At 69.0% G+C, this 56154-nt stretch carries 53 protein-coding genes (1 of these 53 only partly in view); 26 read left to right on the forward strand and 27 right to left on the reverse strand.

Annotated features, from left to right (window positions below):
* Positions 1-51: 51 nt before the first annotated feature.
* Together ACTJLF_RS29695 and ACTJLF_RS29700 are read right to left on the reverse strand one after the other, a co-directional pair.
* Entirely contained in the window at positions 52-1512 is a 1461-nt protein-coding gene (locus ACTJLF_RS29695) for an MFS transporter (RefSeq protein ID WP_132753724.1), read from the reverse strand.
* Between the two features lie 64 nt (positions 1513-1576).
* Positions 1577-1972: a nuclear transport factor 2 family protein gene (locus ACTJLF_RS29700; RefSeq protein WP_126183219.1), complete on the reverse strand. Its 396-nt coding sequence runs from the start codon at positions 1970-1972 to the stop codon at positions 1577-1579.
* Positions 1973-2098: 126 nt separating this feature from the next.
* On the opposite strand from ACTJLF_RS29700, the gene ACTJLF_RS29705 reads away from it, so the two are divergent.
* Positions 2099-3028, forward strand: a complete 930-nt coding sequence (locus ACTJLF_RS29705; protein ID WP_440884476.1) for an AraC family transcriptional regulator — start codon at positions 2099-2101, stop codon at positions 3026-3028.
* A 21-nt stretch (positions 3029-3049) separates the two neighbouring features.
* On the opposite strand, the gene ACTJLF_RS29710 is transcribed toward ACTJLF_RS29705, so the two are convergent.
* Both ACTJLF_RS29710 and ppk2 read right to left on the reverse strand, forming a co-directional pair.
* Entirely contained in the window at positions 3050-4102 is a 1053-nt protein-coding gene (locus ACTJLF_RS29710) for an extracellular catalytic domain type 1 short-chain-length polyhydroxyalkanoate depolymerase (protein ID WP_440884477.1), read from the reverse strand.
* 67 nt (positions 4103-4169) lie between these two features.
* A complete protein-coding gene (ppk2, locus tag ACTJLF_RS29715; RefSeq protein WP_184606292.1) occupies positions 4170-5099 on the reverse strand; it encodes a polyphosphate kinase 2 in 930 nt (309 codons plus the stop codon).
* Between the two features lie 157 nt (positions 5100-5256).
* On the opposite strand from ppk2, the gene ACTJLF_RS29720 reads away from it, so the two are divergent.
* The 8 genes from ACTJLF_RS29720 to ACTJLF_RS29755 all read left to right on the forward strand — a co-directional run bounded on the left by ACTJLF_RS29720 (position 5257) and on the right by ACTJLF_RS29755 (position 13323).
* Entirely contained in the window at positions 5257-6888 is a 1632-nt protein-coding gene (locus ACTJLF_RS29720; protein WP_440884478.1) for an inorganic phosphate transporter, read from the forward strand.
* Positions 6889-6906: 18 nt separating this feature from the next.
* A complete protein-coding gene (locus tag ACTJLF_RS29725) occupies positions 6907-7983 on the forward strand; it encodes a transporter (protein ID WP_145760776.1) in 1077 nt (358 codons plus the stop codon).
* Between the two features lie 97 nt (positions 7984-8080).
* The gene (locus tag ACTJLF_RS29730; protein ID WP_019657848.1) at positions 8081-8938 is read left to right on the forward strand and encodes a 3',5'-nucleoside bisphosphate phosphatase; all 858 of its coding nucleotides are present in this window, start codon (positions 8081-8083) and stop codon (positions 8936-8938) included.
* Entirely contained in the window at positions 8935-9912 is a 978-nt protein-coding gene (locus ACTJLF_RS29735; protein WP_019657849.1) for a DMT family transporter, read from the forward strand. The genes ACTJLF_RS29730 and ACTJLF_RS29735 overlap by 4 nt, the downstream gene beginning before the upstream one ends.
* A gap of 17 nt (positions 9913-9929) precedes the next feature.
* Positions 9930-10565, forward strand: a complete 636-nt coding sequence (locus ACTJLF_RS29740) for an L-threonylcarbamoyladenylate synthase (protein WP_440884479.1) — start codon at positions 9930-9932, stop codon at positions 10563-10565.
* 41 nt (positions 10566-10606) lie between these two features.
* Positions 10607-11278 carry a site-2 protease family protein gene (locus ACTJLF_RS29745; RefSeq protein ID WP_126183214.1) on the forward strand — a complete coding sequence of 224 codons (672 nt, stop codon included), beginning with the start codon at positions 10607-10609 and terminating at the stop codon, positions 11276-11278.
* A gap of 33 nt (positions 11279-11311) precedes the next feature.
* Entirely contained in the window at positions 11312-12646 is a 1335-nt protein-coding gene (locus ACTJLF_RS29750) for a tryptophan--tRNA ligase (protein WP_354412630.1), read from the forward strand.
* A 74-nt stretch (positions 12647-12720) separates the two neighbouring features.
* On the forward strand, positions 12721-13323 hold the full coding sequence (locus ACTJLF_RS29755; RefSeq protein WP_019657853.1) for a LuxR C-terminal-related transcriptional regulator: 603 nt from the start codon (positions 12721-12723) through the stop codon (positions 13321-13323).
* A gap of 160 nt (positions 13324-13483) precedes the next feature.
* Here ACTJLF_RS29755 and shkS read toward each other — a convergent pair whose 3' ends face one another.
* Positions 13484-14899, reverse strand: coding sequence for a surface-behavior sensor histidine kinase ShkS (shkS, locus tag ACTJLF_RS29760; RefSeq protein ID WP_019657854.1), 1416 nt, complete (start codon positions 14897-14899; stop codon positions 13484-13486).
* 98 nt (positions 14900-14997) lie between these two features.
* On the opposite strand from shkS, the gene ACTJLF_RS29765 reads away from it, so the two are divergent.
* The gene (locus ACTJLF_RS29765; RefSeq protein ID WP_132753767.1) at positions 14998-15399 is read left to right on the forward strand and encodes a VOC family protein; all 402 of its coding nucleotides are present in this window, start codon (positions 14998-15000) and stop codon (positions 15397-15399) included.
* The gene (locus ACTJLF_RS29770; protein ID WP_440884480.1) at positions 15393-15794 is read left to right on the forward strand and encodes a phage holin family protein; all 402 of its coding nucleotides are present in this window, start codon (positions 15393-15395) and stop codon (positions 15792-15794) included. The genes ACTJLF_RS29765 and ACTJLF_RS29770 overlap by 7 nt, the downstream gene beginning before the upstream one ends.
* A 24-nt stretch (positions 15795-15818) precedes the next feature.
* Here the strand turns inward: ACTJLF_RS29770 and ACTJLF_RS29775 are convergent, their stop codons facing one another.
* Entirely contained in the window at positions 15819-17135 is a 1317-nt protein-coding gene (locus tag ACTJLF_RS29775; protein WP_440884481.1) for an FAD-dependent oxidoreductase, read from the reverse strand.
* A 1-nt stretch (position 17136) separates the two neighbouring features.
* On the reverse strand, positions 17137-18147 hold the full coding sequence (locus ACTJLF_RS29780) for a Bug family tripartite tricarboxylate transporter substrate binding protein (protein WP_440884482.1): 1011 nt from the start codon (positions 18145-18147) through the stop codon (positions 17137-17139).
* A gap of 139 nt (positions 18148-18286) precedes the next feature.
* Between ACTJLF_RS29780 and ACTJLF_RS29785 the strand changes: the two genes are divergently transcribed.
* Together ACTJLF_RS29785 and ACTJLF_RS29790 are read left to right on the forward strand one after the other, a co-directional pair.
* Positions 18287-19186 carry a LysR family transcriptional regulator gene (locus ACTJLF_RS29785; RefSeq protein WP_165940878.1) on the forward strand — a complete coding sequence of 300 codons (900 nt, stop codon included), beginning with the start codon at positions 18287-18289 and terminating at the stop codon, positions 19184-19186.
* Between the two features lie 99 nt (positions 19187-19285).
* The gene (locus ACTJLF_RS29790; protein ID WP_440884483.1) at positions 19286-20230 is read left to right on the forward strand and encodes an alkaline phosphatase D family protein; all 945 of its coding nucleotides are present in this window, start codon (positions 19286-19288) and stop codon (positions 20228-20230) included.
* A 31-nt stretch (positions 20231-20261) separates the two neighbouring features.
* Here ACTJLF_RS29790 and ACTJLF_RS29795 read toward each other — a convergent pair whose 3' ends face one another.
* From ACTJLF_RS29795 to ACTJLF_RS29810, 4 genes are read right to left on the reverse strand one after another with little or no spacing between them, the layout of a single operon-like run.
* Positions 20262-21377, reverse strand: a complete 1116-nt coding sequence (locus tag ACTJLF_RS29795) for an ABC transporter substrate-binding protein (protein WP_019657861.1) — start codon at positions 21375-21377, stop codon at positions 20262-20264.
* Between the two features lie 28 nt (positions 21378-21405).
* Positions 21406-22494, reverse strand: a complete 1089-nt coding sequence (locus tag ACTJLF_RS29800; protein WP_440884484.1) for an ABC transporter permease — start codon at positions 22492-22494, stop codon at positions 21406-21408.
* Positions 22491-24005, reverse strand: a complete 1515-nt coding sequence (locus ACTJLF_RS29805; RefSeq protein ID WP_440884485.1) for a sugar ABC transporter ATP-binding protein — start codon at positions 24003-24005, stop codon at positions 22491-22493. The genes ACTJLF_RS29800 and ACTJLF_RS29805 overlap by 4 nt, the downstream gene beginning before the upstream one ends.
* Positions 24002-24934: an SMP-30/gluconolactonase/LRE family protein gene (locus ACTJLF_RS29810; protein ID WP_126183205.1), complete on the reverse strand. Its 933-nt coding sequence runs from the start codon at positions 24932-24934 to the stop codon at positions 24002-24004. The genes ACTJLF_RS29805 and ACTJLF_RS29810 overlap by 4 nt, the downstream gene beginning before the upstream one ends.
* A gap of 292 nt (positions 24935-25226) precedes the next feature.
* Here ACTJLF_RS29810 and ACTJLF_RS29815 point away from each other — a divergent pair, with 292 nt between their 5' ends.
* Positions 25227-26237 (forward strand): LacI family DNA-binding transcriptional regulator, encoded by a 1011-nt coding sequence (locus ACTJLF_RS29815; RefSeq protein ID WP_126183441.1) that lies wholly within the window; start codon positions 25227-25229, stop codon positions 26235-26237.
* Positions 26238-26246: 9 nt separating this feature from the next.
* Here ACTJLF_RS29815 and ACTJLF_RS29820 read toward each other — a convergent pair whose 3' ends face one another.
* Entirely contained in the window at positions 26247-26993 is a 747-nt protein-coding gene (locus tag ACTJLF_RS29820) for an IclR family transcriptional regulator (RefSeq protein ID WP_440884508.1), read from the reverse strand.
* 169 nt (positions 26994-27162) lie between these two features.
* Between ACTJLF_RS29820 and ACTJLF_RS29825 the strand changes: the two genes are divergently transcribed.
* The 9 genes from ACTJLF_RS29825 to ACTJLF_RS29865 are packed head-to-tail and all read left to right on the forward strand — an operon-like array spanning position 27163 to position 35593.
* Positions 27163-28149 (forward strand): Bug family tripartite tricarboxylate transporter substrate binding protein, encoded by a 987-nt coding sequence (locus ACTJLF_RS29825; RefSeq protein WP_354412616.1) that lies wholly within the window; start codon positions 27163-27165, stop codon positions 28147-28149.
* 5 nt (positions 28150-28154) lie between these two features.
* Positions 28155-29087, forward strand: coding sequence for an amidohydrolase family protein (locus ACTJLF_RS29830; RefSeq protein WP_440884486.1), 933 nt, complete (start codon positions 28155-28157; stop codon positions 29085-29087).
* Positions 29084-30070, forward strand: coding sequence for a Bug family tripartite tricarboxylate transporter substrate binding protein (locus tag ACTJLF_RS29835; RefSeq protein ID WP_019657869.1), 987 nt, complete (start codon positions 29084-29086; stop codon positions 30068-30070). The genes ACTJLF_RS29830 and ACTJLF_RS29835 overlap by 4 nt, the downstream gene beginning before the upstream one ends.
* Positions 30071-30120: 50 nt before the next feature.
* Positions 30121-30810, forward strand: a complete 690-nt coding sequence (locus tag ACTJLF_RS29840) for an RraA family protein (RefSeq protein ID WP_019657870.1) — start codon at positions 30121-30123, stop codon at positions 30808-30810.
* On the forward strand, positions 30807-31736 hold the full coding sequence (locus ACTJLF_RS29845) for an NAD(P)-dependent oxidoreductase (protein WP_440884487.1): 930 nt from the start codon (positions 30807-30809) through the stop codon (positions 31734-31736). Before ACTJLF_RS29840 ends, ACTJLF_RS29845 begins: the two co-directional genes overlap by 4 nt.
* Positions 31737-31778: 42 nt before the next feature.
* Entirely contained in the window at positions 31779-32771 is a 993-nt protein-coding gene (locus ACTJLF_RS29850) for a Bug family tripartite tricarboxylate transporter substrate binding protein (RefSeq protein ID WP_440884488.1), read from the forward strand.
* Positions 32772-32791: 20 nt separating this feature from the next.
* The gene (locus ACTJLF_RS29855; RefSeq protein ID WP_440884489.1) at positions 32792-33754 is read left to right on the forward strand and encodes a Bug family tripartite tricarboxylate transporter substrate binding protein; all 963 of its coding nucleotides are present in this window, start codon (positions 32792-32794) and stop codon (positions 33752-33754) included.
* A 13-nt stretch (positions 33755-33767) separates the two neighbouring features.
* Positions 33768-34655 (forward strand): amidohydrolase family protein, encoded by an 888-nt coding sequence (locus tag ACTJLF_RS29860; RefSeq protein WP_440884490.1) that lies wholly within the window; start codon positions 33768-33770, stop codon positions 34653-34655.
* 23 nt (positions 34656-34678) lie between these two features.
* Positions 34679-35593 carry an SMP-30/gluconolactonase/LRE family protein gene (locus ACTJLF_RS29865; RefSeq protein WP_440884491.1) on the forward strand — a complete coding sequence of 305 codons (915 nt, stop codon included), beginning with the start codon at positions 34679-34681 and terminating at the stop codon, positions 35591-35593.
* Positions 35594-35602: 9 nt separating this feature from the next.
* Here the strand turns inward: ACTJLF_RS29865 and ACTJLF_RS29870 are convergent, their stop codons facing one another.
* Both ACTJLF_RS29870 and ACTJLF_RS29875 read right to left on the reverse strand, forming a co-directional pair.
* Entirely contained in the window at positions 35603-36682 is a 1080-nt protein-coding gene (locus ACTJLF_RS29870) for an L-idonate 5-dehydrogenase (RefSeq protein WP_354412603.1), read from the reverse strand.
* A 36-nt stretch (positions 36683-36718) separates the two neighbouring features.
* A complete protein-coding gene (locus ACTJLF_RS29875) occupies positions 36719-37672 on the reverse strand; it encodes a 2-hydroxyacid dehydrogenase (protein ID WP_440884492.1) in 954 nt (317 codons plus the stop codon).
* 141 nt (positions 37673-37813) lie between these two features.
* Here ACTJLF_RS29875 and ACTJLF_RS29880 point away from each other — a divergent pair, with 141 nt between their 5' ends.
* Genes ACTJLF_RS29880 through ACTJLF_RS29890 form a run of 3 tightly spaced genes read left to right on the forward strand, consistent with a single transcriptional unit; the run spans position 37814 to position 39919 of the window.
* Entirely contained in the window at positions 37814-38575 is a 762-nt protein-coding gene (locus ACTJLF_RS29880) for an SDR family oxidoreductase (RefSeq protein ID WP_019657882.1), read from the forward strand.
* Positions 38576-38622: 47 nt separating this feature from the next.
* A complete protein-coding gene (locus tag ACTJLF_RS29885; RefSeq protein WP_440884493.1) occupies positions 38623-39525 on the forward strand; it encodes an NAD(P)-dependent oxidoreductase in 903 nt (300 codons plus the stop codon).
* Between the two features lie 52 nt (positions 39526-39577).
* Positions 39578-39919: a hypothetical protein gene (locus ACTJLF_RS29890; RefSeq protein ID WP_126183193.1), complete on the forward strand. Its 342-nt coding sequence runs from the start codon at positions 39578-39580 to the stop codon at positions 39917-39919.
* Here ACTJLF_RS29890 and ACTJLF_RS29895 read toward each other — a convergent pair.
* From ACTJLF_RS29895 to cheA, 13 genes are all read right to left on the reverse strand, one after another.
* Positions 39882-41864, reverse strand: a complete 1983-nt coding sequence (locus ACTJLF_RS29895) for a glycoside hydrolase family 15 protein (RefSeq protein WP_145760795.1) — start codon at positions 41862-41864, stop codon at positions 39882-39884. The two genes, ACTJLF_RS29890 and ACTJLF_RS29895, sit on opposite strands and share 38 nt — an antisense overlap.
* Positions 41865-41983: 119 nt before the next feature.
* The gene (locus ACTJLF_RS29900) at positions 41984-42718 is read right to left on the reverse strand and encodes an RNA polymerase sigma factor FliA (protein ID WP_026346769.1); all 735 of its coding nucleotides are present in this window, start codon (positions 42716-42718) and stop codon (positions 41984-41986) included.
* A gap of 43 nt (positions 42719-42761) precedes the next feature.
* On the reverse strand, positions 42762-43583 hold the full coding sequence (locus ACTJLF_RS29905) for a MinD/ParA family ATP-binding protein (RefSeq protein WP_416491444.1): 822 nt from the start codon (positions 43581-43583) through the stop codon (positions 42762-42764).
* A 10-nt stretch (positions 43584-43593) separates the two neighbouring features.
* On the reverse strand, positions 43594-46137 hold the full coding sequence (gene flhF, locus ACTJLF_RS29910; RefSeq protein WP_440884494.1) for a flagellar biosynthesis protein FlhF: 2544 nt from the start codon (positions 46135-46137) through the stop codon (positions 43594-43596).
* 20 nt (positions 46138-46157) lie between these two features.
* Entirely contained in the window at positions 46158-48260 is a 2103-nt protein-coding gene (gene flhA / locus ACTJLF_RS29915) for a flagellar biosynthesis protein FlhA (protein WP_354412592.1), read from the reverse strand.
* Positions 48257-49414, reverse strand: coding sequence for a flagellar biosynthesis protein FlhB (flhB, locus tag ACTJLF_RS29920; RefSeq protein ID WP_019657890.1), 1158 nt, complete (start codon positions 49412-49414; stop codon positions 48257-48259). The genes flhA and flhB overlap by 4 nt, the downstream gene beginning before the upstream one ends.
* 198 nt (positions 49415-49612) lie before the next feature.
* The gene (cheZ, locus tag ACTJLF_RS29925) at positions 49613-50257 is read right to left on the reverse strand and encodes a protein phosphatase CheZ (RefSeq protein WP_019657891.1); all 645 of its coding nucleotides are present in this window, start codon (positions 50255-50257) and stop codon (positions 49613-49615) included.
* A gap of 1 nt (position 50258) precedes the next feature.
* Positions 50259-50657 carry a chemotaxis response regulator CheY gene (gene cheY / locus ACTJLF_RS29930; RefSeq protein ID WP_019657892.1) on the reverse strand — a complete coding sequence of 133 codons (399 nt, stop codon included), beginning with the start codon at positions 50655-50657 and terminating at the stop codon, positions 50259-50261.
* A gap of 34 nt (positions 50658-50691) precedes the next feature.
* Positions 50692-51777 (reverse strand): protein-glutamate methylesterase/protein-glutamine glutaminase, encoded by a 1086-nt coding sequence (locus tag ACTJLF_RS29935; protein WP_126183189.1) that lies wholly within the window; start codon positions 51775-51777, stop codon positions 50692-50694.
* Entirely contained in the window at positions 51774-52424 is a 651-nt protein-coding gene (gene cheD, locus ACTJLF_RS29940) for a chemoreceptor glutamine deamidase CheD (protein ID WP_440884495.1), read from the reverse strand. Before cheD ends, ACTJLF_RS29935 begins: the two co-directional genes overlap by 4 nt.
* Positions 52421-53257: a CheR family methyltransferase gene (locus tag ACTJLF_RS29945; protein ID WP_184606267.1), complete on the reverse strand. Its 837-nt coding sequence runs from the start codon at positions 53255-53257 to the stop codon at positions 52421-52423. Before ACTJLF_RS29945 ends, cheD begins: the two co-directional genes overlap by 4 nt.
* Positions 53258-53356: 99 nt before the next feature.
* Positions 53357-54679, reverse strand: coding sequence for an EAL and HDOD domain-containing protein (locus ACTJLF_RS29950; protein ID WP_440884496.1), 1323 nt, complete (start codon positions 54677-54679; stop codon positions 53357-53359).
* A gap of 20 nt (positions 54680-54699) precedes the next feature.
* Positions 54700-56154 carry the 3' portion of a chemotaxis protein CheA gene (gene cheA / locus ACTJLF_RS29955; protein ID WP_440884497.1) on the reverse strand. It continues 654 nt past the right edge of the window, so only the last 1455 of its 2109 coding nucleotides appear in the window; its start codon lies beyond the right edge, outside the window; it ends in the stop codon at positions 54700-54702.

The raw sequence follows: 56154 nt of genomic DNA on the forward strand, positions 1-56154 counted from the left end.
AATCCTCGAAAAACTATCTCGCCTCTGCCGTCGAATAAACGGGACAGGACACTAGGTGGTTCGCGTCCCCCTGCGGTGCAATACAGCCACCAGCAACGCCGACCCCGTCAGGTAAAGCAGCGCCACCCCGAAGGCACTGGCGTACGCCCCCGCATCCGGCGCATGCCCGAGCCGCCCGTAGAAGAGGATGCCGATCAGCGCCACGCCCAGCGCGTTGCTCGCCTGCTGCACCATCGATATCACGCCCGAGGCCACGCCCGCATGCTGCGGCGGCAGGCCGGCCAGCACGGTGGAGACCAGGGGCGCCATGACCATGCCGAGCCCCGCGCCCTGCACCAGCAGCAACGGCACCATCCACGCCACGACGTGCGAGTGTCCGGGCCATCCGGCCACGTTGGCGAACTGCAGTGCGTGTCCTGCGGCGAGCACAAGGGCACCGAGCGCGATGGGCGGCTTGCCGCCGAAGCGGCGTGCGAGGCGCGCTCCCGCCATCGACGTCGCGAAGAAACCGGCCGCCAGCGACGTGAAGACGACGCCCGAGCTGAGCGGATCGAGTGCGAGACCCTGCTGTAGATACAGCGCCAGCACGAAGTAGAGCGAGGCGTTGCCCACGTAGAAGGCCAGCGTCGTGAGCAGGCCCATGCCGAAGCGGGCATCGGCGAGCAGCACCGGAGCCACGAGCGGCGTACCGCCGCGCGCGGCGAGCCGGCGCTGCTGGTACGCAAAGGCTGCGAGCAGCGGCAGCGCCGCCGCGAGGCACAGCCAGCTCCACAGCGGCCAGCCCTGCTCGCGGCCTTCCACCAGCGGCAGCACCACTGCCGCCGAGCCCGCGGCCACGAGCAGCATGCCGACGAGGTCGAGGCGGCTGTTGCCGTTGTTCGCCAGCGGCGGAATGACGCGCGGTGCGAGCATCAGCGCCAGCAGGCCGATCGGCACGTTGATGAGAAAGCAGCTGCGCCAGCCCAGGCCCGCCAGATCGGCATGGATCAGCAGGCCGCCGACCAGTTGCCCGAGCGTGGCTCCCAGCCCCAGGGTGAGTCCATAGGCCGCGAAGGCACGCGCCCGGTCTTCGCCGGTGTAGGCCAGGCCGATCATCGCCAGCACCTGCGGCTGCAGCAGCGCGCCGGCCAGCCCCTGCAGCACGCGTGCCGCCACCAGAAGTTCGGCGTTCGGCGCCAGGCCGCAGGCGGCCGAAGCGAGCGTGAACAGCAGCAGGCCCAGCATGAACATGCGGCGTCGCCCGAACAGGTCGCCGAGCCGGCCGCCGGTGATCAGCCCTGCGGCAGTGGCGAGGCCGTAGCCGGCCACCACCAGCTGCAGGGTTCCCGCGCTCGCCTGCAGTTCGCGCTGCATCGAGGGCAGCGCGACGTTGACGATGAAGAAGTCCAGCACCACCAGGAAGGTGCCGCTGAGCATGACCCACAGGCCGAGCCGGCCGGGCCTTGTCGCGTGCGGACTCTGGCTGCCGGTGGAAGAGAGCGATGCTGCCGAAGCGATGTTTGACTGCGTCATGATGGATTCGAGTGTTGGAAGGAACAGGCACGGCGGCAATGACCTCGGAGGTCATCGGCCGGGCTCAGGCGGCCGGCGTCGGCAGGATGAACTGGTAGTCCGTGGCGATGCGGCCGTCTTCGGCGAGCACCAGGAACTCCAGCCCGAGCGCGGCCACCGGGCCGCCCGCTGCCGGGACCATGTGCCAATGGAACATCACAGCGTCGTGCAGGAACTGGGCGTCGCCCGCGCGGACGAAGCGAAAGCCGGCGTCACGCACGTTCTTCTCGTGCGAGCCGGTGACGCGCTGCTGCAGCGCCTCGTGGCCCCTGGCCTGCAGCGTGCGCACGTAGTGCTCGCCGTCGGGCACCCAGAGGCTGGCGATGGCGGCGCGTCGCGCCTCGGCGTCGGGTTCGTTCCAGACGGCGACATAGCGGTCGGCGAGTTCGGTGAAATCGTTGAAAGCGGTTCTGGTGTTCATGGCCTGCTCCTGCTGCCGGTTGCATTGGGAAAGAGTGAGACCGCAGTTTCTGGCGCCGTCGCTGGACAGTGAATGCTCAAGAGGCCGAAAATCTTGTCCATTCGTCCACCGCACCAGGAGCCTTCGATGGACCCGCTCGATGACATCTTTGCCGCCATGAGGGTGCAGAGCGCCCTGTATGCCCGCCTCGAGGCCGGCGCGCCCTGGGGCGTGAGCCTGGCGGGCGGCGAGAGCGCGCGCTTCGGGCTCGTGGTGCGCGGCGGCTGCCTGCTGGAGGTCGATGGCATGACGCAGCCGGTGGCGCTGGCGGCGGGCGACTGCTATGTGCTGGCGCATGGCACGCCTTACGTCCTGCGCGACCATCCGAACACGCCGACCGTGAGCTGCGCCTCCGTCGTGCGCGACCGCATCGGCGGGCTGGTGGAGCTCGGCGGCACGGGCACGGCGGCCTCGGTGATCTGCGGCTGGTTCCACTTCGACCAGCGCGCCGCGCGGCCTCTGCTCGACCTGCTGCCGGTGCTTCTCCACGTGAAGATGGAGCAGGCCCGCGCCCTCGCGCTGCAAGGCACGCTGCAGTTGCTGGCCATGGAGACCGGCGAGCCGGGCCTGGGGTCCAGCCTGCTCGTGAGCCGGCTGGCCGACATCGTGTTCGTTCAGGCGGTGCGCGCGCACGTCGCGGCCAGCGCCGAATCGCAGACGGGCTGGCTTGCTGCGCGGGCCGATGCGCGCATCGGCCCCGCACTGCGCGCGATGCACAAGGAGATCGCGCGCGACTGGACGGTGGAGGCGCTCGCCGCCGTCGCGAACCTCTCGCGCTCGGCCTTCGCGCAGCGTTTTCGCGAGCGGGTGGGACAGGCGCCGCTGGAGTACCTCACGCAATGGCGCATGTTCAAGGCCGGCAACATGCTGGGGCAAGGCAACGCTGGCCTGGGAGCGATCGCCGCTGCGGTGGGCTACGAGTCGGAGGCGGCCTTCAGCAAGGCCTTCAAGCGCAGCAAGGGAATGGCGCCCAGTGCGTGGCGGGCCGCGGCGCGCGAAGGAGCGGTGGCCGCATAGCCGCCCTGCCCCTCGCTTTCTTCAACCCTTCTTCGCGCCTCCAGCTGCCTTGAACTGCGCAGCGGCAAAAGCCCAGGTCATGCGCGTCGCATCGGGCCCCTCGGGGTCGCTGAACAGCAGCTTCGGCGCGCCGCCGCTCCACGAATGGCCGAGCCCCGCGATCTCGCACAGCGTGACCAGCGTGCGCCCCTTGCGCCTGAAGTCGGTCACCCGCATCGGGCGGCGCTTGCCGCGCTGCACCTCGCGCGTCAACCCGGGCCGCGCACCCACGGCGGTCGCCCACACCGCGGCGCTGCTGACGGCGTTGCTCGGCGCGACCACCGCATCGGCGTCGCCATGCAGCACCAGCATCGGCGGCAGGGTGGTGAAGACGGCCGCCGCGCCCATCGCCTTGCCGACGGCCGTTGTCGGCATGGGCGGCACGTGCTCGCCGCGCATCGCGCCCAGCGCCGTGGCGGACGACTTCGCCGCGCCGGGTGCCACGCCCGAATGCATCACGACGGCGCGGAAGCGGTTCGGATAGCGCGTCGCGAGCAGCGCCGCCATGCTCGCACCGGCGGAGAGGCCGGCCAGCGCCACCCGATCGCGGTCGACGGGGTAGAGCATGCAGGCCTGATCGATGGCGGCCATCAGCGTGGCGGCCTCGGCGTCGGCCTTGCCGGAGCGGCGCTCGTACCAGTTCCAGCAGCCCTGGGGATGGGCGATCCGGTCCTGTTCAGGGTAGAGCACCAGGAAGCGCTGGCGCACGGCCAGCGCGTTCATGCGAGTGCTCGCGGCGAAGTCGCGCCCGGTCTGGCCGCAGCCGTGCAGCATGACCATGAGGGGCAGGCGCTCGCCCGGCTGCAGCTCCAGGCCTGCCGGGCGGAACAGGTGATAGCCGCGCGCACCGCCCGGGCCCATCGCGACGCCGGCGAGCCAGTCGCCCTTGCCCGGCGGCGGCTTGAGCCGCTTGGCGGTGGCGCGCTGGACCTGCCCCGCGATGCGCTTGCTGTTGCTCAGGGTGGCCTTGGTGAGCGCACGCAGGTTGCGCTTATAGGCGCGGGCAAAGACTGAAGCTGTGGAACGGCGGGCCATGGCGCGCAGTGTGACCGCAAAGCGCCGGCCGGCCTACCCTGGGCCGGCTTCGGAAACCGGGCTTTCCTCAGTAGATCTCGGGAACGATCATGTTCGCCGGCACGGGCTGACGCAGATAGTCGGCATGGCGCACGCGCTCGGGCAGCTCGACCGGCGGATGCGGCACTTCCTGGTAGGGCAGTTGCCCCAGCAGGTGGCTGATGCAGTTCAGGCGCGCCTTCTTCTTGTCGACCGCCTGCACCACCCACCACGGCGCCTCGGGGATGTGGGTGCGCTCCAGCATGATTTCCTTCGCCTTGGTGTATTCCTCCCAGCGGCGACGGCTTTCGAGATCCATGGGGCTCAGCTTCCACTGCTTGAGCGGATCGTGGATGCGGCCGAGGAAGCGCATGTGCTGCTCGTCGTCCGTGATGGAGAACCAGTACTTGATGAGCTTGATGCCCGAGCGCACGAGCATCTTCTCGAACTCGGGCACGGTGCGGAAGAACTCCTCGTACTCGTCGTCGGTGCAGAAGCCCATCACGCGCTCGACGCCGGCGCGGTTGTACCAGCTGCGGTCGAACAGCACCATCTCGCCGGCGGCCGGCAGGTGCGCCACGTAGCGCTGGAAGTACCACTGGGTGCGTTCGCGGTCGTTGGGTGCCGGCAGCGCGGCCACGCGGGCCACGCGCGGGTTCAGCCGCTGGGTGATGCGCTTGATGACGCCGCCCTTGCCCGCCGCGTCGCGGCCTTCGAACAGGATGACGACCTTCTGCTTGCTGTGCTGCACCCAGTCCTGCAGCTTGACCAGCTCGCCCTGCAGGCGGAACAGCTCCTTGAAGTAGGCCTGGCGCGCGGCCTTGTCGGTGGAGGATGCCGCGCTCACCGAGGCGGGGTCGAGGCCGTCGATGTTGCGGTCCTCGATCTCCAGCTCGAGCTCCTCGTCGTAGCTGTCGATCAGGTCGCGGGCGATGCGTTGCATCAGGTCTTCGTGGTCGGGAAGTGCGCTCGTCAGCATGATGGGGCGGCAGGAGAGAAAAGTTTGAAAAGGGAAGCGGAAAAAGCATGCTGCTCGCCCTCCATGACGGCCACGTGACGGATTTGACGCCGTTGACATGTAGTTGTCACACGCGGCGAACACCATCTGGAGCCATTCCAACACCCCAGAATCCCCCATGAACACGCTCGCTGCCCCGCATGCAGAGGTGCCATCCGCGTCCGCCTCGCAGCGGCCTAAGCTCGACGCCAGGCCCGGTCCGCTCACGCTGATTACCTTCGTGGGACTGCTGGCCGCCGGCCTGCTCTTTACCGCATGGAGCCTGGTCGGCGACGTCACCGCCTCGGGAGCGCCCGTCACCACCTGGGTGCCCTACATACTTCTCGGCGTGGCGCTGCTGATCGCACTGGGCTTCGAATTCGTCAACGGCTTCCACGACACGGCCAATGCGGTCGCGACCGTGATCTACACCCACTCGCTGCCGCCCAACTTCGCAGTGGTGTGGTCGGGGGTCTTCAACTTCCTGGGCGTGATGGTGTCCAGCGGCGCGGTAGCCTTCGGCATCATCGCGCTGCTGCCGGTGGAGCTGATCCTGCAGGTGGGCTCCGGCGCAGGCTTCGCGATGGTTTTCGCGCTGCTGATCGCCGCCATCATCTGGAACCTGGGCACCTGGTGGCTGGGGCTGCCGGCCTCGTCGTCGCACACGCTGATCGGCTCGATCATCGGCGTGGGCGTGGCCAACGCGCTGATGCACGGGCGCGACGGCACCAGCGGCGTCGACTGGGCTCAGGCCACCAAGGTGGGCTATTCGCTGCTGCTGTCGCCGATGGTCGGCTTCGGCTGCGCCGCCCTGCTGCTGCTGGCGCTGCGCGCCTTCGTGAAGAACCGCGCGCTCTATGAAGAGCCCAAGGGCAGCGAGCCGCCGCCGTGGTGGATCCGCGGCCTGCTGATCCTCACCTGCACGGGCGTGTCGTTCGCGCATGGCTCCAACGACGGCCAGAAGGGCATGGGACTGATCATGCTGATCCTGGTGGGCACGGTGCCGATGGCCTACGCGCTGAACCGCGCGATGCCCGCCGACGAGAACGTCAAGTTCGTGGCCGTCGCCGAGATGGCGCAGAACGCGCTGAACCGCAGCGCGCCGACTTCGCTGCCAGCCATGGCACCGGCGGCTGCGCGCGACACGCTCTCGACCTACGTGCGCACCCGCGAGTTCACCCCGGCCGTGGTGCCGGCCCTTGCCGCGACGGCCGGCAGCATCGGCACGCAGGTGCGCCAGCACGGCTCGCTGGCCGGCGTTCCGGCGGAGGCCGTCGCCAACGTGCGCAACGACATGTACCTGGCCTCCGAGGCCATCCGTCACCTCGACAAGAGCGGCGCGGCCAGGTTCGACGACGAGACGAAGCTGCGCGTGAACACCTTCCGCCAGGAGCTCGACAGCGCGACGCGCTTCATCCCGCTATGGGTCAAGGTGGCGGTGGCCATCGCGCTGGGCCTGGGCACCATGATCGGCTGGAAGCGCATCGTGGTCACGGTGGGCGAGAAGATCGGCAAGACGCACCTGAGCTACGCCCAGGGCGCCTCGGCCGAGGTGGTGGCCATGGTCACCATCGGCGCGGCCGACATGTACGGGCTGCCGGTATCGACCACGCACGTGCTGTCTTCGGGTGTGGCCGGCACGATGACGGCCAGCGGCTCGGGCCTGCAGCTGTCGACGCTGCGCAACCTCGCGCTGGCCTGGGTGCTGACGCTGCCGGTGGCGATGCTGCTGTCGGGCTCGCTCTACTGGCTCTTCACCCGCCTCTTCTGAACTCGCGCACCCAGCATCTTGTCGGCATTCCATGATCTCGCAGCCCAGTCTTACGGGGGCGACGAAGCCGGGCTGATCTGCGGCTACCTCTTCGACGCCCGTGCGGCCGAGCCCGCACGGGCCATCGACTCGGCGCAGGCCGCGGCCTGGCTGGCCGAACGGCGCGACGTCGAAACCCATGAAGCCCAGGCTGGCTGCGAAGGCGAGGACGCGCAGGAAAACCCGCCCTACGTCTGGCTGCACTTCAACCTGAGCCACGCGCACGCCGAGCGCTGGCTGGTGCGGCACGCGAGCCTCTCGGACACCTTCTACGAGACGCTGCACGAGGGCCTGCCCTCCACGCGCATCGAGCGCGACGACGATTCGCTGATCGCCGTCATCAACGACGTGCACTTCGAATTCAGCTTCGAGCCCTCCGACATCTCCACGCTGTGGATCAGCGTCGGCCCGCGCCTGGTCGTCACGGCCCGCACCAAGCCGCTGCGTTCGGTCGATGCGCTGCGCACCGCGGTGAAGGCGGGCGACGCGCCGCGTTCCAGCACGGAGCTGCTCGAGCACCTGCTGCGCGCGCAGGCGGACGTGCTGGTGAAGATCGTGCGCGGCGTCACCTCCCGCATCGACCGCATCGAGGACGAACTGCTCGCCGGCCGCCTCGACCACAAGCGCGCGCGCCTGGGCGTGCTGCGCCGGCTGCTGGTACGGCTGCAGCGGCTGCTGGCGCCGGAGCCGGCAGCGCTGTTCCGGCTGCTGCAGGGGCCGCCGGGATGGATGTCGGAGCCCGACTCGCAGGCGCTGCGCGGCTCGACCGAGGAGTTCTCGGTCGTGCTGCGCGACATGCAGGCGCTGCAGGAACGCATCAAGCTGCTGCAGGAAGAGATCGCCGCCAACGTCAACGAGGACAACAACCGCAGCCTGTTCGTGCTGACGGTCGTCACGGTGCTGGCGCTGCCGATCAACATCCTGGCCGGCCTGTTCGGCATGAACGTGGGCGGCATTCCGCTGGCGGACCACAAGCACGGTTTCTGGATCGTGGTGGCGATCGTGGCCACGTTCACCGCGGTGGCAGCCTGGGCGGCTTTCCGCAAGCAGCGCTGAGGCGCATGCAATGGCGCATTAATGCTATTTATTTAATAGCATCTTCCACAGTATCCATGCGCCCGCATCGCCGTTCCAGACCCCATAGAATGCGGGGGTGTCCTCCATTCTCAATGCCGATCTCCACTGCCACTCCGTGGTCTCCGACGGCACGCTGACGCCCGAAGAACTGGCAGCGCGCGCCGCCGCCAACGGAGTGGAACTCTGGGCGCTCACCGACCACGACGAGATCGGCGGCCAGCACCGCGCCGCCGCGGCGGCACGTGCCAACGGCATGCGCTACCTCACCGGCACCGAGATTTCCGTGACCTTCGCGGGCGAGACGGTGCACATCGTCGGCCTGGGCTTCGACCCTGACGACGCCGCCATTTCGCAGGGCCTCTACGACACGCGCGGCGGCCGGGGCAAGCGGGCACAGGAAATGTCCGAGGGGCTGGCCAAGGTCGGCATCCACGGCGCCTATGAAGGCGCGCTCAAGTTCGTCGGCAATCCCGAACTCATCTCGCGCACGCATTTCGCGCGCTTCCTCGTCGAGCAGGGCCACTGCCGCGACACGCCCGAGGTGTTCCGCAAGTTCCTCACCGAGGGCAAGCCGGGCTACGTGCCGCACCGCTGGGCCACGCTGAAGGATGCCGTGCACTGGATCACCGCCGCCAAGGGCCTGGCGGTGATTGCGCACCCCGGTCGCTACAAGTTCACCGCCAACGAGGAATACGCGCTGTTCCTCGAATTCAAGGCGCATGGCGGCAAGGCGATCGAGGTCGTCACCGGCAGCCACACACCGGCCGAGTTCGTCGAATACGCCGACAAGGCGCTCGAGTTCGATTTCGCCGCCTCGCGCGGCAGCGATTTCCACAGCCCCGACGAGAGCCACTGCGATCTCGGCAAGCTGCCGCCACTGCCCGGCGCACTCACTCCCGTGTGGGAACTGCTGGGCGATCGCATCCAGCAGTGAGCCCTAGCCCCGGGACCAGCACCGACAGCGCAGCGACCGTTGCGCTGGCCGCCGCACGCGTGGCGCAGCAGCGAAGCCGCGCCAAGGAATCCGAACGCATCCTCGCCGGCATCGGCCTCGTGATACTGGCCGTGGCCTGCTTCGCGACGCTCGACACCGCCACCAAGTACTCCACGCTGGGCGTGCCGATCCTCATGGGCGTGTGGTTCCGCTATGCGTTCCAGGCAGTGGCGACCACGCTGGTGCTGCTGCCGCTGCGCGGCACGGCGCTGCTGCACACGAAGCATCCCCGCTACCAGGCGTTGCGCGGGGCGCTGCTGCTCGCATCGAGCATCTTCGCCTTCCTGAGCCTGCGCTACATGCCGCTGGCGGAGTTCACCTCGATCGTGCTGATCGCGCCGCTGGTCATCACGCTGCTGGCGGCCACCACGCTCAAGGAGCACGTGTCGCCGCTGCGCTGGGCGCTGGTGGCGGGCGGCTTCATCGGCACGCTGGTCATCCTGCGCCCGGGCGGCAGCGCGTTCAGCTGGGCCATCTTCCTGCCGCTGGGGCTGGTGCTGAGCAACGCCTGGTTCCAGGTGCTCACGAGCAAGCTTGCGCAGACCGAGAACCCGCTGACCATGCACTTCTACACCGGCTGGGTGGGCACGCTGATCGTCTCGCTCGCGGTGCCCTTCGTGTGGACCTCGCTGCCTTCGTGGGAGTGGTGGGCGCTGCTGTGCCTCATGGGCTTCATGGGCACGGTGGGGCACTTCATGCTGATCCTGGCCTACCAGCGCGCGCCGGCTTCCACGCTCACGCCCTACCTGTACGCGCAGATCGCGTTCGCCATGCTCGGCGGCTGGGTCGTCTTCTCCCATGTGCCGGACCGCTTCTCGCTCGTCGGCATGGCGATGATCGCGGTCTGCGGCGCGGCCGGCGCGTGGCTCACGGTGCGCGAGCGCCGGGTGCCCATCGAGCCTGCCGAATCCTGAACGGAGAACTCTTCACCATGGCCCAGTATTTCGAAGTCCATCCAGAGAACCCGCAGCAGCGTCTGCTGAAGCAGGCCGTCGCGCTGCTGGAGCGCGGCGAGATCGTGGCCGTGCCCACCGACTCCAGCTACGCGCTGGTCTGCCACCTCGACGACAAGGACGCGGTCGACCAACTGCGCCGCATCCGCCAGGTCGACGAGAAGCACCACCTCACGCTGCTGTGCCGCGACCTGAGCGAGCTGGCCAACTACGCCCGCGTCGACAACAAGCAGTACCGCCTGCTCAAGGCGGCCACGCCCGGCCCCTACACCTTCCTGCTCGAAGCCACCAAGGAAGTGCCGCGGCGCGTGAGCCATCCGCAGCGCAAGACCATCGGCCTGCGCGTGCCCGACCACAAGGTGCTGCTGGAGCTGCTGTCGCTGCACGGAGCGCCGCTGCTGGCCACCACGCTGATCGCCCCCGGCGAGACCGAGGCGCTGAACGACGCACAGACCATCCGCGAGCGCTTCGAGAAGCAGATCGCCGCGGTCATCGACGCCGGCGCATGCCCATCGCAGCCGACCACGGTGGTCGACCTGACGCCCATGGGCACCGGCGACGACCCCGTCGTGGTGCGTCAGGGACGCGGCGCGCTGGCCGTGCTGGGCCTCTGAAATCGGGGCTGAGAACCACTCCTGTCTGACACAATCGCCCAGTGGATATCTCCAACCTCATACAGACAGTACTGATCTACGCGCTGCCCGTGATCTTCGCGATCACCGTGCACGAAGCGGCGCACGGCTACGTGGCTCGCCACTTCGGCGACAACACGGCCGAGGTCATGGGGCGCGTCACGCTCAATCCCGTCAAGCACATCGATCCCATCGGGACCATCCTGATGCCGCTGATGCTGTACTTCGCGACCTCGGGCGCCTTCCTCTTCGGCTATGCCAAACCGGTGCCGGTCAACTTCGGGCGGCTGCGCCATCCGAAGCGCGACATGATCTGGGTGGCTCTGGCAGGCCCTGTTTCCAACTTCGTCCAGGCGATCCTGTGGGCGCTGCTGCTGGTGGCGATGGTCGGGGCAGGCGTCACTGAAACCTTTTTCATCAAGATGGCGCAAGGCGGCATCCTGGTCAACCTCGTGATGTGGGCCTTCAACCTGTTCCCGCTGCCGCCGCTCGACGGCGGGCGCGTGCTGGCCGGGCTCCTTCCGAGCGGCCAGGCGCAGATGTTCCTCGCGCGCATCGAGCCATACGGCTTTTTCATCGTGATGGGCCTCGTCCTCGCGGGCATCGTCAGCACATACTGGCTGCGGCCGCTGATGGACGTGGGCTACTTCGTCATCAACCTGCTGATCACTCCGCTCAAGGCACTCCTGCTCTAGATCGCTTCAAGAAATTCTTCGTCTGTCCGTCCCATGGCTTCGTCTTCCAAAGCTCCCCTGCGCGTCCTGACCGGCATCACGCCTTCGGGCACGCCGCACCTCGGCAACTATGTCGGCTCGATCCGCCACTCGGTGCGGCAAAGCGTCGCGCCCGGCGTGCAGAGCTTCTTCTTCCTGGCCGACTACCACGCGCTCATCAAGGTACAGGATCCGGCGCTGATCCAGCGCTCCACGCTCGAGATCGCCGCCAGCTGGCTGGCCTGCGGGCTCGACCCCGAGCGCGTCACCTTCTATCGCCAGTCGGACATCGTCGAGATTCCCGAGCTGACCTGGTTCCTCACCTGCGTGACCGGCAAGGGCGTGCTCAACCGCGCGCACGCCTACAAGGCGCAGCTCGACAAGAACGTCGCCAAGGGCGAGGACCCCGACGCCGACGTGACCGCCGGCCTCTTCATGTACCCGGTGCTCATGGGTGCCGACATCCTGATGTTCAACGCCCACAAGGTGCCCGTGGGCCGCGACCAGGTGCAGCACATCGAGATGGCGCGCGACATGGCGCAGCGCTTCAACCACCTCTACGGCGATCACTTCACGCTGCCCGAGGCCGAGATCGACGACGCGGTCGCCACCCTGCCCGGCCTCGACGGCCGCAAGATGAGCAAGAGCTACGGCAACACGATCCCGCTGTTCGCGCCGCGCGCGCAGCTGCACAAGCAGATCTCCAGCATCGTGACCGATTCGCGCGCGCCCGGCGAACCCAAGGACACCGAGGGCTCCGCGCTCTTCCAGATCTACCAGGCCTTCGCGAGCGCCGAGGAAACGGAGACGCTGCGCAAGGCATATGCCGACGGCATCGGCTGGGGCGACGCCAAGCAGATGCTGTTCGAGCGCATCGACCTCGAGGTGGCGCCGCTGCGCGAGCGCTACGAGGCGCTCATGAACGACCCGGCCCAGATCGAGCGCACCCTGTTGCTGGGTGCCGAGAAGGCTCAGGCGCTTTCGAAGCCCTTCATGACCAGCCTGCGCCACGCGGTCGGCCTGCGCAACCTCGCGGCAGGCAAGGACAAGGTGCAAGCCAAGGCGGCCAAGGTCGCCAAGCCCAGCTTCAAGCAGTACCGCGAGAAGGCGGACGGGCTTTTCTATTTCAAGCTGTTGGATGCGCGCGGCGAAACCCTGCTGCAAAGCCGTGGATTCGCCTCGCCGCAGGAGGCGGGCCGTACCATCGCAATCCTGCAGGCGCAGCGTGGCGAAGCATTGGCCGCGCTGGCTGGCCAGATGGAGCCCATCGGTACGGAAAAAATACGCGCCGTCGAAGAGGCGCTGGAGGCACTGACGGAAACGACGCCCGGCACAACCAGCGGGAGTTGATCCGGCAACGCCCATCGGCTTATCGGCCGGTGAGCACGACGAGAGAAGACGGTGCGATCACAAAGGAAGAAAACATGAGCATTTATGTCATCGACGACCACCCCCTGATGCGCGACGCGATCGTGATGGTCTTGCGGCGCTTGCGCCCGGCCGAGAACATCGTCGAGCTCGAACGCCTCGACAAGCTCGCAAGCTCCGTGCAGCAGCGTGGCGCGCCCACGCTCTTCTGCCTGGACCTGAAGCTGCCGGACACCAACGGCGTCTCGGGCGTGATCGCGGTCAAGCAGGTCTATCCGAACGTGCCCATTGCGGTGTACTCGGCGGCGCCGTCCGCCGACATGGAAGACGCCTGCATCGAGGCTGGGGCCGACACCTATATCGAGAAGTCGGCCAGCTCCAACGAGCTGGCAGCCGCCCTGCGCGGCCTGCTGATGGCCGGCTCGGAGGACGAGGCCGACGAGCTGCCCGCCGCCAACAGCGGCAAGCTCTCCAAGCGCCAGACGCAGCTGATCGCCATGCTCGACAAGGGCATGAGCAACCGCGACATCGCGACCGACCTGGAGATCAGCGAACACACGGTGAAGGTCCACCTGTGGCGCCTGTTCCGCAGGCTGGGCGTGAAGAGCCGGACGCAGGCGCTGCATTACGCGCGGACGAACGGGTTGTTGTCCGGCTGAATTGGGCTAACCCCCAGGCTTCGCGCACTTCGTGTCGCTGCGCCAACCCCCTTGCAGGGGGCAACACCTGAGGACCGGCACAGCCGGATCCTCGGTGTTCCCGAATTGAAAAAAACCGCGCTCAGGCGCGGTTTTTTTTGGAGCGGGTCGGTGTGGGTTTTCAGCCGCCAGAGGCCGTCACCCTCGCCTGCGCCACCGCCTCGTCGGCATCGTGCAGCGCGACGCGGAACACGCTGCCGCTGCCCAGGCGCGAGCGTACGCTGACCGGGTGACCCAGCACGTGCGAGAGGCGCGCGACGATGGCCAGGCCGAGGCCGAAGCCGTCGGAGGTGCCGGCGTGGTCGGCCACCTTGTAGAACTCCAGGAACACGTCGCGCAGGTGCTCGGGGGCTATGCCGATGCCGGTGTCCCACACTTCCACGCGCAGGCCGTCGCGCGTCTGGCGAGCGGCGAGCAGCACGCCGCCTTCGGTCGTGTACTTGATCGCGTTGGCCAGCAGGTTGCCGATCATGCGGCGCACGCGGATCGGGTCGGTGAGGAACGAGCCCTCGCACATGCGCACGCGGAAATCCAGCCCGCGGCTCTCGGCCACGGGGCGGTACTGCAGTTCGAGGTCGTGCAGCAGTTCGGGCACGTCGACCCGCTCGACGTGCAGGCGCACCTGGCCCGAGTCGATGCGCGCCAGGTCGAACATGGAGTCGAAGAGCGCATTCACCGCATGGGTGGCCCGCACGATCTTCGGTGCGAGTTCCAGCACCAGTTCGGGCTCGTTGCGCAGCCAGTCGGCGTACAACGAAAGTGCCAGCACTGGCTGGCGCATGTCGTGCGCCGCGCTGGCCAGGAAGCGGTTCTTCATGGCCACGGCCGACACCGCCGCCTGGCGTTGCTGGGTCAGCGACTTGATGAGGATGTGGTTGTGGAACAGCAGCTCCAGGCTGTTGCGCGCCGTCTCGTAGATGTGCCGCCCGGCCCGCAGCAGCAGGAACCAGTGGAGGATCGGCAGGATGGGCATCAGGTAGCCGTACTGGAACTGCGGATGATGCAGCGTGATGGACACCAGCCGCAGCAGCACCGCCGCCAGCATCGTGATGAACAGCGTGTTGACGTAGCGCTTGAGCAGCGGCGGATGCAGCGCGAGCCCGTTGAGCGGAAAGGTGCCCACGCCGGCCACGATGAGCCAGCTCATGAACTGGTTGACCTGCGGCGTGCGCTCGAAGAAGAGCAGCACCGACAGGCCCCACACCACCGCGCTGGTGCTCCAGACGAAGCCGTAGCGCTCGGTGAACTGCTGCTGTGCGGCGGCGCTGCGCCCTGCATAGCGCACCGCATAGACCCGCGCACCCCACGCGCGGCAGGCTGTGGCGATGACGCCGGCCAAGAGCCAGAGGAGCAGCTCCCAGCGCGGCACATAACCCCAGTTGAGGCCGACCATCGCCGGCATCAGCGCCGCCGAAACCAGGTAGGAGCCGCGCGCGGAGCGCATCAGGCTGCGGATGAGTTCGCCGCGTACCCACGATTCGGCCTCGTCGGCCGAAGCGGGTGCGGGGGTCATGCTGGCGATCGACGCATTGGCCATAAGCCGACGATCTTAACGGTGCCCCCGGCAATGTTTCATCGGGTAACAGTCGATCGTTGCATCCACAATGACGGCGATAACCCGGAAGAATTAATCGCATGTTGTCCCACGTCTACATCGGTGTGAACGACTTCGAGCACGCCTTCTCCTTCTATTCCGCGCTGATGCGCGAACTCGGGCTGAAGCTGAGGTTCAGGGACGACGCCAGGCCCTGGGCCGGCTGGCAGAGCCCTGACGCGCCGCGCCCGCTGTTCCTGGTGGGCACGCCCTACGACGAGCAAGCGGCCTCGCCCGGCAACGGCCAGATGGTGGCCCTGCTGGCCACCGATCGCGCCGCGGTGGACCGCGCCCATGCCACGGCGCTGGCGCAGGGCGGCGCCTGCGAAGGCCCGCCCGGCCTCAGGCCGCACTACCACGCGGACTACTATGGAGCCTATTTCCGCGACCCCGAAGGCAACAAGCTCTGCGTCTGCTGCCACACACCACCGAATCCATGCTGAACGACCTGACTCCCTTCCTCATCCACTGGGCCATCACCGCCGTCTCTCTGTGGGTGGCGAGCCATCTCTTTCGCGGACTCAAGTTCGACAGCACCGGTGCGCTGGTGGTCTCGGCGCTGCTGCTGGGCCTGGCGAACGCCATCGTCAAGCCGCTGCTGATCGTGCTGACGCTGCCGCTGACGCTGGTGACCTTCGGGCTGTTCCTGCTGGTCATCAACGCACTGATGATCCTGCTGGTGGCTGCGCTGGTGAAGGGCTTCAGGGTGTCGGGCTTCTGGACCGCGCTCTTCGCGAGCATCTTCATCTCGCTGCTGAGCGTGGTCATCGGCTCCTTCGTGACCAGCAGCGACCCTGCCGAGAAGGTGCAGATGCCGCAGACCGGCAACTGGCTCTGACCAGCCGGGGCCTGCTCGCAGGCCCTAGGCGAGCACGGCGCCGCCGCGCAGCAGCGCCTCGCGCAGGGCAGGCACCGCGACGGAGCGCACCTGCGCGCCCATGCCCTCGCCGGCAGAGCGCGCCGCCATGGCCGCCGCGATGCCCGCGGCATGCCCCACCGCCATCGATATCGTCATGACCCGGATCGCCGCCAGCGCCTCGTGGCTGGCCGAGATGCCCCGCCCCACGCCCAGCGCGTTGTCGAGCGTGGTCGGGATCAGGCTGCGGTACGGGATCTGGTAGGCGTGGTCGTCGCCCATCGGCACGTAGTGCAGCGAGCCGCCCTTGGCCGGATGGATGTCGATCGGATAGGCGCCCGCCGCGACCGCGTCGGCGAACTGGACAGGCTGCAGCAGTTCGGCGGCGGTGAGCACATGGTCGCCCTCCACGCGGCGCGTCTCGCGCACGCCCACCTGCGTGGCGAAGGCGCGCAGCCGGCCGTTGCCGCAGCCGGGCACATGGGCCGCGATGAACCCGGCCGCCTTCCACGCCTGGCGCCGGCCTTCGATCTCCGCGCCGCCGAGCGCCATCGGGTCGGTGGCGTCGATCGCCAGGCGGCTGATGTTGAACCAGGCATCGTCCGAATGAGGAACGCGGCTCGAATGCAGCGCGGCCCGCGCGAGCCCGCCCTGCGCGTAGCCCCTTGCGGCCATTTCGGCGAGCTCGGCCTTCGAGATTGCGCCGAAGCGCTCGAAGTCGATGGGGCCGAAGCGGAACATCATCGTCGCCGGCTGCAGCGCCTCGCCGCCGCCGAGTTCGAGGAAGCGCGCGCCCGCCTGCTTCAGCGCGTCCATGTCGCCCGACGCATCGACGAGCACGCCCAGCCGCAAGGACAGCACGCCGCCCTTGGTCAGCACGCGCAGGCCGGTGACGCGCCGGCCTTCGCACTGCACGTCGAGCAGGCTCGCGTGCAGCAGGGGCCGCACGCCGGACTCGGCCACCATGTCGTCGAGCACCAGCTTGAGCACCTCGGGCTCGTACTCGACGCGGTCCATGTGATGGCCGGTGGACATCATGAAGCGGTCGTGCTCGCGGGCGCCGCCGTAGGCGCGCAGCCGCCGGACCACCTCGTCGGCCAGCCCCGCCACCACCGTGCGGCCGTTGCCGGTCTGCCAGCTGTTGAACTGCGCGACCGCGCCGGCCGTGGCGTTGCCGCCGAGGAAGCCGTAGCGCTCGACCAGCACGACCGAGGCGCCCTGCCGCGCCGCAGCCACTGCGGCCATGGTGCCCGCGACGCCGCCGCCGCACACCACCACGTCGGCCTCGACCGCGTGGCTCGTTCCGATGTTCTCGCTGCCCATGCTAGTTCTCGACCTGGATGCCACGGCTCTTCACCACCTGTCCCCAGCGGGCGCCTTCGGCCTTGAGGTATTGCGCGGTGGCCTCGCGGCCACGGATGAAGGTCTCGAGGCTCAGCGCGTCGAAGCGCTTCTTCACCACTTCCGATTGCTGCGCCGAGGCCAGCAGCTTCTCGAGCCGCGCCAGTCCTTCGGCCGGAATGCTGCCCTTGGGCGCCACCAGCGTGGCCCAGCCCTCGACCTCCAGGCTCTGCAGCTTCAGGCTGCGCAGCGTGGGCACATCGGCCAGTTCGGCCACCGGCTGCGCCGACGACACGGCCAGCGCGCGCAGCCGGCCCGAGCGGATGTGCACGATCACGCTCGGCAGATTCAGGAAGCCCATCGACACCAGCCCCGAGATCAGGTCGGGCATCAGCGCGCTCTCGCCCTTGTAGGGCACGCTGACCAGCGAGGTGCCGGTCTCCTGCGCGAAGAGTTCCGCCGTCAGGTGCGCCAGCGTGCCGGTGCCGCTGTTGCCTGCGCTGAGCTTGCCCGGCTGCGCCTTGGCCAGCGCAACGAGTTCGGCCAGCGTCTTCGCCTTCGAGTCGGCCGGCACCACCAGCACCAGCGGCTGCTGCGAGACCATGCCGATGGCGTCGAAGTCGCGCGCCACGTCGTAGCTCAGCCTGGGGTTGAGCGAGGGGTTGATCACCATGCTGTTGCTGCCCATCAGCAGCGTGTGCCCGTCCCGGCTCTGCAGCGCCGCCATCACGCCGATGGCGCTGCCCGCGCCGGGCTTGTTCTCCACGATCACCGGCTGCCCGAGCTGCGGCGCCAGCACCTCGGCCAGCACGCGCGCCGAGCCGTCGGCACCGCCGCCAGGTGCGAAGGGCACGATGATGCGCACCGGCTTCGTGGGCCAGGCGTCGGCGGCATGCACGCTGCGGCCGAGGGCCAGGGAGAGTGTCGCTGCCGAAAGTGCGGAGATCGCATGCCTGCGGGTGATGCCGCGCGCGGCGGCTGTGGCTTTGGCCATGTCCTGTTTGCCTCTTGATCTGGTTGTTCTGGAAAAGAAGGTCCGATGCTAGGAAGCGGCCGTGCTCCCGGCAAATACCAACACGTGGCAACGCCATAACATCGCGTTATCGAATCACGCCGATGGAATGGGCGATGTCATGAACCTCCGACAGATCGAAGTCTTCCGCGCCGTCATGCTGGCCGGCTCCGTCACCGATGCCGCACGCTCGCTGCACGTCTCGCAGCCGGGCATCAGCCGCATGCTCTCGCACATCGAACTGCAGCTGGGGCTGCGCCTCTTCGAGCGGCGCAAGGGCAGGCTGCTGGCCACGCCGGAAGCGCAGGCGCTCTTCGCCGAAGTCGAGCAGGTGTATCGCGGCGTGGCCCGCATCGACGACTGCGCGCAGGCCTTGAAGGACGGCAAGATGCTCACGCTGCGCGTGCTGTGCAGCCCCAGCACGGGCCTGGACATGGTGCCGCGCGCGCTCACCGCACTGGGCGAGGAGTTCCCGTCGGCGCGCATCTACTTCGAGGTGCTGCTCGCGAGGGAGATGGTGAAGCGCCTCGCCGCGCACGAGGCCGACGTGGCGATCTCCACGCTGGCCATCGACGATCCGCTGCTCAGCTCCCGCCCCATCGGCCAGTGGACGCTGGCCGGCGTGTTCCCGCGCGGCCATGCGCTGGAGGCGCGGCGCACGCTGTCACCGGCAGACATCCTGAAGGAACGCATGATCTCCTTCAGCCCCGACACGCCGCAGGGCCGCATCATTGCCGACTGGTGCTTGCAGCACCGGCTGCAGCCCGATGCCCGCATCGAGGTGCGCGCCGGCCAGAGCGCATGCGCCCTGGCCGCGGCAGGCGCGGGCGTGGCCATCGTGGACGACCTCACCGCGCGCGGCTGCATGACCGACAGGCTCAGCTTCCGGCCGATCCGCAACGCGCCTTCCTTCGACATCTTCGCGGTGACCAACGAGAACTTCGCGGCTTCGCAGCTGGCGAACCGCTTCGTCGCCCACGCCCAGTCGGCGCTGCGCCAGCTCAAGAAAGAGCGCGCCTGAGGGCGCGGCGCCATCCCATATTCTGCGGAGGGACAGCGCGCGGCCGCTGCCTATGATCCGCCTCAACCCGGCGCCCAGACCGGCGGAAGAGGAGCCCCCATGAAGATCGCCTTCACGTCGTGCATGAACTTCAAGCCCGGCCCCGACGGCTACCAGCACGTCTGGGACCGCATCGCGCAGGAGCAGCCCGACTACCTGTTCCTCCTGGGCGACCAGATCTACATGGACTACTTTCCCAGACTGGGCGAGCCATCGAAGTGGGACGCGGCGAAGTTCGCCGACGTGATGCAGGGCAAGTACGAAGCGCAGTGGAACGTCGCGAACTTCAAGGCCCTGCGCGACGCGCTGCGCCAGAAGCAGGACAACGGCGGCGGCGTGTACGGCACCTGGGACGACCACGACTTCGCCTGGAACAACGCCCACGGCTCGGACGTGAGCGCAGCGGTGAAGCAGCAGACCCGGCGGCTCTTCACGCAGTACATGCAGATCGGGCAGCTGAACAACCCGGCGCACCTCGACCCGGCTGTCGACGGCATCTACTACTCCATTCCGCTGATTCACGAGCAGCAGCGTATCGGCAAGGCCATCTTCCTCGACACCCGCTGGTACAGCGACAAGCCCGGCGACGCCCAACCACTGCTCGGCCAGAAGCAGCTCGACTACCTGAAGCAGGAGCTGGCCGGCGAGCAGGGCTACGTGCTGATCTGCGCCGGCACCCCGATCCGCGCGACCGGCAACGGCTGGATGCGCTACCGCGACGACTACGCCAGGTTCCGCGCGATCATCCAGGGTCGCAAGTCGATCTTCCTGACCGGCGACATCCACGAGAACGCCTTCCTGCCGCCGGCCGGCGAGACGAAGATGTTCGAGGTGGTGTCCTCGGGCGCCTTCGTCACCAAGTACTACCTCACGGGCGAGCGCGAGAACTTCGGCATCCTTGATTACACGCCTGCGAGCACCGACATCAAGCTGTTCGACAAGCGCGGGCTGGAGATGCACAACGTCATCGACAACGCGACCTTCATGCACCGGGAAATCCGCTGAAGGCCCTCATGGCCTCCCCGCGGCCCCCGCCCTACTTGCCCCAGATCGCCTTGTACTGGTTGCGGTAGCCGTTGTCCGGGTCGAACACGTTCCTCGGCCCGCCGTCCTTGCCGACGTTGCCCACGGTCACCAGGTGCACCTTGGGCACGTAGCCCGACCACTTCTCCTTGGCGAAGGCGCGGTTGAGTTCGTCGACGATCTGCCAGCCCTGCATGTTCAGCGGCTCGGGCACGGTGCCGGCCTGGAAGCGCTGCGTGCGGATGCGCTGGTAGGCCGCCTCCGAGCCGTCGCCGGCCGACACCGCCTTGGGCGCGCCGTCGCCCTTCTTGCCGGCCGCCGTGAGCGAGGGGCCCATGAAGTCGAAGTACAGGTCGTTGATGGCCAGCGAGTGCGTCCACTTGTCGCCGAAGCGCTGCAGCAGCGCGGTGGTGAGCTGCGGCATGCGGGTGGAGCTCTCGGCGATGGGGCTGTCCTCGAAGCTCAGCACGGTGCAGCCGCCGCACTTCTTGATGACGGCTTCCATCGCGCGCGCCTTGTAGAGCGCGATGGCGTACTGCGAGTCGGTGAAGATCACCACGCCGGCCTTGCCGTTGGAATCTGCCACCACCCACGAGGCGGCGACGTCGGCCACGTCGTCGGTCACGGTGGTCACGTTGGCGAAGAGGCCCGCCTTCTCGTTCGGGCCGGGCTGCTCACCCGAGTGCCAGCCGACCAGCGGAATGCCCGACTTGGCCGCGCCCGCGAACGCGGCCTTCTGCTCGGTGGTGTCGAAGCCGCCGACCACGATGCCCGCGGGCTTGACGGCCAGCGCCTGGTTGAGCGCGGCCGTGCGCCCGCTCACCGTGCCCTGCCCGTCGATCACGCGCACCGTCCAGCCGATGGCGCGGGCAGCCTCTTCCACGCCCTTGCTGACGCCGACGATGCCGCCGTTCTTCATGTCGCCCGCGACGAAGACGATGGTCTTGCCGGCCGCGGCCTTCGGGCCGGCGGTGGGACCGTCCCACTTCTCCTTGGTCATGGTCGCGACCTCGACCTTCTTCTTCGCGGCATCGAGAAAGTCGTCGGCCATGGCCTTCGGCGCCAGTGCGGCTGCGCACAGCGCCAGCACCGCGGCAGCGACGGTGCGCGCGGGAACACTCTTCTTCATGCTTGTCTCCAGTCGTCGTAGTGGGCCGTCATTCCGACGGCGTTGGGGTAACCGGTTGCGCTTGATCGAGCTGCCGCTCGGCGATGCGCCGCTTGATCGAGCGGTTGCGCCGCTGCTGCGCCCAGCCCGCGATGCCGATGGACACCAGCAGCGTCAGGCCGTTGAAGAGCGGCTCCACGTAGAAGGCACCGCCGAACTGCTGGATGCCCGAGATGCCGATGGCGAGGATGGCCACGCCCACCAGCGTGCCCCACACGTTCACGCGGCCGGGCCGGATGGTGGTGGAGCCGAGGAACGCGCCCACCAGCGCCGGCAGCAGGAACTCGAGCCCCACGCTCGCCTGCCCGATCTGCAGGCGCGAGGCCAGCAGCACGCCCGCGAAGCCCGACAGCAGCCCCGAGGCGACGAAGGCGCCCATCACGTGCCTGCGCACCGAGATGCCGTTGAGCTGCGCCGCCTTCGGGTTGGCGCCGATCACGTACAGCGCGCGGCCCAGCGGCGTGAACTCGGTCACCACCCACAGCGTGAGGCTCACCGCGAGCACGTAGAACGCGCCCACCGGCAGCCCCAGCAGGCTGCCGCCCGCGATGCCCACGAAGCCATCGGGCAGCTCGCCCACCACCTGCCGCCCACCGCTGTGCCACATGGCCATGGCGTAGATCACCGTGCCCGTGCCCAGCGTGGCGATGAAGGAGTCGATCTGCGCGAGCTCGACCAGCAGCCCGTTGAGCACGCCGAACAGCGCCGCGCACAGCAGCACCACCAGCACCGCCGCCGGCCACGGCAGGCCCAGCTGCGTCTGCAGGCTGATCGCGAGGATGTGCCACAGCACGATGCCGTAGCCCACGGTGAGGTCGATCTTGCCGGTGACCATCGGGATCGTCGCGGCCAGCGCCAGCAGTGCGATCACCGACTTGTCGGCCAGGATCGCGCGCAGGTTGAAGAGCGTCGGAAAGGTCTCGGGCAGCAGCACCGAGAACAGCAGCGCGAGCGCCACCGTGAGCACGACGAGGCCGTAGACCGGCATCGCGCGCCCGAGGCTCTGCGCGAGCGAGACGGCCTCGCCGTCGAGGGACTTGTCGGGCTCCAGCGCCGTGGACTTGATCGAGCTGCTCATGCGGGAACTTCCTCGCGCGTCGCCGCGCCTGCTGCCAATGCCAGGAGTCTTTCGACGGTGATCGCCTCGCCCGTGAGCTCGGCCGCGATCAGCCCGTCGCGGAAGACAAGCACGCGTGTGCACACGGTCGCGATCTCCTCGAAGTCGGTGGAGACGACGACCAGCGCCGTGCCGGCCTCGGCGCGCTCGCGCAGCACGCCGTAGATCTGCCGCTTGGCGCCCACGTCGACGCCCGCGGTCGGCTCCTCGAGCACCACCAGCGGCTTGTCGAGGTGGAACCAGCGCGCCAGCACCACCTTCTGCTGGTTGCCGCCCGAGAGCTGCTGCACTTCGGCCGAGGGCGCGGGCGGGTTGATGTCGAAGCGGCGGATGAGCGCGAGCGCGCCCTCGTTCTCGCGGCGCGGCCGGTCGAAGGCCAGGCCGTGGTCGCCATGCAGCGTCGAATTGGGAAAGAGGTTCTCCAGCACGCTCATCGAGCCGGCCAGGTTCTCCTCGAGGCGCTCGCCGGCCACGTAGGCCACGCCCGCGCGGATCGCATCGGCCGGGCAGCTGAAGCCGCAGCCCCTGCCCAGCAGCTGCATGCGCCCGGCCGACAGCGGCTCGCGCCCGAAGATCGCGCGGCTGATGGCCTCGTGTCCCGCGCCGCGCAGGCCCACGAGCCCGAGCACCTCGCCGCGGTGCACGGACAGGCTCAGCGGGCCGGCGTTGCCGCTGGCGGCGCCCTCGAGCTCGAGCACGGGTTCGCTGCGCGCAGGCGCCCTCGCCTTCTGCACCGAGGCCGAGAGCGCCTTGCCCACGATCAGCCCCACCAGTTCGCCCTCGCTGGTCTGCGCCGTGGTCTTCACCGCGACCAGCCTGCCGTCGCGCATCACGGCCGCGCGGTCCGAAATGGCCATCACCTCGTCGAGCCGGTGCGACACGTACATCATCGCCATGCCCTGCCGGCGCAGCTCGCGCAGTACGGCGAACATGCGTTCCACGTCGCTCATCGGCAGGCTGGCCGAGGGCTCGTCGAGCACCAGCAGCCGCGCCTTCACTTCGAGCGCGCGGCCGATGGCGAGCAGCGATTTCTCGGCGCGCGTGAGCGAGAACACGCGGCGGCCGGGGTCGATGTCGCAGCCCACGCGCGCCATCACGCGGCGCGCCGTCTCGTTCGCCGACTTCCAGTCGATGAGGCCGAAGCGGCGCGGGTAGCCGGTGCCCAGGCCCACGTTCTCGGCCACGGTCATCCACTCGACGAGGCCCAGGTCCTGGTGGATGAAGGCCACCGGCTGCTCGCGCCGGTCGCCGCGCCGCCACTCGGACTGCGGCCGGCCGTCGAAAAGAATCTCTCCGTCGTCCACCGCGTGGATGCCCGCGAGCAGCTTGATGAGCGTGGACTTGCCCGCGCCGTTCTCACCCAGCAGCGCGAGGATCTCTCCGGAACGCACGTCCAGCGTGACCTTGTCGACCGCCTGCGTGCCGCCGAAGCGCTTGCTCACGGCCCGGAACTGCAGCAGCGGCGTGTTCATGCGCGCACCGCTCCGCTCGTGTTCAGCCGGATGCGGTAGAGCGAGGCCGAGGCGCATACGAACAACTCGTCGCCGTCGGACCCGCCGAAGGTGAGGTTGCCCACCTTCTCCGGCACCGCGATGCGCGCAAGGCGCGTGCCGTCGGGGTGGTAGACCTGCACGCTGTCGGCGCTGCTGGTGTAGACGAAGCCGTGCACGTCGACGCGGAAGCCGTCGGCCAGCCCCGGGTTCACCACCGCGAACACACGCGGGTTCGCGAGGTCCTGCCCGCCGATCACGTCGAACGCGACGATGTGGTGGTGCCCCGAGCCGTCGGTGCGCAGCGCGGCCGAGGTATCGCTCACATAGAGGATGCGCTCGTCAGGCGAGAAGGCCAGGCCGTTGGGCTCCTCCACGAAGTCGCTCACCGAGCGCAGCGCGCCGCTTGCGGGGTCGAAGCGGAACACGTGGTTGCGGCCCAGCTCGCTCTGCGCCTTGTGCCCCTCGCGGTCGGAGACGATGCCGTAGGGCGGATCGGTGAACCAGATGCTGCCGTCGCGCTTCACGACGATGTCGTTGGGCGAGTTGAGGCGGCGGCCCTGGTAGCGGTCGACCACCACTTCGTCGGGCAGCGGCTGCAGGCCTTCGCCGGAACCCGCGAAGCGCGTGCGCACGATGGCGCGCAGCCCGTGCGAGCAATGCAGCAGCGCCCCGTCGGCCTCGCGCGTGTGGCCGTTGGTGAACTCCACGCCCTCGCGCCAGACGCTCATGCCGTCTTCGGCGTGCCAGCGCAGCATGCGGTTGTTGGGAATGTCGCTCCACAGCACCGAGCCGTCCTCGCGCATCCACACCGGCCCTTCGCTCCATACGGCGCCGGTGCACAGGCGTTCGAGCGGGCCTGCGCCCTGGGCGACGGGAGCGAAACGGGAGTCGAAGACTTCGATGGTCATGGCCACGGCGCTGGTTTCCCTGAACTTGGGCTCGCAGTGTGGCATCAAAAAGATACCGGTAACTCAGGCTTTACCCGTATGCGGCGAGGTCACCATTTCATTCTTCTTTCAACGCCATTGGCGGTATTCTTCGCTCGTCGATTCTGGCTTCGATATGGTTATCGGTATCTCACGCCGTCCGCTCCTCGTCGCATATCCTCGAACCCGCCTTTCCCGCCTTCCGAGAGAGAAAGAAAGAAGCGCCTTGCCACCGACCAAAGCCCCCGCCCCAGCCCTCACCCGCCCCGCGACGATGGCCGACGTGGCCGCGCGCGTCGGCGTGTCGAAGATGACCGTGTCGCGCGCGCTCAACCGCAGCGCGAGCAGCGACCGCGTGACCTCCGAGGCGCTGCGCCAGCGCATCCTGCAGGCCTGCGAGGAGATGGGCTACGTCATCGACCAGACGGCGCGCACCTTCTCCAGCAAGCGGTCGGGCTTCGTCGCGGTGCTGATCCCCTCGCTCAACAACTCCAACTTCTCGGAGACCGCGCAGGGCATCACCGCCGCCGTGGAGGCGCGCGGGCTGCAGGTGCTGCTGGGCTACACCGACTACCGCGTGGAGACCGAGGAGCGCCTGCTGCGCGCCATGCTCGCGCGCCGGCCCGAGGGCGTGATCCTCACCGGCGGCTCGCACACGCCGGCCGCGCGCGCCATGCTGCAGGCAGCGGGCGTGCCGGTGGTCGAGACCTGGGACCTGCCGGCCGCGCCCATCGGGCACACCGTGGGCTTCTCGAACGCCGAGGCCGCCGCCGCGATGGTGCGCCACCTGCACGCCAAGGGCTACCGGCGCATCGCCTTCATCGGCGGCACCTCGAACCGCGACACGCGCGGCGCCGACCGCCAGCGCGGCTATGCCGATGCGATCCGCGAACTGGGCCTGCCCGACGGCCGCGTCATCAGCTTCGGCCAGCCGCCGATCTCGATGGCGCAGGGCGGCGAGGCCGTGGCGCAACTGATCCGCCAGTGGCCGGACGTGGATGCGGTGATCTGTGTCTCCGACCTCTCGGCCTTCGGCGCGCTGATGGAATGCCAGCGTCGCGGCTGGGAAGTGCCCGGGCGCATCGCGATCGCCGGCTTCGGCGACTTCGAGGTCGCACGCGCCTGCCATCCGCGCATCACCACGGTCGCGGTGGATTGCGTGGGCATCGGCAAGGCGGCGGGAGAACTGCTGCTGCGGGTGATGGACGGCACGCGCGAAGGGCATCGGCCGCCTGCGGAGACGGTGCTGATTCCGTTCCACATCGAGCAGCGCGAGAGTTCCTGAGCCCTCCCTTCAGGGATGCCAGGTCGACACCACCGCGGGCGTCTGCGCCGTGGGCCGGCCCGCGAGCGCGTAGGAGAGTTCGTTCGCAGCCTTCATGATGGTCTTGGCATGGCCGATCAGCTTGGGCTTGGGCAGCCGGTCCGCCGGGCCCGAGATGCACACCGAGCCCAGCAGCGCCCAGCGCAGCCCGAAGACCGGCGCCGACACCGTGGCCACGTTCTTCTCGCGCTCGCCGATGGAGTAGTGGTAGCCCTTCTTGCGGATGTCCTCGTAGAGCTTTCCGGGCTCGCCCGAGAACGCGAGGATCACGCGCCCCGGTGAGCCCAGGTCCAGCGGGAGCATCGCGCCCATGCGCGCGTGGTGTCTGATGGGCTGCGGCCCTTCGACGCGCGCAAGGCAGGTCCTGGAATTTCCTTCGCGCACGTAGAAGGCGGCGCTCTCGCCCGTTGCCTGCGACAGCGCGAGCAGCATCGGCTCGACCACGCCGTTGGCATCGAAGCTGGCCTGGTAGCGGGCGCCGAGCCAGCCGGCCGCGGGGCCGAGCCGCCAGCCGCCGTCCTCGCGCTGAACCACGTAGCCGACGAGCGCCAGCGTGCGCAGCAGGCGCAGCGCGGTCGTCTTGTGCATCTGGCTGCGACGCGTGAGTTCCGCGAGCGAGAGGTGCTCGTCCTGCATGCCGAAGGTGTCGAGCAACTGCAGCGCACGGATGACGGCGGTGACTCCGCCCGAGGCCTCGGCATCCGCCTCGCGGGGCATCTCGATCACTTCCTTGCGCACGGATGCGGCTTTCGAATTCTGTTTCACACAGTGGTCCAAGGTCCGTTCAGTGGACCACCATTGTATGGAATGGAACGCAAACCTAAAGTCGCTCCACGCCTCGCAGCACGGCCTGCAGGTGGGCAACGAACGATAAGGAGACACACCCATGCGTACCTCGAGCCTCGGCTCCATTCCCCGCCGCGCGGCCCTCGGCCTCGCCCTTCTTCTCGCCTCGGGCATTGCGGCGGCGCAGGCCTATCCGGCGCGCCCGATCAAGCTCATCGTGCCGTTCCCGCCGGGCGGCGGAACGGACATCATCGCGCGCGAAGTGGCGAACAAGGTCGCGACCTCCGAAGGCTGGACCATCGTGATCGACAACAAGCCCGGCTCGGGCGGGAACATCGGCGTCGACGCGGCAGCCAAGGCCAGCCCCGACGGCTACACGCTGGTGCTGGGCCAGACCAGCAACCTCGCGATCAATCCGTCGCTCTACACCAAGCTGCCCTACGACCCGGTGAAGGATCTCGCGGCAGTCGGCCTGATCGCATCGGCGCCGCTGGTGGTGGTCGTGTCCTCCGCCTCGCCCTACAAGAAGCTGGCCGACGTGGTCGCCGCAGCGAAGGCCAAGCCCACCGCGCTCAACTACGCGAGCTCGGGCAACGGCACCGTGGCCCATCTCGCGACCGAGCAGTTCCAGAAGATCGCAGGCATCCAGCTCACGCACGTGCCGTACAAGGGCGCGTCGCAGGGCATGACCGACCTGGTCGGCGGGCAGATCCAGCTGTACGTGTCGTCGGTGCCGACGCTCATCGCGCAGATCAAGAGCGGACAGCTGCGCGCGCTGGCCGTGACCTCGCTGCAGCGCAACCGCGACCTGCCCGACGTGCCCACCATGGTCGAGGCCGGCTACAAGGACTTCGAGGCCGTCACCTGGTTCGGCGTGGCGGGCCCCGCGGCCATGCCGAAGGACGCGATCGCGAAGCTCAACGCGGCCTTCAACAAGGCCCTCGCCACGCCCGAGGTGCAGAAGAAGCTCGCGGCGCAGGGCGCGGAGGTGCTGTCCGGCCCGCCGGAGAAGTTCGCCTCGCTGATCCGCACCGACGGCGTGCGCTGGGGCGCGATCGTGAAGGCCTCGGGCGTCCGACTGGACTGATTCCGATGTCCGGCTCCGTCGTCGCGGGCACCGGTTCGCCCACCATGCCCACCGCGCCCTTCTCTGCCGGGCACGGACGCGCGCCGGTCGAGGTTCCGCCGGGCGCCTGCGACTGCCATGTGCACCTGTACGACTCGCGCTATCCGCCGGCACCGGGCGCGAAGCTGACGCCGCCGGACGCCACCGCGCACGACTACCGCCAACTGCAGCAGCGCACCGGCACCGAGCGCGTGGTGTTCGTGACGCCCTCCACCTACGGCACCGACAACCGCCCCCTGCGCGATGCGCTCGTCGCATTCGGCACACGGGCGCGGGGCGTGGCGGTCATCGACGAGAACATCGGCGACGACGAACTGCGCTCGCTGCACTACTGCGGCGTGCGCGGCATCCGGCTCAATCTCTCGCTCGGCGTCGCGAATACCGCCGCGCAGATCGCACCGCTGGCAAGGCGCATCGCGCCGCTGGGCTGGCACCTGCAGCTGCTCGCGCCAGCACCCCTGCTGGCGCAGCTCGCCGATGTGCTGGAGGACCTGCCCGTGCCCATCGTGTTCGACCACTTCGGGCGGCTCGCACCGTCGATGGCCGGCAGGCACGCGGCGCATGCGCTGGTGCTGCACCTGCTCGCATCGGGCCGCGCATGGATCAAGCTCTCTGGCAGCTACATAGTGAGCGAGGAAGGCCCGCCGCACTTCGCGGACGTGGCACCGCTGGCAAGGAGCTTCCTGCAGGCCGCGCCGCAGCGCGTGCTGTGGGGCAGCGACTGGCCGCACGCCAGCGCCAGTGCCGGCCACCAGGCCATGCCCGACGACGCGCAGCAGATGGCATTGCTCGCCGGCTGGACCGCAACAGCGGACGCCCTGCGCCGCGTGCTGGTCGACAACCCGGCCGCGCTCTACGGCTTCGACGAACAGAACGATTCTTCCACGGAAACAACATGACCCGCATGCACAGGCGCCGCTTCGGCGCATTGGGCCTGGCCGCGCTCGCCGCGGCGTCGATGCCCGCACTCGCACAGGGCCAGTGGCCCACAGGCAGGCCCATCACCTGGGTCGTGCCCTACCCGCCGGGCGGCACCACCGACATCCTGGGCCGCGCCATCGCGCAGCGCCTGGGCGCATCGCTGGGCACGACGGTGATCGTCGACAACAAGGCCGGCGCCACCGGCACCATCGGCTCCGGGTTCGTCGCACGGTCGGCACCCGACGGCTACACGCTGCTGGGCACCTCGATCGGCCCGCAGGCCATCGTGCCGAACCTGCTGCAGAAGATGCAGTACGACCCCGTCGGCGCCTTCGCACCTGTGACCCTGATCGGGACCATTCCGCACGTGCTGGTCGTCGGCGCCGCGCAGCCGATGCGCACCGTGGCAGACCTCGTCGCGCAGGCGAAGGCGCGGCCCGAGGAACTGTCGTTCGCGTCCGGCGGCAGCGGCACCATCCTGCAGATGCAGGGCGAATTGCTGCGCCTGCAGACCGGCACGCGCATGACGCACGTGCCGTACAAGGGCGACACGCCGGCCATCCAGGACGTGCTGGCCGGCCACACCAGCTTCATGTTCGCGCCGGTGGCCGCGGCGCTGCCGCACATCCAGGGTGGCCAGCTGAGGGCGCTGGCCGTCACCTCGGCCGCGCGCCTGAAGGCACTGCCGGATGTGCCCACCATGGGCCAGGCCGGCTTCAAGGATTTCGTGGTCGAGCAGTGGCAGGCGCTCTACGCGCCGGCGGGCACGCCCGCCGCCGTGGTCCAGAAGCTCAACGCCGAGGTGGTGCGCCATCTGAAGGACCCCGAGATCGCCGCGATGGCCGACAAGCTCGGCGTCACCCTCGTGGGCAGCACGCCGCAGCAGCTCGCCGACACCCAGAAAGCGGACCTGGCCAAGTGGGCCAAGGTCATCAAGGACGCGGGCATCAAGCCCGAATGAGCCTCGCCTTTTCCATCTACCCCCAATCCACCACCCAAGAAGGTTTCCCCATGTCATCTCCCCTTCCCGACGTCATTCGCGACTTCGAGCGCGTGCCCGCGAACATCGTGGCGCAGGCGGCCGAGTTCCAGCCCGCCATCCTGGCCGACGTGGCCGGCCGCCGCGGCGCGCTGGACGGCCGCATCAAGGCGCTGCGCCCCCGCATGAAGCTCGCGGGGACCGCGATCACCGTGGAAGTGCGCCCTGGCGACAACCTGATGATCCACGCCGCCATCGCCATGGCGAAGCCCGGCGACGTGCTCGTCATCGACGGCAAGGGCGACCTCAGCTCCGCGCTCATGGGCACGATCATGATGACCGCCTGCCGCCAGCTCGGCATCGCCGGCGTGGTGATGGACGGCGCTTGCCGCGACAGCATCGAGATCGACGAGATGGACTTCCCGGTCTTCTGCACGGGCACCAATCCGAACGGCCCGACCAAGAGCGTCGGCGGGCGCATCGGGCATCCGGTGTCGCTCGGCGGCGTGACGGTGCGCCCGGGCGACTTCGTCATCGGCGACGCCGACGGCGTGGTGGTGGTGGAGCGCGAGAAGATCGAGTCGCTGCTGCCGCTGGCCGCGAAGAAGGTGAAGGACGAAGCCGCGCGCATCGCCGCCATCAAGCAAGGCGACACGGCCGCCAAGTGGCTCGATTCCGCACTGCGTGCGGCCGGCGTCCTGAAGGAAGGTGAAACGCTGTGACGGCCATTCTGGTGACTGGCGCCGACCTGGCGCCGCAGGCGGTGAAGCTGCTCGAAGGCCACGAGCTCGTCTATGCGGGCAAGACGCCGACCGAGGACGACCTCGTCGCGCTGTGCCGCGCGCACGACCCGGTGGCCATCATCGTGCGCTACGGCAAGGTGGACGCGGCCGTCATGGACGCCGCGCCTTCCCTGAAGGTGATCTCCAAGCACGGCAGCGGCACGGACACCATCGACAAGGTGGCGGCGCAGGCGCGCGGCATCGAAGTGGTGGCGGCCGTGGGCGCGAACGCGGCGGCGGTGGCCGAGCAGGCGCTCGCGCTGCTGCTGGCCTGCGCGAAGTCGGTGGTGCCGCTGGATGCACGCATGCACGCGGGCCACTGGGACAAGGCGACGCACAAGAGCCTCGAACTCGGCGGCCGCACCATCGGCCTGATCGGGCTCGGCGCCATCGGGCTGCGCTTCGCGCGCATGGTCGATGCGCTGGGCATGCGCGTGCTCGGCTTCGATCCGTACGCGAAGAACCTGCCGGCCCATGTGCAGGCCGCGGACCTCGCGACCATCTGGGCCGAGTCCGACGTCGTCTCGCTGCACTGCCCGTTGACCGACGAGAACCGGGGATTGCTGAACGCGGACACGCTGGCGCGCTGCAAGCGCGGCGTGATCGTGGTCAACACCGCGCGCGGCGGGCTGATCGACGAAGAGGCCCTGCTGGCGGCCGTGCGCTCGGGCCAGGTCTTCATGGCCGGGCTGGACAGCTTCGCGGTGGAGCCGATGACCGCGGGCCACCCCTTCCAGGGCGAGAAGAACATCGTGCTGAGCCCGCACATCGGCGGCGTGACCAGCGACGCCTACGTCAACATGGGCGTGGGCGCCGCGAAGAACCTGCTGCAGGTGCTCGAGCGACAGACGGCGGCGAGCAGCTGAAGGCATCGCCGCCATCCAGCCCCATAACAAGGAGACAAGACAATGAAGAGCGGCAAGAAGGCCCGCCGGGCCGCGCTCACGCTCGCGCTCGGCCTGCCGGTCGCACTGGCGGTCCACATGCAGGCGCATGCCCAGGCCTGGCCGGCCAGGCCGGTGCGCGTGCTCGTCGGCTTCTCCGCGGGCGGCCCCACCGACGTGGTGGCGCGCGCATTCGCAGACCACGCATCGCGTGCGCTGGGCCAGCCATTCGTCGTGGACAACAAGCCCGGCGCCAACACGATCCTCGCGGCCGAGGCGGTCGCCGCGGCGCCGGCTGACGGCTACACGCTGCTGCTGGGCGCGACGAACCACACGATGATCCCGGCGCTCTACAGCCAGCGCGTGAAGTTCGATGCGGTGCGCTCCTTCGCGCCGGTGTGCTCGCTGGCCGTGAGCCCCACGGTGCTGGTGGTGGGGCCGTCGATGCCGGTGAAGACCTTCGGCGCCTTCCTGCAGGCCGTGAAGGCCGATCCGGGCAAGCGCACCTATGCCACGCCGGGAGCCGGCAGCTCGGGTCACTTCGCGAGCGCGCAGTTCACGCAGCTCACGGGCACCTCGATGAACCACATCCCCTTCAAGGGCGCGGCGCAGGCCGTGACCGACCTCATCGGCGGGCAGGTCGACAGCTCCTTCGCCACGCTGGGCTCGGTGCTCGCGCAGGTGCACAGCGGCAAGCTGACCGCACTGGCGGTGGCCGCGCCGAAGCGCTCGGCACTGCTGCCAGGCGTGCCGACCTTCGAGGAGGCTGGCGTCAAGGGCTACACGGCCGACGCCTGGTACGGCCTGCTCGCGCCATCGAAGACACCGCCCGATGTGCTGGCCACGCTGCGCCGCGTGGCGACCGAGTTCTCCCAGGCGCCGGCCACGCAGGAAAAGCTGCGCTCGCTCGGCATGGAGGCCCGCAACACCTGCGGCGACGCATTCGGTGCGCAGCTCGCGGGCGAGGTCAGGCTGTACGGCGATCTGGCCCGATCGCTCGACCTCAAGACGGAATGAACGCATACAGGAGGAACATCATGAAATCCATCCGACGCATGCTCGCCGCATGCATCCTCATCGCTGCAGCAGCGACTTCCGCGCAGGCCGCCTATCCGGAGCGCCCCATCACGCTGGTCGTGCCCTATGCACCCGGCGGCTCGGCGGATGCGCTCGCGCGCGTGCTGGCCGTGCGCGTGGGCGTGAAGCTGGGCACCAGCGTGATCGTCGACAACCGGCCCGGCGCCAGCGGCACCATCGGCGCGGGCTTCGCGGCCAAGGCCGCGCCCGACGGCTACACCGTGCTCTACGACGCCACGCCCTACTCGATCAACCCGCATCTCTTCGCGCGCATGCCATATGCCGCCAATGCGCTGCAGCCGCTCGCGCTCGTCGCGCTGGCGCCGAACATCGTGATCGTGCGCGCCGAATCGCCATTGAAGAGCATCAAGGATCTCGCGGACAAGGCGAAGGCCGAGCCGGGAAAGATCAACTTCGCATCGGGCGGCAGCGGCACCGTGCAGCGGCTCGCGGCGGAACTGCTGCGCCAGCGGCTCGGGCTCGACATGGTGCACGTGGGCTACAAGAGCGGCGGCCCCGCCATCACCGACGTGATGGGCGGGCAGGTCGACTTCATGTTCAGCACCATCGCCGCCTCGTATCCGCTCGTGTCCTCCGGCAAGCTGCGCGCGCTGGCGGTGTCGTCCCCGCAGCGTTCGCCGCGCCTGCCCGAGGTGCCGACCATCGCCGAGACCGTGGTGCCCGGCTACGAGGCCTACGAATGGAACGGCGTCTTCCTGCCGGCCGGCACGCCGGCACCCATCGCGGAGAAGCTGCACAAGGCCATGGTCGAGTCGCTGAAGGAAGAGGAAGTGAAGAAGCGATTCGTCGACGTCGGCGTGCAGCCGGTCGGCTCCACCCCTGCGGAGTTCGCCGATTTCCTGAAGAAGGAAGATGCGAAGTGGGCGGACGTGATCCGCAAGGGCAACATCAAGCTCGACTGAAGACATCGCACGAATGAACGCCACCTCCATCGCGCAGCCGGTTCCCCACTCGGTGGGCCTGGACCGCCCCGCGCCCGCACTGCCCGCGGGCGCGTGCGACAGCCACATGCACATCTTCGACCCGCGCTTCCCCGCCTCGCCGCACTGGAAGCGCCAGCCGCCGCGCGCCGAAGTGGCGGCCTATCGGCTGCTGCAGCAAAGGCTGGGCACCTCGCGCACGGTGGTCGTCAACCCTTCGACCTACGGCACCGACAACGCCTGCACCCTCGATGCGCTTGCGCAGCTGGGCGAACAGGCGCGCGGCGTCGCGGTCGTCGCCGAGGACGTGGCCGACGATGAACTCGACCGCCTCGCGGCGCAGCGCGTGTGCGGCCTGCGCGTGAACTTCGTGACGCCGCAGTCCTGGGGCACCACCACGCCGCGGATGCTGACGACGCTGGCGCGCAAGGTGGCGCGGCTGGGCTGGCACATCCAGATATTCGTGCATCCGGAGCAGCTGGTGGAACTCGAGCCGGTGCTCGCCGCGCTGCCGGTGCCGCTGGTCATCGACCACATGGCGCGCATCGATCCGGCCGAAGGTGCAGACGCGGCGGCATTCGCCGTGGCGCGCCGGCTGCTCGACGGCGGCAACACATGGATGAAGCTCTCCGGCGTCTACATGCGCTCGCGCGACGGCGCGCCCGTCTACCGCGATGCCTTCGCGCTGGGCAGGGCACTGGTCGAGGCCGCGCCCGAGCGGCTGGTGTGGGGCAGCGACTGGCCGCACACGACCGAGACGCCGGGAACGGTGGACGACGCCGCGCTCGCCGACGTGCTCGCAGCCTGGTGCGGCGACGAGGCCGTGCGCAGGCGCATCCTCGTCGACAACCCGGCGAAACTCTATGGATTCGCGGCCGCCTGATCCGCGCCGACTAGGACCCCTATATGTACTTCCTGCAAGCGCCCCAGGTGCTGGAACTCCAGACCTTCACCAGCATGCCCGAGCATTTCCGGCGCCGCGAGCCGAGCGTGTGGGCCGAGGCCAACCGCGGCGGCCAGCCGACCGACTCCTTCCTCGAAGGGCCGGTGTTCGACGACGCCGGCAACCTCTATGTCTCGGACATTCCCTTCGGCCGTATCTTCCGCATCGACGCCTCGGGCGAATGGACGCTGGTCGCCGAGTACGACGGCGAACCGAACGGCATGAAGCTCATCGACGCGAACACGCTGCTCGTCACCGACTACAAGAACGGCCTGATGCGCGTGGACGTGCGCACCGGCAGCGTCGCGCCGCATCTGCGGCGGCGCAACACCGAGAGCTTCAAGGGCGTGAACGACCTCGTGCTGGATGCGCGGGGCAACGTCTACTTCACCGACCAGGGCCAGAGCGGGCTGCACGACCCGTCGGGACGCCTGTATCGCCTGCGGCCCGACGGACAGCTCGACCTGCTGCTGTCGAACGTGCCCAGCCCCAACGGCGTGGCGCTCTCGCCCGACGGCAAGGTGCTCTACCTCGCCGTGACCCGCGGCAACTGCATCTGGCGTGTGCCGCTGCTCGCGGACGGCAGCGTCGCCAAGGTGGGCCAGTTCTTCACCTCCTACGGCCCGAGCGGCCCCGACGGCCTCGCGGTCGACGCGCTGGGGCGTCTGCTGATCGCAAACCCGGGCCTCGGCATCGTCTGGGTGCTCAATGCGCGCGCCGAGCCGGTCGTGGTGCTGCGCGGCCCGGTCGGAGCCTCGACGACCAACATCGCCTTCGGCGGGCCGGACCGCTCCACGCTGTTCGTCACCGATTCGACGCACGGCAACGTGCTGAAGGCCGAGCTCGACGCGCCGGGCACCCCGCTGCACCGGGGCTGAGCCCCATCCTCAGGCGGCGACGGCTTCCGCCTGTGCCGCATCTCCCGCGAAGTCGATCAGCACCTTCATCGCCTTGCGCCTGTCGCTCGCCAGCTCGAAGGCCTGGCGCGCCTGCAGCATCGGGAATGTGTGCGACACCACCGGGGAAAGGTCGACGCGCCCTTCGTTGATGAGCTTCACCGCCAGCGCGAACTCGGCATGGAAGCGGAACGAGCCGCAGATGCTGAGCTCCTTCGCCACCACCATGTTCTGCGGAATGCTCACGTCGCCGCCCAGGCCGAGCTGCACGACCACGCCGCGCGGGCGCATCACCTCCAGGCCGTCGCGCAGCGCGCGCTCGTTGCCGGAGCATTCGAGCATCACGTCGAAGGTTCCCTTGTCGGCCGAGTAGCGCGAGACCCAGCCCTTGTCCTGCGCGACGTTGATCGCGTTGTCGGCGCCCATCGCGCGGGCGATGGCCAGCGGCTCGTCGACCACGTCGGTGGCCGTGATCTCGGCCGCGCCGTGCGCGCGCGCCGCCGCGATGGCGAGCACGCCGATCGGCCCGCAGCCCGACACCAGCACGCGCCTGCCCAGCAGCGGCCCCGCGCGAGACACGCCATGCAGCCCCACCGAGAACGGCTCGGCCAGCGCGGCCAGCCGCAGCGGCACGTGGTCGGCCACCTTCACGCATTGCGTGGCCTCGCACAGCAGCATGTTGCGGAACGCGCCCTGCACGTGCGGCGTGCGCATCGCGCTGCCGTAGAAGCGCATGTCCAGGCACTGGTTGGGCAGGCCCTCCAGGCAGAACTTGCAGGCGCCGCAGGGGCGGCTCGGGTTGACGGCCACCTTGTCGCCGATGCGCACGCTCTCCACGCCGGGCGCCACGGCCACCACGGTGCCGGCCACCTCGTGGCCCAGCACCATCGGCTCCTTGATGCGCACGGTGCCGAAGCCGCCGTTGTGGAAGTAATGCAGGTCGGAGCCGCAGATGCCGCCCATTGCGACCTTCACCAGCACCTGGCCGGGGCCGATCTCGCCGGCGTCCTGCTCGTCCAGGCGCAGGTCGTCGGGGGCGTGGATCACGAGGCACATGCAACGCAGGCGCATGGTTCTTCTTCCTTCTCTCTCTGTCGGTGTCAGGTGTCAGGCGACGGGGGTGATCAGGGGACGGCCCGCGAAGTGGGCCTCGAGGTTGCGGCGCACCAGTTCACCCATGGCGCGGCGCGTCTGCTCGGTGCCGCTGCCATGGTGCGGCGTGAGCACCACGTTGTCGAGCGCGGCGAAGCGCGGGTCGATGCGCGGCTCGTTGAGGAACACGTCGAGCCCGGCGCCAGCGATGGTGCGCGTCTGCAGCGCCTGCAGCAGCGCGCCTTCGTCGACGGTGGTGCCGCGCGACACGTTCACCAGCAAGCCCCTGGGCCCCAGCGCGCGCAGCACCTCGGCATCGACGATGCCGCGCGTGGCCTCGCCGCCGGGCAGGATGACGACGAGCACGTCGCACCATTCGGCCATCGCGGCCAGGCTGGCGAAGTGGCGGTGCGGGCTCTCCGCCTTCGGCGTGCGGCTGAAGTAGCCCACTTCGACGTCGAAACCCGAGAGCCGCCGCGCGATGGTGCTGCCGATGCGGCCGAAACCCGCGATGCCGATGCGCTGGCCGAAGACGCGCGTGGCCAGGGGCATGGCGGCATCGGCCCATGCGCCGCTTCGCACGAAGCGGTCGCCTTCCGATATGCGCCGCTGCACCGCGAGCATCAGGCCCACCGCGAGATCGGCCACGTCGCCGTTGAGCACGTCGGGCGTGTTGGTCACGCGGATGCCGCGCGCGCGGCAGGCGGCGAGGTCGATGGCGTCGGTGCCCACGCCGTAGCAGGCGACCAGCTCCAGCTTCGGCAGCGCCGCGATGAGCTCGGCGCCCGCGCCCAGTTCGCCGCGTGTGGCGATCGCGCGGATGTCGGCCGCGTGTTCGGCGATGAAGGCCTGCCGGTCGGCCGCCTCCCAGAGCCGATGGATCGTGTAGGCCTCGCGCATGGGCGCCATGTCCCATTCAGGGTAGGTGCCCGGCATCAGGACGTGCGGGGATGCGGGGGTGGTGGTCAATCGCGGTCCTTCACGGTCTTCGAAGATACCGGTAACTTTAACCATGACATAGAGCTGGGAGAACTCAGGTTTTACCCGTTGACGCAAGCAAAAGATACCGGTAACTTATCCTCAAAGTCTGTCACGCACCAGGAAATTGCCTTGAAACTGTTCGACCTCTCCGGGCGCACCGCCCTCGTCACCGGCTCCAGCAAGGGCATCGGCTTCGCGCTGGCCGGCGCGCTCGGCAATGCGGGCGCCCGCGTCGTGCTCAATGCGCGTGACGCCGCCTCGCTCGCCGCGGCGCGGGATGCGCTGCGCGCCAGGGGCATCGCGGCCGAGGCCAGGGCCTTCGACGTGACCGACGCTGAGGCCGTGGAAGCCGGCGTGGCCGGCATCGAGGCCGAGGTCGGGCCGATCGACATCCTCGTCAACAACGCCGGCATGCAGCATCGCGGGCCCTTCGCCGAGTTTCCGGTGGATGCATGGCACAAGATCACCACCACCAACATCGACAGCGTGTTCCTGGTGGGACGCGCGGTCGCGCAGCGCATGATCGAACGCAGGCGCGGCAAGATCATCAACGTGTGCTCGGTGCAGAGCGAGCTGGGCCGCCCGGGCATCGCGCCCTACGCCGCCACCAAGGGCGCGGTGAAGATGCTCACCAAGGGCATGGCGATCGACCTCGGCAAGCACGGCATCCAGGTCAACGGCCTGGGACCGGGCTACTTCAAGACCGAACTCACGCAGGCGCTGGTGGCCGACGAGGCCTTCACCGCATGGCTCTCGGGCCGCACGCCCGCAGGCCGCTGGGGCGACGTGGAAGAGCTGGGCGGAGCGGCCATCTTCCTCGCCTCCGACGCATCGAGCTTCGTCAACGGCCACATCCTGTACGTGGATGGCGGCATCACCGCGAGCCTGTAGCACCGTGCCGCGCACCCGCACCGGCCAGCCATGAAAGCCTTCGCATGATGAAGACCTCCGCCCCGGCGACACGCGTGGCCGTGATCGGCGTCGGCATCATGGGCTCGACCATCTCGCGCCGGCTCCTCGAATGCGGCCATCGCGTGAGCGTGTTCGACCTCGACGCCGCCAAGGTCGCGGCGCTCGCCGAGCACGGAGCGGCGGCTGCCGCCACGGCACGCGAGGCAGCAGCCGCGAGCGACTTCGTCATCACCAGCCTCAACTCGGCCGCGGTGGTGGAGCGCGCCATCTTCGGCGACGACGGCATCGCCGCCGCCACGCCCGCCGACCCGCAGCGGCTGCTGATCGACATGTCGTCCATCGACCCGCCTTCCACGCGCCGGCTCGCGCAGTCGCTGCGCGAGCGCACGGGCATGGGCTTCGTCGATGCGCCGCTTTCCGGCGGCGCGCCCAAGGCGCTGCTCGGCCAGCTCACGGTGATGGCCGGCGGCAGCGCCGAAGACGTGCAGCGCGCACGCGCGGTGATGGACAGCCTGTGCGCCAACTACACGCACATGGGCGCGAGCGGCGCAGGCCAGACGACCAAGCTGGTCAACCAGCTGCTGTGCGCCATCGGCTTCCAGGCCGTGGCGGAAGCGGTGCGGCTGGCCGAGGCTGGCGGCGTCGATGCCTCGAAGCTGCCCGCCGCGCTGGCCGGCGGGCGCGCCGACAGCCAGATCCTGCGCGAGTTCGGTCCCAGGATGGCCGCGCGCGACTACACGCCCACCGGCCGCATCGACAACATGCTCAAGGATCTGGAGGCGGTGCAGGCCTTCTCGCAGGACCAGCGCCTGCCGCTGCCGCTGGCGGGCGCCGTCTCGGAACTGCACCGCACCTTCGTCGCGGCCGGACTCGGCGCGCGGGACACGGCCGAGATGATGCGGCAGTTCAGCGGCTACGAGCGCGGCTGAATCGCCGTCGCCTCGCCATCACACCGACACGACACAGGAAGGAAGAGAAGCCATGTTCATCCGCTGCGCGTTCTTCAGGGGCCGGGTCAAGGCCGGCATGGAAGAAGCCTTCGACCGCCACGTGCACGACAAGCTGGTGCCGCTGTGGACCCGCTTTCCCGGCGCGCTCGAAGTGCGCGTGCTTCGTCAGCTCGAAAGCGACGTGAGCGACCCCGAGCTCGCGATGGTGCTGTCGATCCGCTATGCAAGCCGCGAGGACATCGCCCGCGCGCTCGAATCGCCGGTGCGCCACGAAAGCCGCGAAGTCTCGAAGAAGCTCTTCGAGATGTTCGACGGCACGGTCTTCCACACCGTGTTCAGCGCGCAGGAGTTCGCGCTCGCGAACGCTTCCTGACGGGGGCCTTCTCTTCGGGCTCAGGTCCGGGCCTGCCTTCGGCCTTCCCCGCGCGCTTCGGCGCTGTCTTCCTTTTCTTCTTCACCACTGACGCCTTGCCGTCGAGGTCCGCCAGCTCCCACACGCCGCCGGCCGCCGACGCCAGCGCGTGCGCGCTGTTGATCAGCCCGATGTGCGAGAAGGCCTGCGGAAAGTTGCCCAGCTGCCGCTGCGCGACCGGGTCGTATTCCTCGGCGAAGAGGCCCAGGTCGTTGCCCAGCGCGAGCAGGCGCCGAAAGAGCGCGCGCGCCTTGCGCACCTTGCCCATGGCCACGTAGACGTTCGCCAGCCAGAAGCTGCACGCCAGGAACGCGCCCTCGCCGCCGCCGAGGCCATCGACGCCCGTCTCGGTGCGATAGCGGTACACCAGCCCGTGGAAGACAAGCTCCTTCTCCACGCGCGCGACCGTACCCTGCACGCGCTCGTCGTGGATCGGCAGGAAGCCGATCAGCGGCATCCACAGCAGCGCCGCGTCCACGGTGTCGGCGCCGTAGAACTGCACGAAGGAATTGCTCGCCGCGTCGTAGCCGCGCGCGCAGACCTCGGCATGGATCTCGTCGCGCGCCGCGCGCCAGAGGTCGATGGGGCCTTCGAGCCCGAACTCGGTGGCGCTCGCGATCACGCGGTCGAAGGCCAGCCAGCACATGATCTTGGAATGCACGAAGTGCCGCGGCTCGCCGCGCACCTCCCACAGGCTGCAGTCGGGCTCGCGCCAGAGCTCCAGCAGCTGCTTCGCGATCGCACGCTCCAGCGGCCAAAGCTTGTCCATGTCGGCCAGCCCCGCCTTGCGCGCCGCGTGGAAGGCCGCGATGACCGATCCGTAGACGTCGAGCTGGCGCTGGTCGTGCGCGCCGTTGCCGATGCGCACCGGGCGGCTGTCCTCGTAGCCGCGCAGCCAGCCCAGCTCCAGCTCTGTGAGCGAGCGTTCGCCGTGCAGGCCGTACATCACCTGCAGTTCCTCGGGCGAGCCGCCCACCGCGCGCATCAGCCACCAGCGCCATGCGCTGGCCTCCTCCACGTAGCCGGAGCCGATCAGCGCGTACAGCGTGAGCGCCGCATCGCGCAGCCAGCAGAAGCGGTAGTCCCAGTTGCGCTCGCCGCCGGGCAGCTCGGGCAGCGACGTGGTCGGCGCCGCGACGATGCCGCCGGTGGGTTCGTAGGTCAGCGCCTTGAGGGTGAGCAGCGAGCGCATCACCGGTTCGCGGAACTCGCCGAAGTAGCCGCAGCGCTCGGTCCAGGCGCTCCATTCGGCGACCGTGCGCGCCAGCAGCGCATTGGCGTCGCGCGTCACCGGCGGCTTCAGGTGCGAGGGAAACCAGTCGAGGCTGAACGCGATGGACTGCCCCGCCGACACATCGAAGTCGGCGAAGCTCGCGAAGTTCTCGTTGACCAGTGGCACGCCGGAGCTGATGCGCACCGAGTCCGGGCCGGCAGTGGCGAACACCGCGCCGTCGCGCCGCTCCATCCACGGACACCATTCGCCGTAGTTGAAACGGATGCGGAACTCGGTGTGCATGCCGACCGTGCCGCGCAGGCCGCGCACGATGCGCACCACCTCGTGGGTGCCGTCGATCGCAGGCCTGGGCATGAAGTCGGTGACGAGCGCAACGCCGGTGGCGGTGCGTATCGTGGTCTCCAGCACCACGGTGCCGGGCAGGTAGCGCCGCGAGATCCGCGCCTTGCGGTCGCGTGCGCGCATGCTCCAGTGGCCGTTGCGCTCGTCGCCCAGCAGGCTGGCGAACATCGCTGCGGAGTCGAAGCGCGGCAGGCACAGCCATTCGATGTCGCCGCCGCGGTGCACCAGCGCCGAACTGTGGGTCGAGCCGATGAGCGCGTACTCGCCGATGGGGCGGCTCGCCTGCAGCCTGGAGGTGGATCGAGAGTGTTGCTTTCGGTTCTTTGCCAAGCCTGCGAGAGTGCCCACCCGCGCGAGCGGCTTTCGCCAGATGATGGCGCGCCTTGCTGACGGACAAAACCTGATCGCTGGCGCCGACGACCCCGGCACGGCGTAGGTGCGGCAAGGCCCTAGAGCACGTCCTTGAGCTTCGCGCGCAGCCTGCTGATCGCCTGGCTGTGCAGCTGGCACACGCGGGACTGGCTCACCTCGAGAATGGCGCCGATCTCGCGCAGATTCAGCTCCTCCTCGTAGTAGAGGTTCAGCAGCAGCTGGTCGCGCTCGGGCAGCGCTGCGATGGCGTCCACCAGCTGGTGGCGAAAGCCGCTTTCGAGCAGCTGCTCCAGCGGGTCGTCGCTGCTGCGGCGATCCTTGCGCGCGTCCTGCGAGTGGCTGTCGAGGAAGCCGTTGTCGGCGTCGTCCTTGGAGAAGTCCTCGACGTACAGCAGCTGGCAGCCCTGGATCTCCTGCAGCAGCGACTGGTAGGCCTCGATGTCCATCTTCAGCTCCTTGGCGATCTCCCCCTCGGTGGGAGCTCGCCCGAGCTTGTGGCCCAGCGCCTGCATCGCCTTCTCGATGCCGCGCGCCGACTGGCGCAGGCCGCGCGAGCCCCAGTCGGCGGCGCGCAGCTCGTCGAGCATGGCGCCGCGTATGCGCTGGCTGACGAAAGTCTCGAACTGCGCGCCCCGGTTGTCCTGGTAGCGCGCCGATGCGTCCAGCAGGCCGAGCATGCCGGCCTGGATCAGGTCGTCCAGCTCCACGCTGGCCGGCAGCTTCGCCATCATCTGCAGCGCGATGCGGCGCACCAGCGGCTGGTGCTGCGCGAGCAGGTGCGATTTCTCGATGGTTCCTTGTGCGGTGTACATGGCCGTGCGTGCGTCCTTCATTCCTCGGTGGGGCGCGGGCGGCTCATGCCGCGGCCTGCAGCGGTGCCGGCTCGGGCCACGGCCACCGGTCCATCTCGCCGGCGGCGCGGCGGAAGTCGACCGCCGCATCGCTCGCGGGAAAGGCCTCGGCGATGGTCTTCTTCAGCCGCCATGCGTCCGCCACGAGCGGGTCGAAACGCACCGAGCCCGCAGGCTGCAGCGACAACGCCAGGTAACGGCTGCCCGCCTGGGCGAGGTTGTTCATGATCTGGCGAGCGGCCTGCGCGTCCACCACGTTGTTGAGCAGGAAGCGCATCTGTTGCAGGCCATGGGTGTGGTGCAGGCGCTTGATGCCTGCGTAGGCCGAGGTGACCGAGGCGGGGTGCGGCTGCAGCACCAGCAGCAGGTCGTCGGCGCCGAGCGCGAGCGGCGACAGCCGGCCTTCGGCATCGAAGGCGGCGTCGATGACGACCACGCCGTCGTGCCAGAACCTGCGCGGATCGATCGCGCTGCCGCCGGCCTCATTCGCCGCTTCATGCGACGCGCTGCGCACCGCCGTCAGCACGTGCACGCCGCAGGCCACGCGCACCTCGGCACCGTCCAGCGCCAGACGCCCGCGCGCCACGTCGGCCAGGCTGCCGGGCGGATCGATGTCCCACACCTCGCACGCCGAACCGTCGGCACGGCGATGCTCGTCCAGCAGCAGGACGTTGCGGCCCTGCCCCGCGAGCGCCACCGCGAAGTTCATCGCGGCGGTGGTGCCGCCGGCACCGGGGCCCATGCCGGCCACCGCGACCACGCGCGCCTTCGTCGGCGCGAGCAGGCGCCGGAGGCCGTCCGCCTGATCCGCAACCAGCTTGTTCATCGCTGCACCCTCAATCCTGCCGCTCCAGCTTCTGCGGCTGCTCCAGCGCGCGGGGCGGCTGCACAGGCGCGGTCGATTCGGTGCCGAGCGCGTCCAGCAGCAGGAAGAGCTTGCCCATGCCCGCACTGAGCGCACTGCCGCTCATGGCGCGGCCGTTGCGCGCCGGGCGGCCGGTGAGCTGGCCCATCAGCGCGCGCGCACGGTCGGCCCATTCGCCTTCGGCCTGCAGCAGGCGCCACACGGTGGCGGTCATCTGGCCGGCGATCAGCAGCCGCTTCATGATGTCGGGGTCGCCGAGCTCGCCGATGCCGCCCACCAGCTGCACGCCGTCGCGCAGCAGGCGGAAGCAGGGCTCGGCGTCCTGCGCCCAGCCCATCCATCGGGCCAGCTGCTGCGCGGGGACCTCCGTGCCGATGTTCGAGAGCGCATGGCTCAGCGCCAGCAGGTTGCCGCTGCGCGCATCGACGATCCGCGTGGCGACGCAGCGCAGCGCCGGCATCTCGTCGCGCGCGATGCCCGCGGCCATGGCCGCGGCGTTGAAGCGCAGCACCACGTCGACCTGTGCTTCTGCGAGCAGTGCGGCCTTGCCGCGGAAGCGCACGGGCCGGCCCTCGCCGAACTCGAAGTCCATGCGCGCGAGCGTGTCGGGCGAGCCGGTGCGCGAGTCGATCACGGCCGTGGAACCCGGCGCGCGCGCCAGCCAGCGCTGGCCCGCGGCCTGCCACTGCACCATGGCCTCGATGCCGGGCAGCCGCGTCAGCAGGTGGACCATCGGGCGATGGCCCAGGTCCTGCTGGCGCAGCCAGGGCACCTGGCGTGCGCCGGGCTTGCGCGCCGCATCCTTCGCGCCGCGCGTGGCCGCCGTCGAGAGCCACTGGTTGGGCGCCGCCATCGGCAGGCCGGTGCGGTCCGACAGCAGCAGGCTGCCGTGGCATTCGTAGGCATCGCCGCCTTCGTTCGAGCGCAGGCCCACCTGCCCGCACAGCGCGAGCACGTAGTTCTCGCAGCCGGCGGCCACCTCGCTGCGCGCGTGCACCAGCAGGTCTTGCAGCACCACCTTCTGGCCCGCCTCCTCGTCGGTGGCCTGGCGCCACAACGAACGCGCCCGCTCGAAGCCGATCTGTGCGCCGGCCAGGGCGCTCGCGGTGGTGGCGAGCTCCTGCGCGTCGTGCGCCATCGCGCGGATCAGGTTCTGGTACTTCAGGCGCAGCAGGTCGGTCTCGCCCTGGGCCTTCTGCACCGCGTGCTGCGAGGCGGCGCCCGAAGCGGCTTCTTCCTGCAGGTCGCTCTCGGCGGGCACGAAAAGCGGGCTGTGCTGGCGCGGCTGGAAGACGCTGTCCACCAACTGCGCGCGGTCGGCCTGCATCAGGTTCTCGGGCACCTTCTGGCCGCTGGAGATGTAGTGCACCGGCAGGCGGTGGCGGATCACGGTGTCGATCAGCGCGCCCGGGTGCGTGGCCTCGTCCACCTTGGTGAAGATGCAGCCGGCGAGTTCGTTGCCGTGGCGGTAGGCGTGCACCACCTCGTTGAGCGTGTCGCCGTGGCTGGTGGCGTTGAGCAGCAGCAGCTTCTTCACCGGCCGCGGGCTCTGGCCCAGCATGGCGATCTGCTCGGGCACGGCGCGGTCGCGCTGGCTCATGCCGACGGTGTCGATCAGCACCATGTGCTTCTCGCGCAGGTCGCGCAGCACGAGGTGCAGGTCCGCGGCGTCCTTCACCGCGTACACCGGCACGTTCAGGATCTGGCCGTAGATGCGCAGCTGCTCGTAGGCGCCGATCCGGTAGCTGTCGGTGGTCACCAGCGCGAGCTTGTCGGCACCGAAGCGCATCACGCAGCGCGCGGCCAGCTTGGCGGTGGTGGTGGTCTTGCCCACGCCGGTAGGGCCCATCAGCGCATAGACGCCGCCCTCGGCGAACAGGGCGTCCTCGTCCTCATGCACGGGCACCGCGCGGATGAGTTCCGATCGCACGTAGGCCATGCCTTCGGCATAGGTGCGGCCGGTGGGCAGCTTCTCGAGCATGGCCTTCGACAGGCGCGCGCTGAAGCCCGCGCCCAGCAGCGTGCGCAGCAGGCGGCCGCGCACCGGGTCGCGGCGCTGCCTGTCGTTCCACACCACGCTGGCGAGCTGCTCCTCGATCATGCCGCGCATGGAGTGCAGCTCTTCGAGCACCGTGTCGGCAGGTGCCGCAGCGGGTGCTGCGGCTGCCGTGATGGGAGGGACCGGTGCGACCGGAACGGCGGATGCGACGGGTGCCGGCGCCGAAGGCATCGGCATCGCACGCGCGACCGGTGCCAGCGCCGGTGGCTGTACCGAGACTGGTGCAGCAACCGGTGCCACAGGCGCCGCGGCGACCGCCGCCGCCACGGGCTGCGCAGGCGCACTGCCCTGCTGCACCACGCCCTGCACCTCTCCCTCGACCATCGCGACGATCTCCACGCCTTGCGCCGTGACGCGGTGCGAGAGCACGATGGCGTCGGCGCCCAGCGCCTCCCTCACCAGTCGCAGGGTTTCGCGGCTGGTGGCCGCGACGAATTTGCGCGCAGTGGTGCGCACGTCTGTCTGTTGGTGGGAATTCAACCTCGTCCTCCGATGGCGGTGGTGACCTTGATGGTTCGGGAATCAGGAATCTCTGCGTGCGAAAGCACCTTGAGCTGCGGCAGGCTGCGCCGCAGGAAGCGCGACAGCAGCACCCGCAGCGAGTGCTGCACGACCAGCACGGGCGCGAGGCCCATCTGCTCCTGGCGGGTGATGGCCGCCTGTGCCTGGCGCAGCAGGTTGTCGGCGATGCCGGGCTCGATGCCGCTGCTGTTGGTCAGCGCCTGCTGCAGCACGGCGTCGAGCGAGCCGTCCAGGCCGATGACCTGCATCTCGCTGTCGCCCGGGAAGAGCTGCTGCGTGATCGCACGGCCCAGGGCCAGGCGCGTGAGCGTGGTGAGTTCGGTGGGGTCCTTGACGGTCGGCGCGTGCTCGGCCATCACGTCGAGGATGGTGCGCATGTCGCGGATCGGCACTTCCTCGTCGAGCAGGTTCTGCAGCACCTTGTGCAGCGTGCTGAGCGACAGCACCTTCGGCACCAGGTCTTCGGTGAGCTTGGGCGCGGTCTTGGCGATCTGGTCGAGCAGCTGCTGCACCTCCTGGCGGCCCAGCAGCTCCGCGGCGTGGGTCTGGATGAGGTGGTTCAGGTGCGTAGCCATCACGGTGCAGGCATCGACCACCGTGTAGCCGTAAACCTGCGCCTGCTGCCGCAGGCTCGCGTCGATCCAGGTCGCGGGAAGGCCGAAGGCCGGATCGCGCGTGGGCGTGCCGGGCAGCGTGCCGCTGACCTGCCCCGGGTTGATGGCCATCCACTGGTTGGGGTAGGCCTCGCCGCGGCCGATCTCCACGTCCTTCAGCGTGATGACGTAGGTGTTGGGCTTGATCTCCAGGTTGTCGCGGATGTGCACCACCGGCACCAGGAAGCCCACTTCCTGCGCGATCTTCTTGCGGATGCTCTTGATGCGGCCCAGCAGCTCGCCCTGCTGCGACTGGTCCACCAGCGGGATGAGCCGGTAGCCGACCTGCATGCCCAGCGGGTCGACCATGGCCACGTCGTCCCACGTCGCCTCGGCCGTCTCGGCGGAAGACGCGGCGATGTTCGCGGCCTGAGCGGCTGCGGCTTCCTGCGCGGCCTGCTGCTTCGGCTTGCGCTGCAGCAGCCCGCGGCCCAGCCACACCAGGCCGCCCGCGATCAGCAGGAAGGCCAGGTTCGGCATGCCCGGGATCATGCCCAGCAGGCCGACGATGCCGGCCGTGAGGAACAGCACCTGCGGGTTGGAGAAGAGCTGGCCCGTGAGCTGGCTGCCCACGTCCTCGTCGGTGGTCACGCGCGAGACGATCACGCCGGCTGCGGTGGAGATCACCAGCGCCGGGATCTGCGCGACCAGGCCGTCGCCGATGGCCAGCAGCGTGTAGGTCTTGCCCGCGGTGGAGAAGTCCAGCCCGTGCTGCACCATGCCCACCACCAGGCCGCCGATGATGTTGATCACCATGATCAGCAGGCCCGCGATGGCGTCGCCGCGCACGAACTTGCTGGCACCGTCCATCGAGCCGTAGAAGTCGGCCTCCTGCGCCACTTCCTGGCGGCGCTTGCGGGCGACGTCCTCGCCGATCAGGCCTGCGTTGAGGTCGGCGTCGATGGCCATCTGCTTGCCCGGCATCGCGTCGAGCATGAAGCGCGCGCCCACCTCGGCGATGCGCCCCGCGCCCTTGGTGATCACCATGAAGTTGATGAGCACGAGGATGATGAACACCATCACGCCCACCGCGAAGTTGCCGCCCACGAGGAAGTGCCCGAAGGCCTCGATCACCTTGCCCGCCGCGTCGGCGCCGGTGTGGCCGTTCATCAGCACCACGCGCGTGGAGGCCACGTTCAGCGACAGGCGCAGCAGCGTGGAGAACAGCAGCACCGCCGGGAAGGCCGCGAAGTCCAGCGCCTTCATCGTGTACATGCTCACCAGCAGAACCATCACCGACATGGCGATGTTGAAGGTGAACAGCAGGTCGAGCAGGAATGGCGGCAGCGGCAGCACCATCATGCTCAGGATCATGATGATGAGGATCGGCCCGGCCAGCCCCTTGAGCTGCGAGCCCGGGAAGAAGCGCGCGGGCATGCGCATCAGGTTTGTCATCGCGTTCATGCGGCTTGCTCAGCCGCATCGGCGGCGCTGTATTGAAGGTCTGCGGGAACCGGGAGATCGGTGGGCGTGCGCGGCGCTTCGCCGCCTTCGGCCTTCCAGCGCCGAAGCTGGTAGACCCAGGCCAGCACTTCGGCCACGGCGGTATAGAGGCCGGCGGGAATCTCGTCGCCCAGCTTCGTGTGCCTGTAGAGCGAGCGCGCGAGCGGCGGCGCCTCGAGGATTGCCACCTTGTGCTCCTTGGCCAGCTCGCGGATGCGTGCGGCCACGAGTTCGGTGCCCTTGGCCACCACGCGCGGCGCGCGCATGCCGCCTTCCTGGTACTTGAGCGCGACGGCGAAGTGCGTCGGGTTGGTCAGCACGATGTCCGCCTTGGGCACCTCGGACATCATCCGGCGGCGCGCCATCTGCTGCTGCTGGCGGCGGATCGCGGCCTTGATGTGCGGATCGCCTTCGCTTTCCTTGTGCTCCTGGCGCACGTCCTCGCGCGACATCCGCAGCTTGCGGTAGTAGCTCCAGAGCTGGAAGGGCACGTCGATCAGCGCCACCAGGAAGAGCGTGGCCGCGATCAGCACGCAGTGCTTGGCCACCAGCACCAGCGCATGCGGCAGCGCGTACTCGGCGGGTTGCGCCATCAGGGCCATCAGCGTGCCGATGTCGCGCGACACCACCCACCAGGCCACGCCGCCGATGAGCGTCGACTTGGCCAGCGCCTTGAGCAGCTCGGCGAGCGACTGCGAGGAGAACATGCGGCCGATGCCGGCCAGCGGATTGAGCTTGCCGAAGTTCGGCGCCACCGACTTGGTGGAGAAGAGCCAGCCGCCGAGCATCATCGGCGCGACCACGGCGGCGACGATCATCATCGCGAACATCGGTCCGATGGCGCCCAGCGCCTGCATGGACATCAGCCCGGTGCGGGCCAGCATGTAGTGGGGATCGAAGGCGCTGGCGCGATCGAACTGCAGGCCCATTCGCAGCGCGCCGTTCATGCTCGTGCCGAGCGACTCCGACGCGAGCCACAGGCCGGCGCAGGCCGTGCCCAGCATCACGAAAGTGGTGAGTTCGCGCGAACGGGCTACGTTGCCTTCCTCGCGGGCCTTTTCGAGGCGCCGCTCGGAGGCGGGTTCCGTTTTTTCGAGATCGCTTTCCTCAGCCATTCATGCTCCGAACCAGCACTGGCGAAGTACGCCTTGCTCATGGCCAAATTATTGGATTCGGCCCCCCGGAACAATCTGTCGATCAGGACCCTGATAGCCCTGCAGTTCGGACAATAGAACTAAGGAGGAAAGGAAAGGAGGAAGGGAGAGGGATGGGAACGAGGCAGAGGGCCCGACGGGCCCTCCCCGGTCGCGGGATCAGAAGCCGAGGCTCTCCAGCAGGTCGTCGACCTGTGCCTGGTTGGTCACGGCATCGGGGTTGCCGGGCTTGATCTGCGGGCCGTTCTGCAGGCTCTGCGTGGCCTCGTGGCGCTTCTCGGGCGCGGAGTTGTCGATCAGCACCTGCAGCAGCTGCGTCTCGACGTCGTTGACCACTTCCATCATCTTCTTGATGACCTGGCCGGTGAGGTCCTGGAAGTCCTGCGCCATCAGGATCTCCATGAGCTGCGTGTTGATCGCGCTCGCGCGCTCGGGCACGCCGTCGAGATAGCCACGGGTGTCGAGCACGAGCTCACGGGCATGGTCGAGCTCGATGGGGTTCTTGAACCACTCGTCCCAGCGCTTGCTCAGGCCCTTGGCGTCGGTGGCCAGCGCCTCCTGCAGCGGCTGCGCCACGTCGATCGCGTTGAGCGCGCGGTGCGCCGCGCGCTCGGTGGTCTCGGCCACGTAGCTCAGGCGGTCGCGCGCATCCGGAATGGCCTGCGCCGCCCTGGCCACCTGCTTGTCGAGGCCCAGCTCGCGCAGGCCTTCGCGCAGCTGGCGCGTGAGCTGGCCGATGCGGCCCAGGATCTCTTCGGTGGTGTTGTTGACCGGCTCTGCGGCCAAAGAAGTGTTCTGGCTCATGTCACGCCGCTTCCTTTGCGAGCTTTTCGAAGATCTTGGTGATCTTTTCCTCGAGCGTGGCGGCTGTGAAGGGCTTGACCACGTAGCCGTTCGCGCCGGCCTGCGCCGCCGCGACGATGTTCTCCTTCTTGGCCTCGGCCGTGACCATCAGCACCGGCAGCTTCTTGAGCTCGGGGTCGGCGCGGATGGTCTGCAGCATGGTCAGGCCGTCCATGTTGGGCATGTTCCAGTCCGAAACCACGAAGCCGAAGTTGCCTCCGCGCAGCTTCTCGATGCCGGCGGCGCCGTCCTCGGCCTCGTCCACGTTGTGGAACTCCAGCTCCTTCAACAGGTTGCGCACGATGCGGCGCATGGTCGGGAAGTCGTCCACAACCAGGATTTTGATGCTCTTGTCGATCACGATATTTCCAACTCCAAGGTCGTTTTCTTTTCTCTCAAACTCGGTTCGTACGTTCACCGAACGTGCGAAGGTGCGCCAGCACGCGGCGGCTGACTTCCGACAGGGGCGACACGTCGTCCACCGCGCCCAAAGCGATGGCCTCGCGCGGCATGCCGAAGACCACGCAGCTGGCTTCGTCCTGCGCCAGCGTGTGGGCGCCGGCGCGACGCATGCGAAGCAGGCCCTCGGCACCGTCCTTGCCCATGCCGGTGAGGATGATCCCGATGGCGTTCTTGCCCGCGTGCTTCGCGGCCGAATCGAACAGCACGTCGATGGACGGACGGTGGCGGTTCACCGGCGGCTCCTGGTCGAGGTGCGCCACGTAGTTGGCACCGCTGCGCGCGAGCGACAGGTGGAAGCCGCCCGGCGCGATGTAGGCATAGCCCGGCAGCACGCGTTCGCCGTGCTCGGCTTCCTTCACGTTGATGCGGCACAGGCCGTCCAGGCGCTGCGCGAACGAGCGCGTGAAGCCCGCGGGCATGTGCTGCGCGATCATCACGGCTGGCGAATCGGGCGGCAGCGGCTGCAGCACCTCGCGGATGGCCTCGGTGCCGCCGGTGGAGGCGCCGATGATGATGAGCTTCTCGGTACTCAGCAGCGGGCTGCGCAGCAGCGACTCCTGCGGCGCCTCGCCGCCCGGCCGCGCCGCGGCGGCGCTCCTCGCGGGCAGCAGGCGCGCGCTGGCGGCGGTGCGGATCTTGCCGGTGATCAGCTCGGTGTAGTTGAGCAGGCCGTCGCGCACGCCCAGGCGCGGCTTGGTCACGAAGTCGATGGCGCCCAGCTCGAGCGCGCGCAGCGCGATCTCGGAGCCGCGCTCGGTCAGGGACGACACCATGACCACCGGCATGGGCCGAAGCCGCATGAGTTTTTCGAGGAACTCCAGCCCGTCCATGCGCGGCATTTCCACGTCGAGCGTGAGCACGTCGGGGTTGGTGACCTTGATGAGGTCGCGCGCCACCAGCGGATCGGCGGCCGTGCCCACCACCGTCATGTCGGACTGGCTGTTGATGATCTCCGTCATCACGCTGCGGATGAGCGCCGAGTCGTCGACGCACAGCACCTTGATTTTCTTGCTGCTCACTGTTTGCCCTTGTTGTTGTATTCGGGGGCGTGCGCGGTGCGCTGGCCGGAGAGCCTGCGCAGCAGCTCGCCCTCCTCGCGCTGCACCTGACTCACCTCGGTCTGCGCGCGCAGCTTGCGCACGATGGCCTTTCCTGTCGCCGGCACGAAGCAAACGCGGCGCGCATGCGGCCCGCGCAGGTCCTGCGCGGCGACCTCGATGCGCTCGTTGCCCAGGTAGCGCAGCACGAAGTCGGCATTGCGGTCGCCGATGTTGAGCGTGGTCATGTTGGCCAGCACCGCGCCGCCGCCGAACACCTTGGCCTTGAGCCGGTCGCGGCGCGCGCCGGCGCGCACCAGCTCCCGGATCAGCACGTCCATGGCGTAGGTGCCGTAGCGCATCGACTCGGTCGCATCGCGCGTGCCGACGGCAGCGCCCGCCTCGCCATCGTCGGGCAGCATGAAGTGGTTCATGCCGGCCACGCCGGCCTCGCGGTCGTGCAGGCATGCGGCCACGCACGAGCCAAGCACCGTGCTGAGCGCGGTGTTGCTCGAAGTCACGTAGTACTCCGAGGGCAGCAGCTTCACGGCCATCATGCCGACGTCGCGGTCGAAGTAGTGATGGCTGGCCACCGAACCCGGGGCCGCCGCGCTGGAGGCCGCGCTCATGAGGAAGCACCCGCCGCGCGCGGGCGCGCCAGTTCGTACACGGTCTGCCCCAGCGGCCGGAAGGCCTGGTTGACGAGCGAGGCGTTCTCCGAATGTCCGGCGAACAGCAGCCCGTCGGGCTTGAGCAGCGGCGCGAAGCGGTCGAGCACCTTCTTCTGCGTCGGCTTGTCGAAATAGATCATCACGTTGCGGCAGAAGATCGCATCCACCGGCTCCTTCACCGACCAGGCGCTGTCGAGCAGGTTCAGCCGCGAGAACTTCACGATCGCCGCCACTTCGGGACGCACGCGCACCTTGCCCGCGTTCGAGCCGGTGCCCTTGTTGAAGAAGCGCCGCAGCCGCTCGGGCGCAAGCCTTCGCACCTGCTCGGTGGTGAAGACGCCGGTGGCGGCCTTGGCCAGCACCGCGGTGTCGATGTCGGTGGCGATCACGCGCGAGGCGGCCGCCTTGTCGCCCAGGGCCTCCATCAGCGTGATGGCGATCGAATAGGGCTCCTCGCCCGTCGATGCCGCCGCGCACCACACGGTGACGGGCTGCTTCGCCTTGCGCACGTGCTCGGCCAGCGTCGGGAAGTGGTGCGCCTCGCGGAAGAACGAGGTGAGGTTGGTGGTCAGCGAATTGATGAAGAGCTGCCACTCGTCGCCGTCCTGGCGCTGTTCGAGCCAGTCGAGGTACGAGGCGAAGTCGGGCACCTGCAGTTCCCTCAGCCGGCGCGAGAGCCGGCTGTAGACCATCTGCCGCTTCTGTTCGCCCAGCGCGATGCCCGCGCGACGGTGGATCAGCGTCCGTATGCGCGAGAAATCGTGGTCGGTGAAATGGAACTCGGTCGTCACGGCCAGCCTGGAAGCTTGGCTTTCAATGTACATAGCGCCCACCGTTTCCAATGGGTCGATCAGACGCGCGAATGCCCCGCACTTCGGGCCGCCTTTGCGTCATGGTCCAGCCGCAGCCGGGCTCGCCTCCTGCGCCCACACGAGCGCGGAGAGCTGGGCGGCATTGACCTGCGCCGGGCTCAGGAACAACGCCTCCGACAGGCGCGCGGCCTGCCCGTCGTCGAGCTCGCAGCTCTCGGCCAGCGCCACGAAGGGGCCGTACAGCCCCCCGCGCGACAGAATGGCCTGCTGCACCGCCTCGGTGAGCTGCACCTTGCGCAGCACGCCTTCCATCGAGACGCCCAGCAACTGGTCGAGCAGCGAGAACATGCCGGCCACGAACAGGTTGTCGGCCTCGCTGGCCGGCAGCATGCCCTGCCCCACCAGTTCGACGAAGCGGCCGCGCAGGATCGCCTTCTTCATCATGTAGGGCGAACCCGCCTTGTTGCTGGTGGCCAGCAGCAGCGATAGCCATCGGTACAGCGGCGAGTAGCCGAGCATGGCCACCGCGTGGCGCAGCGAGTGGATCTCCACCGCCATGCCCACCGCGGGCGAGTTGATGTAGCGCAGCAGCCGGTAGGTGAGCGCGGCGTCGTGCTTGAGGGCGGCCTCGATGACGCGCAGGTCTTCGTTGCGCTGGAGCATCTGCATCAGCTGCACGATCAGCAGCGATTCGGGCTGCAGCGCGTCTTCGGTCTCGAGCACCGGCGGGTTGCGGAAGGCGCCGTCGACGAACACGTTCACGCGCAGCGCGGCGCAGGCGTCGAACTGCTTCCAGTCCTCGACGCGCGAGGCGACGAGCTCGACCGGCCGATGGCCCAGCTGCTCGTCGCGACGCAGCCGCGCGACGGTGTCGGCGGCGTTGGCGCCGACCTCGAGGTGCGTGACGATGGAGCGCAGCTCCGGGTCCTCGGGCAGCTCGGTGCCGCCGCACTGCATGAATCCGAAGCCCTGCTCGCGCAGGAACAGCAGGATGGAGCGCAGATCGGCATCCATCAACTCTTCGGCGCGCATGCACAGCACGACCTGCTGCGGCGGCAGCGACTGCAGCTCGCTCTGGAAGAGCGCATCGACCGTCACGTCGACGAAGAGCAGCTGCGAACCCAGCAGCCAGCCTTCTCCCTCGGGATTGAGGTGCATGGCAAGCGTGTCCATGAGCGCCTTGACGCCCGCGGCACCGGACGCGCCGGACACAGCCGATTCGGCAGGCGCAGCGCCCGCGGCGCGCCAGGCCATGCGATAGCCGATCACGCGACGCTGCGCGTCGAGCAGCATCGAATAGGTCAGGTGGCCTTCGCAGCCGGCTTCCGGCTGCGCGGAAGCGCCCGCATCGGCGCCGGCTTCTTCCCCTTCGGAAGAACGACGGAAGAAATCAAAGCGCATTCAGCTGTCTCCGTCGGGTGTCACAGCGCAATGGCGTCCGTCCTTCGGGCCGCGCCCGCGAGCGCGGCCGCGCTCGCGGCCTGCGCGCGCTGGATGCGCGGCATGGCGCCCACGTCGATGATGAAGGCCACGCTGCCGTCGCCGAGGATGGTCGCGGCGGAGATGCCGGGTACCTTGCGATAGTTGGTCTCGAGGTTCTTCACCACCACCTGGTGCTGGCCGAGCAGCTCGTCCACCAGCAGCGCGAAGCGGCTGTCGTCGGCCTGCACGATCACCAGGATGCCCTGCGTGGGATGCGTCTGCGCACCCGCCACGTCGAACACGCGGTGCAGCTCGATCAGCGGCAGGTATTCGCCGCGCACGCGGATCACGTGGCCGTCGGCGGTGATGGAATGCAGGTGCTCGGGCAGCGGCTGCAGCGACTCGATGACATAGCTCAGCGGCAGGATGTAGGCCTCGCTGCCCACCTTGACCGACATGCCGTTCAGGATGGCCAGCGTCAGCGGCAGCACGATGCGGGTGGTGGTGCCCTGCCCGCCGCGCGAGTGGATCTCCACGTGGCCGCCCATCTCCTGGATGTTGCGCTTGACCACGTCCATGCCCACGCCGCGGCCAGAGATGTCGGTGACCTGCTCCGCGGTGGAGAAACCCGGCGCGAAGATGAGCTGCCACACCTCCTCGTCGGGCATCGATTCGCTCACCGGCAGCCCCTGCTGCATGGCCTTGGCCAGGATGCGCTCGCGGTTGAGGCCCGCGCCGTCGTCGCTCACCTCGATCACGATGTTGCCGCCGTGGTGCTGCGCCGACAGCAGCAGCTGGCCGGTGGCGTCCTTGCCCTTGGCGGTGCGCACGTCGGGCGTCTCGATGCCATGGTCCAGGCTGTTGCGCACCAGGTGCGTGAGCGGATCGACGATGCGCTCGATCAGGCCCTTGTCGAGTTCGGTTTCCTTGCCGTAGGTGTCCAGGCGCACCTGCTTGCCCAGCTTGGCGCTCACGTCGCGGATGACGCGCGGGAAGCGGCTGAACACGTAGTCCATCGGCATCATGCGGATGGACATGACCGACTCCTGCAGGTCGCGCGCGTTGCGTTCAAGGTGGCCCAGGCCGCTGAGGAAGCGCTCGTAGGCCACCGGGTCGAGCATGGTCGCGGCCTGCGTGAGCATCGACTGGGTGATGACGAGCTCGCCCACGAGGTTGATGAGCTGGTCGACCTTCTCGACGTCGACGCGGATGGAGCTCGATTCCTTGCCCGCGGCAGAGGAAGCGGCGGCCGCGGAAGGTGCAGCGGGCGCGGCGGGTGCCGCGGCGGGAGAAGGCGCGGCCGGCGGCCTCGAGGCTTCGGCGGTGGGGGCGGCAACGGCTGCGGATGCAGCAGCCGGCGCCGGGGCGTCGACGGCAGCCGCGGAGACGGCTTCCTGCGTGATGTCGATCTGCGATTCGTCGATGACGAAGCAGCAGACCGCCACGATGTCGTC

Source organism: Variovorax sp. 22077 (assembly GCF_052044195.1).
In the GTDB taxonomy this organism is placed as follows: Bacteria; Pseudomonadota; Gammaproteobacteria; order Burkholderiales; family Burkholderiaceae_C; genus Variovorax; species Variovorax atrisoli.

What these genes read in the sequence shown, in the direction of transcription:
- ACTJLF_RS29870 (WP_354412603.1), bottom strand. Translation starts at nt 36,682, where the DNA reads ATGCGCCTGCGTTGCATGTGCCTCGTGATCCACGCCCCCGACGACCTG.
- ACTJLF_RS29750 (WP_354412630.1), top strand. Translation starts at nt 11,312, where the DNA reads ATGGCTTCGTCTTCCAAAGCTCCCCTGCGCGTCCTGACCGGCATCACG.
- ACTJLF_RS29705 (WP_440884476.1), top strand. Translation starts at nt 2,099, where the DNA reads ATGGACCCGCTCGATGACATCTTTGCCGCCATGAGGGTGCAGAGCGCC.
- ACTJLF_RS29950 (WP_440884496.1), bottom strand. Translation starts at nt 54,679, where the DNA reads ATGCGCTTTGATTTCTTCCGTCGTTCTTCCGAAGGGGAAGAAGCCGGC.
- ACTJLF_RS29720 (WP_440884478.1), top strand. Translation starts at nt 5,257, where the DNA reads ATGAACACGCTCGCTGCCCCGCATGCAGAGGTGCCATCCGCGTCCGCC.
- ACTJLF_RS29790 (WP_440884483.1), top strand. Translation starts at nt 19,286, where the DNA reads ATGAAGATCGCCTTCACGTCGTGCATGAACTTCAAGCCCGGCCCCGAC.
- ACTJLF_RS29830 (WP_440884486.1), top strand. Translation starts at nt 28,155, where the DNA reads ATGTCCGGCTCCGTCGTCGCGGGCACCGGTTCGCCCACCATGCCCACC.
- cheD (WP_440884495.1), bottom strand. Translation starts at nt 52,424, where the DNA reads ATGAGCGCGGCCTCCAGCGCGGCGGCCCCGGGTTCGGTGGCCAGCCAT.
- flhA (WP_354412592.1), bottom strand. Translation starts at nt 48,260, where the DNA reads ATGAACGCGATGACAAACCTGATGCGCATGCCCGCGCGCTTCTTCCCG.
- ACTJLF_RS29775 (WP_440884481.1), bottom strand. Translation starts at nt 17,135, where the DNA reads ATGGGCAGCGAGAACATCGGAACGAGCCACGCGGTCGAGGCCGACGTG.
- shkS (WP_019657854.1), bottom strand. Translation starts at nt 14,899, where the DNA reads ATGGCCAATGCGTCGATCGCCAGCATGACCCCCGCACCCGCTTCGGCC.
- ACTJLF_RS29765 (WP_132753767.1), top strand. Translation starts at nt 14,998, where the DNA reads ATGTTGTCCCACGTCTACATCGGTGTGAACGACTTCGAGCACGCCTTC.
- ACTJLF_RS29825 (WP_354412616.1), top strand. Translation starts at nt 27,163, where the DNA reads ATGCGTACCTCGAGCCTCGGCTCCATTCCCCGCCGCGCGGCCCTCGGC.
- ACTJLF_RS29755 (WP_019657853.1), top strand. Translation starts at nt 12,721, where the DNA reads ATGAGCATTTATGTCATCGACGACCACCCCCTGATGCGCGACGCGATC.
- ACTJLF_RS29740 (WP_440884479.1), top strand. Translation starts at nt 9,930, where the DNA reads ATGGCCCAGTATTTCGAAGTCCATCCAGAGAACCCGCAGCAGCGTCTG.
- ACTJLF_RS29810 (WP_126183205.1), bottom strand. Translation starts at nt 24,934, where the DNA reads ATGACCATCGAAGTCTTCGACTCCCGTTTCGCTCCCGTCGCCCAGGGC.
- ACTJLF_RS29905 (WP_416491444.1), bottom strand. Translation starts at nt 43,583, where the DNA reads ATGAACAAGCTGGTTGCGGATCAGGCGGACGGCCTCCGGCGCCTGCTC.
- ACTJLF_RS29885 (WP_440884493.1), top strand. Translation starts at nt 38,623, where the DNA reads ATGAAGACCTCCGCCCCGGCGACACGCGTGGCCGTGATCGGCGTCGGC.
- ACTJLF_RS29835 (WP_019657869.1), top strand. Translation starts at nt 29,084, where the DNA reads ATGACCCGCATGCACAGGCGCCGCTTCGGCGCATTGGGCCTGGCCGCG.
- ACTJLF_RS29820 (WP_440884508.1), bottom strand. Translation starts at nt 26,993, where the DNA reads ATGCCCCGCGAGGCGGATGCCGAGGCCTCGGGCGGAGTCACCGCCGTC.
- ppk2 (WP_184606292.1), bottom strand. Translation starts at nt 5,099, where the DNA reads ATGCTGACGAGCGCACTTCCCGACCACGAAGACCTGATGCAACGCATC.
- cheZ (WP_019657891.1), bottom strand. Translation starts at nt 50,257, where the DNA reads ATGAGCCAGAACACTTCTTTGGCCGCAGAGCCGGTCAACAACACCACC.
- flhB (WP_019657890.1), bottom strand. Translation starts at nt 49,414, where the DNA reads ATGGCTGAGGAAAGCGATCTCGAAAAAACGGAACCCGCCTCCGAGCGG.
- ACTJLF_RS29700 (WP_126183219.1), bottom strand. Translation starts at nt 1,972, where the DNA reads ATGAACACCAGAACCGCTTTCAACGATTTCACCGAACTCGCCGACCGC.
- ACTJLF_RS29900 (WP_026346769.1), bottom strand. Translation starts at nt 42,718, where the DNA reads ATGTACACCGCACAAGGAACCATCGAGAAATCGCACCTGCTCGCGCAG.
- ACTJLF_RS29805 (WP_440884485.1), bottom strand. Translation starts at nt 24,005, where the DNA reads ATGAACACGCCGCTGCTGCAGTTCCGGGCCGTGAGCAAGCGCTTCGGC.
- ACTJLF_RS29770 (WP_440884480.1), top strand. Translation starts at nt 15,393, where the DNA reads ATGCTGAACGACCTGACTCCCTTCCTCATCCACTGGGCCATCACCGCC.
- ACTJLF_RS29710 (WP_440884477.1), bottom strand. Translation starts at nt 4,102, where the DNA reads ATGGCCCGCCGTTCCACAGCTTCAGTCTTTGCCCGCGCCTATAAGCGC.
- ACTJLF_RS29840 (WP_019657870.1), top strand. Translation starts at nt 30,121, where the DNA reads ATGTCATCTCCCCTTCCCGACGTCATTCGCGACTTCGAGCGCGTGCCC.
- ACTJLF_RS29780 (WP_440884482.1), bottom strand. Translation starts at nt 18,147, where the DNA reads ATGGCCAAAGCCACAGCCGCCGCGCGCGGCATCACCCGCAGGCATGCG.
- ACTJLF_RS29860 (WP_440884490.1), top strand. Translation starts at nt 33,768, where the DNA reads ATGAACGCCACCTCCATCGCGCAGCCGGTTCCCCACTCGGTGGGCCTG.
- ACTJLF_RS29795 (WP_019657861.1), bottom strand. Translation starts at nt 21,377, where the DNA reads ATGAAGAAGAGTGTTCCCGCGCGCACCGTCGCTGCCGCGGTGCTGGCG.
- ACTJLF_RS29890 (WP_126183193.1), top strand. Translation starts at nt 39,578, where the DNA reads ATGTTCATCCGCTGCGCGTTCTTCAGGGGCCGGGTCAAGGCCGGCATG.
- ACTJLF_RS29785 (WP_165940878.1), top strand. Translation starts at nt 18,287, where the DNA reads ATGAACCTCCGACAGATCGAAGTCTTCCGCGCCGTCATGCTGGCCGGC.
- ACTJLF_RS29855 (WP_440884489.1), top strand. Translation starts at nt 32,792, where the DNA reads ATGAAATCCATCCGACGCATGCTCGCCGCATGCATCCTCATCGCTGCA.
- ACTJLF_RS29815 (WP_126183441.1), top strand. Translation starts at nt 25,227, where the DNA reads ATGGCCGACGTGGCCGCGCGCGTCGGCGTGTCGAAGATGACCGTGTCG.
- ACTJLF_RS29850 (WP_440884488.1), top strand. Translation starts at nt 31,779, where the DNA reads ATGAAGAGCGGCAAGAAGGCCCGCCGGGCCGCGCTCACGCTCGCGCTC.
- ACTJLF_RS29800 (WP_440884484.1), bottom strand. Translation starts at nt 22,494, where the DNA reads ATGAGCAGCTCGATCAAGTCCACGGCGCTGGAGCCCGACAAGTCCCTC.
- ACTJLF_RS29865 (WP_440884491.1), top strand. Translation starts at nt 34,679, where the DNA reads ATGTACTTCCTGCAAGCGCCCCAGGTGCTGGAACTCCAGACCTTCACC.
- ACTJLF_RS29695 (WP_132753724.1), bottom strand. Translation starts at nt 1,512, where the DNA reads ATGACGCAGTCAAACATCGCTTCGGCAGCATCGCTCTCTTCCACCGGC.